This is a genomic window from Georgenia sp. AZ-5 (assembly GCF_043952095.1).
Taxonomy (GTDB): domain Bacteria; phylum Actinomycetota; class Actinomycetes; order Actinomycetales; family Actinomycetaceae; genus Georgenia.
The window spans coordinates 222939-278558 of the sequence record NZ_JBINOU010000001.1; the positions used below are offsets into that span (position 1 = coordinate 222939).

Genomic DNA, 55620 nt, shown 5'->3' on the forward strand with positions numbered 1-55620 from the left:
GGCGGGCCGACGCGAGCGGGCCCATGGTGGTCGCTGGGTCGAACGGGTCGCCCGGCGCGTAGCCCCGCGCGGCGCGGACGACGCCGTCAACGACCTCCTCGGCGATGTCCCGGTGGACGATGAGGCGGGACGGTGCCGTGCACATCTGGCCGGCGTTGAAGAAGATCCCCCAGGCCGCCGTGGCGGCGGCTGCCGCGAGGTCGGGGGCGTCGGGCAGGACGATGTTGGGCGACTTCCCGCCGAGCTCGAGCCACGTGCGCTTGAGGTTCGACCGTGCCGCATACTCCAGGTACGCCCGCCCGACTGCCGTCGACCCGGTGAAGGCGAGGGTGTCCACCCCGGGGTGCTCGCCCAGCGCCCGCCCGAGCTCGACACCGGTCCCCGGGACGACGTTGAGGACGCCCTCTGGGACCCCGGCGGCGAGGGCGAGCTCGGCGATACGCAGCGCCGAGGCCGGGGTGAGCTCGGACGGCTTGTGCACGACGCTGCAGCCGACCGCGAGCGCCGGTGCGATCTTCCACGCCGCGAGCGTGAGCGGGAAGTTCCAGGGTGTGACCACCCCTACGACGCCGACCGGCTCGCGGGTCACGATCGCAAGGTCGTCCTCGCCGGTGACGGGGACCTCCCCGGCCTCCTTGTCCGCCAGCTCGGCGTACCACCGGTACGTGGCGAGCACGGCGCGCAGCTCGATGCCCCAGGCCTCGCTGACCGGCTTGCCCATCTCCGCGCTGATCATCACCGCGAGCTCGTCGCGGTGGTCCTCGATGAGATCCGCCCACCGCAGCAGGACCCGCTTGCGCTCGCGCGGTGCGAGACGCGGCCAGGGCCCGTCGTCGAACGCCCGGCGTGCCGCCGCGACGGCGGCGTCGAGATCGGCGGTCCCCGCCATCGGCGCCTCGACGAGGACGGCGCCGTCCCGCGGGGAGACGAGCGTGAAGGTCGCACCGTCGCGCGGCGGGACCTGGCGCCCGTCCAGGACGAGCCGCCCGGGCCAGTCGACCGCGCCCGCGAGTGCCTTCCACCCCTGCGCGGTGCGTGCCTCAGACATGGGCCACCCGCTCCCTCCGGTCCTCGGTGGCAGCGGCCCGTCGCCGCGTCGCGGCCGCGCGGGCCTCGCCGACGAACGCGGAGAACAGGGCGAGGCCCTCAGGCGCGAGCTGCTGCTCGGGATGCCACTGCACGCCGAGGCAGAATGGCCCCGATGTGGTCTCGATGGCCTCGACGACGCCGTCGGGCGCCCAGGCCGAGGCGGTCAGCCCCATCCCCAGCTGGTCGACCGCCTGGTGGTGGTGCGAGGCGATGGAGAAGCTGCGCCGGGGGAGCACCGAGGCCAGCCGGCTGTCCTCCCGAATGACGACGTCATGGCTGGCGAAGGTGCCGACGTCGCCGCGGTGGGGGGCCATGTCGAGGCGGTCCGCGAGGTGCTGCTCAAGGGTCCCGCCGAGCGCGACGTTGATGAGCTGCATGCCCCGGCACGCGCCGAGCACCGGCAGGTGCCGCTCGTGGGCGCTGACGATGAGGGCGATCTCGAGCGCGTCCCGCAACGGCAGCGGCTCGTCGTTGTCCGGGTGGGCGTCCTGCCCGTAGGCGTCGGCGTGCACGTCGCGGCCCCCTGGCAGGAACACGCCGTCGGCGAGGTCGAGCAGCCGGCCAGGGTCGTCGGCGTGCACCGCCAGGCTCGGGACCACGAGGGGTGCGCCGCCCGCCGCCTCGACGGCCGCGAGGTAGGAGTGGGGCAGGCCGTCCGTGGGCACGTCGACCCAGGCGCCGGTGGTGGCGGACTTGCGGTCCGCCACCACGAGGATCAGCGGTGCCCGGCCCACGACGACTCCACGGGAGGCTGGTCGGTCCAGTCGGTAACGCCGCGGGTGATGGCGAGCCAGACCGCGTCGTGGCCGTCGTCTGCGCCGTGCCAGTGCGGCTCGCCCGGGGGCGTCTCGACGACCGTGCCGGGTTCGATGCCGCGGTGCTCGCCGTCGCCGGTGCCCACCCGGCCGGTGCCGCTCAGGAGCATGAGCACCTGACCGCCCGGGTGGCTGTGCCAGAAGGTCACCGCCCCGTCGGTGCAGTGCACTCGGGCGATGTCGTCCTGGGTGGCGTCCGGGGCCTCGATGATCATCTCGAGCTGCACGGGGCCGGTGAATCGGCCGTTGTACACGTACTCGCGGTTCCCCTGCGGGTAGATTCTCATGGCGCGTCCTCCCCTCAGGCCCCGGCGGCGACGGCGACGCCCGCGAGGTCCCGGACGTCCGCCTCGGCAAGCACCGGATTGCACAGGGAGCCCACGCCCTCGACGGCGACCTCTACGACGTCGCCGGGGCGCAGGTAGCGGGGGGGCGTACGTTCGTCACCGACGCCGCCGGGCGTGCCGGTCGCGATGAGGTCCCCCGGCTCGAGCGTCACGCCGCGCGTCAGGTACTCGATCAGGGTGGGGACGTCGAAGATGAGGTCCCGCGTGTTGCCGGCCTGCATGATCTCGCCTGACAGGGTCGTGCGGACGCTCACCGCGGCGCGGTCCGCGACCCCGTCGAGGCTGGTGAGCACCGGGCCGAGCGGGGTGAACGTGTCGAAGCTCTTGCCCAGGGTGAACTGGCGCATCGGGGTCTCCAGCTGGGCCCGCCGGCCGCTGACGTCGTTGAGGGCGGTGAGGCCGCCGACGTAGTCCCAGGCCTCCTCCTTGCTCACCCGGTAGGCGCGCCGGGAGATGACCAGGCCCACTTCGCCCTCGTAGTCAGGGCGGGTCTCCTCGGCCGGGATGACGATGGCGTCGTGAGGACCGGTCACGGAGGAGGGCAGCTTGGCGAAGACGACCGGCGAGTCAGGGTGCGCGAGGTTCGTCTCCTCGACGTGGGACTGGTAGTTCAGCCCGATGGCGAGGATCTTGCCCGGGGCCACCGGGGCCAGGACGTGGACCTCTGCGAGCGGGAAGCGTGGCCCGTCCGCGGTGGCGACCAGCGCCCAGTTCTCGGGGGTGGGGACGAACCCGCCGGCGGGCGCCGCCCCGGCGGAGACGATGACGTCGCCCTCCAGCCGGCCGATCAGCCGCGTTCCATCGGTGGTCTCGAAGTGGATTGCCTTGGTCACGTTAGGGACTTCCTCTCGGCGGGCCGGCCGGCCCGCGTGGTATCCGGTGGATGCCGCTCAGGCGCGGCGGATGCGGCTGACGTCGGTGGGGTTGACGAGGTCCGGCGCCGTCCAGCCGGCGAGGTCGTACTCGGACATGAACGACTCGGCGAAGCCGCGGACGCGGTCGAGCTCCCCGTTCTCCTGTGCCAGACCGAGGATGTCTAGGTAGGTCTTCTCGGGCTGGCCCCAGTAGTTGAGCTCGTAGAGCTCGTGACGGGAGCCGAACTCGCTGCCGATGGAGTCCCAGAGGGCCTTCATCACCTTCGACCGGTCAAGGGCTGTGTGGCCGTTCGACCCGCGCAGGAAACGGTCGAGATAGGGCCGCACCTCCGGCGTCGTGAAGTCGACGGCGTTGGAGTTCAGATAGATCAGGCCCGAGGCGATGATCGTCTCGATGATCTGCTTCATCCGCGTGTACAGCCCGGGGGTAAGCGCCGCGAACGCGAGCGCGTACTCCTCGCTGGGCGTCATGATGCCGCCGAAGCCCGGGTTTGCGCCCTGGATCATCCCATCGTTGAGGCCGGCGACCATGTGCCGGAAGGCCATGATCTCCCCGAGGCCCGCCTGCACGCCTCGGAACTGGCCCGAGCCGGTGATGTCGAGGGCCTTGCTCACCAGGCCGACGACGAAGTCGAGCTTGGTCATCAGGCGCGTGGAGGCCTGCAGCGCGGCTCGGGACATCCAGCCGGCGGCGCCGTTGAACTCGGTGACCTTCTGCGGGTCGTAGACGAGGACGTTCTCCCAGGGGATGAGGGCCCGGTCGAAGACGATGATCGCGTCGTTCTCGTCGAACCTGCTGCTGAGCGGGTAGTCGAAGGGGCTGGCTGCGGTGGCGGCCACGGACTCGTAGGAGGCGCGGGAGAAGAACTTCACGCCCTGGCCGTTGACCGGCGCCATGAAGATGAGGGCGAACTCCTTCTTCCCCAGCGTCGCACCGAAGTGCGAGATGAACACGTACTGGGTCAGCGGTGACCCCGTGGCCACGACCTTCGCGCCGCTGACGACCAGGCCGCTGTCGGTCTCCTCCTCGACATGGACGAAGACGTCCCTCACCTCCTCGACCCCGCGGCTGCGGTCCACCGGCGGGTGGACGATGGCGTGGCCGACGTGGAGGACGTCCTCCTGCACGCGGGTGTACCAGCTTCGCGCGTTCGCCGCGTACTCGCCGAAGAAGTCGGGGTCTGCGCCGAGCGTGGTGATGAGGGAGGCTTTGTAGTCGGGCGTGCGGCCCATCCAGCCCCACACGAGCCGCTGCCAGGCGGCGATCGCGTCGCGGCCGGCGCGCAGCTCGTCCTTTGTGCGCGGCGCCTTGAAGAACGCATGGGTGTAGCCGCCGTTGCCCGTGTCCGTGGGGGCGATGAGGTTGGCGTTGACGGCCGGGTCGTGGAGCGCGTCGTAGAGGCGGGCGATGGACCGGGCGGAGTTGCGGTACGCGGGGTGGGTGGTGACGTCGCCGATGCGCTCGCCGTAGATCCAGACTTCGCGCCCGTCACGGAGGCTCGCGAGGTATTCCTCCCCCGTCTGCGGCCGGGCGGTGGCGGTGGCGGCCGCGGGCGACGTCTGTGACACGGTCATGCGAGGGCTCCTTTGGGGGTGAGGCGGTCGAAGGCACCGGAGAAGAAGATCAGGGGCGCGCCGTCGTCGTAGTTGAGGGTGCGGACCTCGCCGATGAACAGCGTGTGGTCCCCCGCCGTGTGCCGGTCGTACATGCGGCAGGTCAGGTGGGCGAGGGCGCCGTCGAGGAGCGGGACGCCGTCCCGCCACACGAAGCGGGGCACGAGCCCGCAGGGACGGCCGGCGAAGTGACCGGCGACGTCTTGCTGGTCGTGGGCGAGCACGCTGACCCCGTAGTGGTCGACGGGGCCGAGGAAGTCGTGCATGCGGGTGCGACGGTCGACGGAGACGAGGACGAGCGGCGGGTCGAGAGACACCGAGAGGAACGAGCTCGCCGTCATGCCGTGGACGTCGCCCTGGGGCGAGGTCGCCGTCATGACGATCACGCCGCTGGCGAAGCGGCTGAGCGCAGTTCGGAACCCTCTCGGTTCCACGGTGGCGACGGTCATGGGGACCTCCGGCATATGGACGTTCGTACAGAGCTGGACAGGGTCGGACGCGATGCTGCGGTTGGTCGGGGGCGCACCACGGGTGGCGCCGGCGGCTGGGGTGGGGTGTGTGCTGCCTCAGGTGGTGCCGCGGTCGGCGAGGATCATTCCCTGGAGCAGCCGGTGGACGAGGGGCTCGACGTCGGCGGCGCGGAAGCGGTGGTCCAGGACCGCCGCCTGGAGGCAGAGACCGTCGAACAGGAGGCCCAGCGTCCGGGCGGTGAGGGAATCGGTGTACTCGCCGACGATGTCGACGAAGTCGTCGGACCACTGCCGGCTCTCCGCCCTGAGGGAGGGGCGGTGGATGGCGGACAGGTAGAGGTCGTGCTCCATCACGAGCCGCTCGTGCCGATTCAGCGTGAGCTCCTCGACGAGGTGGGCGATGCCGCCGGGCAGTCCGAACCGGGTCACCGCGTCGGCCAGGATGAGGCGCGTGGTCTCCCGGCTGCGCTCGCGGGCGAGGCGGACGGTGGCCTCGAGGAGCTCGTCCTTGTCCGCGAAGTGGTAGGTCGTGGACCCGAGCGGCACGTCGGCGGCCGCCGCCACCGCGCGAAACGTGAGACCGGCGACCCCGTGCTCCTCGATGACCGCGAGCGCGGACTCGACGATCCGGAGCCGTCGCGCGGGGTCGTACCGGCGAACCCGGGAGCTGGTGGCCGTCCCCACGCGGGCAGTCGAGACCAACATCGGACCTCCCTTGGTCGACGGTGACGGGGCGTCCCGGCGGGGAGCCCGCCGGATTTCCCGAACACTAGGACCGGTTGGATGACGGCCCCAATGTGACGCATGACCAATTCGTGGGGGTGTTCCTATGCGCCCGTCACAACGACAAGCGCCAGCGTTGCCGTCTTACTAGGGGGCTAGCGAGTTCTGGTCGCCTCGGCGCCTCAGGACTTGCCACGCAGGACGAGTGCTCGTTCAGATGGCAGCAGGTCGCCACCGGTCGTCGACCTGGCCCCGACAAGCCCTCCCTCCTCACGCGCGCGCCGTCACGAGGACGTGCCGGCTCGCCAGACCGCACCCATCGGAGGCCCGATGTCCACCAACGTCACCGACCGCACGCCGCACGGCGGACCGTCCAGCCGGCTGTCCGGCACCCTCGGTCCGCTGTCCATCGTCTTCATGGTGGTGGCGGCCGCCGCACCACTGACCATCTTCGTGTCCACCCCGGTCAACATGCTGAACAGCAACGGGGCCGGCATCGCCTTCGACTACATCGTCGGGCCGCTCGTGCTCCTCGTCTTCGGTGCGGGGTTCGCCGCGATGTCGGTGCACGTGCAGAAGGCGGGGGCCTTCTACTCCTACATCACGGCCGCGCTCGGCCGGCCGGTCGGGGTCGGATCCGGCTTCCTGGCGATGCTGGGCTACCTGCTCTTCCAGAGCTTCGTCTACATGCTCCTGGGGCTCACCGTCGAAGGGACGCTCCAGTCGTTCTTCGGCACGGCGCTGCTGCCCTGGTGGGCCTGGACCGTGATCTCGCTCGTCCTGGTAGCCCTCCTTGGCTACGTGAACATCGATCTCAGTGCCAAGGTGCTCTCCGTGGCCCTTGTCCTCGAGGTCCTCGTCATCATCGTCCTCGACGTGGCCATCCTGGCCCGCGGCGGCGGCCCTGAGGGCATCCAGATCACCCCGTATTTCGAGGGCGGCACCCTCACGAACGGCTCCCTGGCCCTCGGCGTGCTCTTCGGCATCAGCGTCGGCATGGGGTTCGAGGCCACCGCGATCTTCCGCGACGAGGCACGCGATCCGAGCAGGACGATCCCGCGGGCCATCTTCATGACGCTCATCGGCGCGGCTCTGTTCTACGGCGTGGCCGTCTGGGCCTGGATGCAGGCGTACGGGTCGCAGGGTGTCATGGACGCCGTCGCGGCCGACCCCGCCAACGTCGTCTTTGCCACCGCGGCCGAATGGGTGGGACCGATCTTCATGCACGTGGTGACCGTCCTGGCCATCACCTCGATGTTCGCCTGCGTGCTCTCGTACCACAACATCGTCACGCGCTACCTGCACTCGCTGGGCCATTCCGTCCTGCCGCTGCGGCTCACCTGGGTCCACCGTCGTCACAAGTCCCCGTACGTCGCCTCGGTCGTGACCTCGGCCATCGGGGCCGCCCTCCTGCTCGCGGTCCTGCTCAGCGGACTCGACCCGTTCATGGTCTTCGGCTGGGAGATCGCCGTCGGGACCCTCTGCCCGCTCATCCTCTTCACCCTCACGAGCGTCGCGATCCTCCGGTTCTTCCGCCGGAACAGGGAGCTGCCCGTGTCCCGCTGGGCCTCGACCTTCTCGCCTCTGCTCTCCTTCGTCCTGCTCGGATCCATCGCCACGGTGGCCCTGATGAACTTCTCGGTGCTGTCCGCCGCGGACCCGGCGGTGAACGTCGCACTGCAGCTCCTGCCGGTGGTGGTCTTCCTCGTCGGTGTCGGCGTCGCGCTGCTGGCGCGTCGCTTCAGGGCCCACCGCTACGAGACCCTGCTCGAGCACGGCCGCGCCCGGACGCTGCCGGAGGCCGACGACCCCACGTCGGAGCCGGTCGAGGCCAATCTCTGACGCGCCGGCCGCGCTCGCGGGTGTGCCGGTCCCGCGAGCGCGCTCGGATCGCCGAGCGAACGCGCTTCTCGCAGCGGTGGAAGGAGGAGGCATGGCGGGCGGGACGACCCTCGACGGCGCGGAGCTCGCCCGCCTGCGGGACGTCGTCGGGCACATGCCCGACGTGCTCCCACTTGCGGAACGAGCCTGCCGGACGCGTTCGCTGCGCTCACTGGTCACCGCGCTTGAGGCGGCGGGACGGGCCGGGGAACCTGCGCGCGGCGGACCGCTGGGCGCCATGTTCGTCATCGCGGCACGGCGGTTCGACGGCGCGGCCCCCGCCGTCCGTCGCGCGTGGACGGCACTGTCGGTGTTTCCGGGCCGGTTCACGCTCGAGCAGGGAACCGCCGTGCTCGCCGCCGTCGGGGTTCTCGACCCGGAGGGCTGCCTGGAGGAGCTCGTCGCCGACGGCGTCCTCGACGGCCAGGACGTTGCGGGAACCCGGCACCTCAGGTTGCCCGCCCTCTACCGCACCCCCCGCCACCGCCCACCTTCACGCGGACCCGGACGTCGGCGTGCTCGCCCGGACCGCGTTGTGCTCCTGGTGGTTCAACCACGCCTGCGCCTTCGGCCGGAGCTGGTTCGGGCCTGCACAGGCGGAGCTGCTGGCGGAGACCAGCCGCTGGGTCGATCAGCTCGAGCATCTCCTCGCCAGTGACGCGAACCCCCGCCAGCTCGCCTCGGTCCTCACCCGGCTGTGGCCGCTGTGGAGCGCGCTCGGCCGGATGGAGTGGGCCGCGCAGCACCTCGACGCGCTGCTTGAGCGCGACGACCACGACCCCGATGAGCGCTTCCAGGCCTGCTGGGCCCTCGCATGGCTGGCCCTGGCGCTCAACGACGTCGCCCGGGCCGACGCCGCCATCGCCACCGCCAGCGCCTCCCCGCCGGCCACGGTCGCCGCGGGCGCCGCCCTCGACCAGATCTGCGGTATCCGGTCGCTCTACGCCGGCAATCCTCAGGCTGCGGGCGCCCTTCTCCGGCGTGCGCTCGACCACCACGTCGACGCGGGCCCGGACAGCGACGTCTTCCTGGACCTGTCGTTCCTGGCTGCCGCCGCATCATGCGAGGGCGATCTGCCGACGGCCTACGACCTCTGCGAGCGGGCCGTGGCGCTTTGCGAGCGCCACGGCGAGCGATGGCTGCGGAACTACGTGCTGTGGGCCCTCGCGCTCGCCGCCTGGCGCGACGGCGACCGCAACCGTGCATACGTGCTCGCCCTGGACGGGGTGGACATCGCCGCATCCGGCGGCGACCAGCACGCCGGCGCGATCTGTCTTGAGATCGTCGCCTGGTACGAGGCCCACGGCGGTGACGCCACGACCGCCGCGGAGCTGCTCGGCGTGGCCGACGGCATCCGCGTCGCGACCCGCATCCCGACTCTGTACCTCGGCGCTGAGGAGTTCCAAGGACACGCCCGGGAAGAAGCAGGTGTGGGTCGCCCGCCGGAGGTCTCCGGCTACCCCTTCCTCGGCGCCACGAGGCTCCCCGCGGTCTGGGACGTCTGAGGGCACGAGGGACGAAGAGCTCCGGTCTCCTGGGAGACCGGAGCCCTTCTGCTTGCCGTGGGGGAACGCGTCAAAGCGCCGGCACAGTCAGCTGAAGCACCTTGAAGTCGGCCCCGGACGGGTCTACCACGACGCCCCACCGGCCGAAGCTCAGCACGTTGTCCTGGGTGTTGACCCGCCCACCGGCACGTGTCGCCGCGGCAGTGGCCTGGGCCTGGTCCGCCACGTTGAACCAGGGCAACCAGTGCGGCGGCAGCATCTCGCGCAACGCCGGCTCCACCTCGTTGGTGCCACGCAGGGCGGTGCCGTCGGCGTCCCGGAAGAAGTGAATCGGGGGGTCGACCGGCTCCGACGCCTGCCCCGGGAACAGAGACCGCTGGAACTCCAGCTGCTTCTCGACGTCGTGGTTCGTCGGGTCCGTGAGTGACAGCCGCCCCAGCTCGGGGGACGGCGGCACCGCCACCCCGGGAGGGAGCACGGCCAGGCCGAACAGCGCGCCGAAGGGGTCGACGAGCTCGACGGCGTTGCCGGGCACCGCCAGCTGCTTGCCCCTCTGGATGACGCGCGCGCCTGCGGTGACCGCACGGTCGGTCGCGGCGTCGAGGTCCTCGGCTCCGAGATAGGTTCGCCAGCCCGCCCGTGATGGGTCGAGCTGCGGGTCGACGCGCAGGCCCGCCACGACGGTGCCCGAGCGCAGGAACACGCCGGCGGTCTCGCTCACCCTCCTCAGCTCCCAGCCGAGGACCGCCGCGTAGAACTCCGCGAGCCCGTCGGCGGAGCGCGCCTCGAGCTCCTGCCAGACGCTGGCCCCCGCCGGGTAGTCAGTGTGGTTCATATCTGTCCTTTCTGGTGGCCCCGAACCGAGTCACCCGTGCTCATGCGCCGGCCGTGCCCGCCGCGAGGGCCGGCTCGGGAACGGACTCGGTCTCGGCGGCGCGCTGGGCGGCCTCGTGCAGGACCTGGCCGGCAAGGTGGTACCCCGCCGTCGGGGCCGCGAAGAACTGGAACTGGTCGGTACGGCTCTGGGTGGTCCAGATGTCCCGGAAGTAGCGCTGCAGCGCCTGCCCGTCCGCCGAGAACCCGCTTCCGGCGGTCCGGATGAGGGTCTGCACGGCCTCCCACACGAGCTCCTCGACGACGAAGTGCGCGTTGTTGAGCCGCATGGCCCTCGCCTCGTCGAACGCCTCACCCTCGGTCGCCGACCGGCGGGCGTACTCCTCGTACAGCCGGCCGCTGTGCAGGAGCGACCCCTGCGCGGCGTCGACCTGTGCCATGGCCATGCCCAGGACCCGCCGCCAGTCGTCGGCTTCGGCGCGGAGGTTGCCGGTCGGGTCGAACGGGGCACGGGTGGTGCGGATGATGCGCTCGTACTCGTCCAGCGCCGCGTACCCGAGGCCGACGGCGACCGCCGCCACCTCACCCTCGGCGAAGCCCATGAACACGCCCGAGTACGTCGGGTTGCCGTGCACGGCGTACCCGACACTCGGGCCGTCGGCGTGGGCGGTCCAGGTCTCGCGGCTGATGCGGTGATACGGGACGAAGACGTTCTCCATGGTGATGCTGTTGGAGCCGCTCCCGCGCATCCCGATGACGCGGCCCCAGTCGTCCAGCACCGTGAAGTCCTCGCGGTCGATGACGGCCCAGGCGCGGTACCCGTCCTCGCCGTCGGCCCCGGGGACCATGATGGTGGGGAAGAAGTGGGTCGAGTACGGCGCACCGGAGCAGTAGCGCCACGTCCCGGAGACGAGGTAACCACCCTCCGTCGGCACCACCGTCGCGGCCCGCGGGTTGCCGCTGGCCGGGGCGATCATGTAGCCGTGCTTGCCGAAGACCTCGTCCTGCGTCGCCTCGGGCCAGTAGGAGGACAGCGTCAAGGTGTGCGCCGCCGACAGCGAGAGGCACCAGGCCGTTGACGGGCATCCGCGCGCCACCTCGGAGATGAGGGCGAAGAACGCGGGAACGCCCAGCTCGAGGCCGCCGAAGCGCCGCGGCAGGAGCACCTTGTAGAAGCCGTTCTCGAGGAAGTACTCGTGGGTGTCCTGGGCGTACTGCCCGTCGGACTCGGTCTGCGCCTGCCGCGCCCGGAGCAGCTCCCGGATGTCCCTTGCCCGGTCGAGCAGTCGCTGAAGCTCGCTGCGGATCCGAGCGTCGGGCTCGGTGACGATCGCCTGGCTGTACGGGCCGCTGAGGCCGGGGTCCCGGGCGGGAGGAGTGATGGGCGCTCCCGGACCGGAAGCCGCGCGTGTCTGGACGGGCGTCCTGGCACGAGTCATGAGGTGACCCCCTTCGGTGGAGTGACAGGTCACCAGTCTTCGAGGGGGATCTTGGGCAAGCCATAGGGTCGCGGCCAATTCGCGGCGTACTTGATGTGCGCCGCGCACAACGGTGGGATCAATTGCGGGGACGCGCAGCGGGCGTGGGGTAGAGGTCGACGAAGTGGTCCATCGTCGAGACGGCGCCGTCCGTCCCCAGCACCTCGACGCTGCTGAGCACCTGCGGGTCGGCAAGCGTGCTGAAACCGAACCGGTTGCCCCAGGGGTCCGTGAGGACGGCGTAGGTGTTGAAGGGCGACGCGGAGGCGGGGATGAGGACACGGGAGCCGGATTCCACGGCCCGGGACAGGCTCGTCGAGACGTCCTCGACCTCGAAGTAGATCAGCCAGTACGGCCGGGAGGCGAAGCCTGCGACGCCGTGCAGCTTGAAGATGCCGGTGGCGATTCGACGGTCGCCGTGGAGGAACCGCATCTCGAAGGGGTCGTCGCGCATGACCAGGTAGTCGAGATCGAGCAGCCGGCCCCAGAACTTGGTGGCGTCGTCGACGCTCAGCGCGGAGTAGTCGCAGTTGGCGTGCCCGTAGATGGAGGGCTCGTCCGTGGACACGCCGCTCCGCGACCGCAGCCGCACGACCGCGCCGGTTCGGTTCACGACGTAGTGCCGCTCCTCCGCGCCGTCCCGCAGGTCATGATGCGTGCCTCCGAGGTCGTGCACCCGCTCCACCGCCCGCTCGACCGAGTCCACGACGAAGACGGGAACCCACCCAGTCAGCTCCGGCAGCCGTGGAGGGACCGTTGATGCTCCGAGGTCACGGAGGGCGGGTCCCGGCTCGCTCCCGGTCGGCAGCTCGAGGAGCCATTCGTAGTACGCGGCGGCCTCGGCCGGTGCCGAGGTCACCAGCTCGGCTTGGTGCAGCTGGCCATGCGCCGGACTCTCGCTCACGGGCCCAGTATGTTCCATCAGCATGGTCAGTTCCGGGCCGGCTCCGGACCGGCGGTGTCCTCCCCGAGCGCGGCGACCGCCAGCGACAGGTTCGTGATGCTCCAGCTGGACTCGATCCCGACGCCCAGCAGCTCCTCGATCTGGCGCAGTCGGTAGCGCAGCGTGTTGCGGTGGACGAAGAGCCGGTCGGCGGCCTCGCCGGCGACCCGGTCGGCGTCCAGATAGACGCGCAGGGTTTCGAGGAGGGATCCACCGTGCCGGCGGTCGTAGTCGAGGAGCGGACGGAGAAACTGCCGGGCCAGGTCGCCGAGCGGGAGTGCTTCGTTCGTGATGACGAGCAGCTGCGAGAGATCGATGCGCCGCGGGTACTGAACCCCGGTGCCTTGGCGCAACGCGGCTCGGGCCTCGTGGTAGCCCGCACGCAAACCGTTCGCTCCCGTGTGAGGAAGGCTGACGCCCACCCTGGCGTCGGCCCCGAGATCTGCGACGTGCTGAAGGAGCGTCCCCGCGATGCGTCCGACCATGGGATCGTCCGGGACCACCATGACGATGTCCTCACCGCGCACGACCCGGACGAACGGATCGGGGCGGTTGCTCATGAGAGCGTGGATTGCCCACGGGATCTTCAGGAGTCGCGCCGAGCTCGTCCGGCTCCGGCCGAGCAGGACCCGGTGGAGCCGGTTGGAGTCGAGGCCGATGCCCGCCATGCGCTCCTTGGCCTCACGCCCGGACAGGCGATTCTCGATGATGTCGTCGAGGACGTCCGCGGCGAGCTCGCGGCGAACCTCCTGCCCGGCGCGAAGCCGGCCGATCTCCAGCGCGGCGATCTCTGCCGCGACCTCGACGAGGTACCTCTTGGCGCCGGGCTCGCGGGCGGCGAGCAGCGACACCGCCTCGTGATGGAGTTCCACGGTGAGGACGATGATGCCAGCCTCCCCAGGTGCCTCGCGCGCGGCGAGCACCTGCTCGTAATCCCACAGCGCCCGGTCGGGAGCGGTGGCTAGCACGCTGCCGTCGAGGTCGAAGAGGCCGACCTCTGCCTCGATTGCCCGGTGCAGGACCGCCATGAGCCGCTGCAGTCCCCCCTCTTGGGCCGCGCGCAGCAGACGTGGCACGTCGTCCGCGGCGTACGGCTGAGGGGAACTCATGGTACGCATGATGCCCGAGGCGATGGGCCCGCCCTAGGGCGTGTCTCCCAATAGTCGAGCCGTTGGGCTGAAACGCTGCGGGGGTGTCGCGTACTGCCGTGCTGACGGATGCCCAGTGGGAGTTGATCGAGCCGTTGATGCCGTCCTCGGAGGGCCGTCGGGGACGGCGGTTCCGGGACCACCGGGCGGTGGTGGAGGGCATCGTCTACCGCTACCGCACCGGGATCGCCTGGCGGGACCTGCCCGAGTGCTTCGGGCCGTGGCAGACGGTGTGGAAGCGGCACCGCCGCTTCAGCGGCGATGGGACGTGGGACAAGATCCTCACCGCCCTGCTCGCGCAGGCGGACGCGGCCGGCCTGGTCAACTGGGAGGTGTCGGTGGACTCCACGATCAACCGTGCCCACCAGCACGCCACGAACCTCCCGAGGGACACAGGGGGACCTGTCGAATTACATGAAACTGGACGAGGAGCCGCCTGACCACGCCATCGGCCGCTCCCGCGGCGGACTGAGCACGAAGATCCACCACGTCTGCGACGGCAACATGCGCCCGCTGGTGATGGTGCTCGGGCCAGGGCAGGGCGGGGACTCGCCAATGTTCGAGCACCTGATGAACTCTGTGAGAGTGCCCCGGCTGGGTCCTGGGCGGGCCCGGACCACGCCGGTGCGGGCGCTGGCCGACAAGGCCTACTCCTCCAGGGCGAACCGGGCGCTGCTGCGCCGGCGCGGCATCCAGGCCGTCATCCCCGAACGCTCCGACCAGGTCGCCAACCGCAAACGCCGCGGGTCCAAGGGCGGCCGGCCCGTCACCTACGACGAAGAGGCCTACAAGCGGCGCAACGTCGTCGAACGCTCCTTCAACGTCTTCAAGCAGTGGCGCGCCCTGGCCACCCGCTACGACAAGCTCGCCCTGACCTACCGCGGCGGCGTTCTCCTGCGAGCGATCACCATCTGGCTCAACGCATTAAGAGACACGCCCTAACCGTCCTCGGGTGAGGGGTACGCGCATGCGCCGGTGGCGAGCTGTGAGGACGCTCCAGCCGACACCGAGGCGGACGGCCTCGACACCCCGCGACCGACTGTGCCTCTTCCGAGTTTGGCACGGCGAGCGAGACTAGGCGGTCCGCTGGGTGACCGGGTCAGGCGTGAGCGGACGTCGCCCGGCAGTCGGCCTCCCCGGTCGAGGTGTCGGCGCCCCCGCCGGCGACACCGCCGTCGCCGGCCGCCTCGCCGCCGTTCCTGGGGCCCGCGGACGCCTCGGGGTCGACCACCAGCGTCTCGGCCGGCGCGGCGGTCACGGCCTCGCCGCGGGCGACCATCCCGGCGACGTCGGACAGCGCGATCTCCCGGATGAAGAACGCGAGGACGAACCCGAGCGCGAGCAGCGGCACGAGATACCAGAACGCCGGGGCCAGCGCGTCGGCGTAGGCCTCGACGATGCCCGTGCGCAGCGGCTCCGGCAGCGTCTGGACGACCTGCGGCGTCAGCGACGACGGCGCGGCCTCCCCGCCCGCGGCGGTCGCGGGCGTGCCGGCGAACACCCCGTCGAGCTCCTCGACGAGCCGGGAGGTGAAGATCGAGCTGAACAGCGCCGTGCCCACGGCCGCGCCGATCTCCCGGAAGAAGTTGTTCGCGCTCGTGGCGGTGCCGAGCTCGTGGGGCTCGACGGCGTTCTGCACCGCCAGGACGATCGTCTGCATCACCAGGCCCAGGCCCGCGCCGAGCACGAAGACCATCGCCGAGTACTGCAGCATCGAGATGTCCGCGGTGATGGTGGTCATCCATACCAGCGTCGCGGTGGCGATGCCCAGGCCGACGATCGAGTAGGCCTTGTACCGGCCCGTCTTGGTGATCGCGATGCCGGAGGCGATGGACGTGGCCATGAGGCCACCCATCATCGGCAGCATCAGCAGGCCGGACTCCGTCACGCCCGAGCCCGTCGCCATCTGCAGGAACGTCGGCAGGAAGCCCAGGGCGGCGAACATGCCCATGCCGATGACCAGGCCGATGAGCGTGGACACCGTGAAGACGGAGTTGCGGAACAGGCGCATGGGCAGCACCGGGTCGGACGCGCGCAGCTCGACGATCACGAACAGCACCCAGGCCACGACCGTCCCCGCGAGCAGCGCGAGCAGGCGGGAGTCGCCGAGGTCGTACTCGCCGACCATGCTCTCCCAGGTCGCGACGAGGATGAGCGCCGAGGTCGCGACCGCCATGAGAACCGCACCGAGGACGTCGACGCGCTTGTCGGAGCGGCGGCTCGGCAGCCTCAGCGTGAACCAGGCGATGGCCAGGGCGAGCAGCCCGATCGGGATGTTGATCCAGAACGACCAGCGCCAGTCGTGGGAGTCGGTGAACCAGCCGCCGAGCAGCGGGCCGGCGACGGCGGCCACACCGAACAGCGCGCCCATCGGGCCCATGTACTTCCCGCGCTCCCGGGCCGGGACGATGTCCGCGACGATCGCCTGGGAGAGGATCATCAGCCCGCCGCCGCCCAGGCCCTGGATGCCGCGCCAGGCCACGAGCTCCTCGAAGGTGCCGGCGAAGCCGGCCCCCGCGGAGGCGAGCGTGAACAGCCCGATGGCGACGAGGAACGGGTAGCGCCGGCCCCACACGTCGCCCGCCTTGCCGTACAGCGGCATGACGACGGCGACCGCCAGGATGTAGATGGTGATCAGCCAGCCCTGGTGCTCCACGCCGTTGAGCTCGCCGACGATCGTGGGCATGGCGGTGCTGATGATCGACTGGTCCAGCGAGGACAGGAACATGCTCGCCATGAGGGCGGCGATGATCAGCCAGACGGTGCGCCTGTCGAGGACGATCGGGGCACGGTCTGCCGAGACCTCAGGCTTCGTCTCGGCCGGGGCCTCGGGCGGGGTGGACACAGGGGGCTCCTTGTGGGAGAGGTGGGGTTGCGCGATGGGCGACGACACGGTATCCGATGAAGGCGTCCGGTATTTGGCGTTCTTCTGAACGGGCCATGGTGGAGCGAGCCCGGCCATCGCCGGTAGAGCCGGTGGTGACGTCAGCGCCCATGCCTAGGCTGGGGCCCATGACTGCCGCGACCCCAGAACCCACCACGGCGACGACCCTGCGGATCGGTGCCCACGTCCGGCACGACGACCCCGTCGCCGCCGCCCTCGAGCGCGGGGCCGAGCTGAGCCAGTTCTTCATCGGGGACCCGCAGGGCTGGAAGAAGCCCGTGGTCGCGTACGACGGCGGCGCCCCCGCCCTGCGGGCCGCCGCGGAGGAGGCCGGGATCGCGCTCTACGTCCACGCACCGTACGTCCTCAACGTCGCGACGACGAACAACCGGATCCGCATCCCGAGCCGCAAGCTGCTCCAGCAGCAGGTGGACGCGGCCGCCGAGGTGGGCGCGAAGGGCCTGGTCGTCCACGGCGGCCACGTCGGCTCCGACGCCGAGCTGGAGGAGGGCTTCGACAACTGGCGCAAGGCGATCGACCGGACCGAGATCAAGGTGCCGCTGCTCATCGAGAACACCGCCGGCGGCAACCACGCCATGGCCCGCTGGCTGGAGCGGATCGCCCGGGTCTGGGACGCGATCTCGGGCGCCGAGGGCTTCGAGCAGGTCGGGTTCTGCCTCGACACCTGCCACGCCCACGCCGGCGGCAACGACCTCACGACGGTGGTGGAGAAGGTCCGCGCGATCACCGGGCGCATCGACCTCGTGCACCTCAACGACAGCCGGGACCCCTTCGACTCCGGCGCCGACCGCCACACCAACCTCGGCGAGGGCAGCATCGACGCCGACCAGCTGGCCGGCGTCGTGCGCGGCGCCGGCGCCCCGGTCGTCGTCGAGACTCCCGGTGAAGCCGAGGCCCACCAGGCCGACTTCGCCTGGCTGCGCGCGCGCCTCTGACCGCCGCCGGCCGAGCGCCCCACGGAGCCAAGTCAGCTCCGAAGGACGCTCAGGCGCGGTGAGCGACGAGCTGACCTGACCTCACCCGGGCAGGACCACCACGCCGTCGTCGTCGCTGACGAGCCGAGCGCCGGGCGTGAAGGAAGCCCCACCGAAGGCGACGGCGACGTCCCGCTCACCGGCGCCGGTCTTGGTGCTCTTGCGGGGGTTCGAACCGAGGGCCTTGATCCCCAGCTCCAGCGTGCGCAGAACCGCGACGTCGCGCACCGCGCCGTTGATCACCACGCCCGCCCAGCCGTTGCTCACCGCGCCGGCACCGATCATGTCGCCCATGAGCGCCGTGCGCAGGGAACCGCCGCCGTCGACGACGAGCACGCGGCCGTGGCCCGGTTCGGCGAGCACGGCCTTGACCAGGCCGTTGTCCTCGTGGCACCGGACGGTGACGACGGCGCCCGCGAAAGCCCGGCGCGCCCCGTACTGGCGCAGCTGCGTGTCGCAGGACTGCAGGGCCTCGCCGTGCTCGTCGTAGAGGTCTGCGGTGCTGGGGGCCCTCATGACGGCTCCCCGTGCTTGACGGCGAGGACGGGGCACTCGGCCTCGAGGAGGATGCGCTGTGAGTTGCTGCCCAGCAGGAGCTTCCCGACGGGGCTGCGGTGGCGCAGGCCGATGACGATGAGATCGGCGCGGTGCTCCCGCGCGGCCCCGAGCACCTCGTCCGCGGCGGAGCGCCCGCGCACGGGCTGGAGCAGCAGGTGGTCGATCCCTGCCTCGCCGAGCTGCTCGTCCGCGGAGGCAAGGTCCTCCGGGGAGGCGATCCGCGGGTCGGCCGCCGCCTCGCCGCGCGAGGAGTTGACGACGATCAGCAGCGCCTCCTCCTTGCGCGCGAGGGCGGTGGCATGCCGCAGCGCGGCCTGCCCCTCCGGTGTCGGGATGTAGCCGACGACGATCTTCATCTCTGCTGCTCCGTGGGGGTGGTCGCGGTGGAGGACCTGACGACCGCGTCGGGCCCGGTCAGGTCGGGGTCGGGGCGGGCGCCGGCCGGGCGGCCGAGCGGGTCCTCGTCTGCGAGAGCCGCCGCGTCTCCGGCGGCAGCGCCCGGCGCCCCGACGCTCGCGGGCGACCGGCCGCGGCGCACGCCCTGGGCCAGCAGCGGCCACACGAGGATGACGGCGATGATCGCGTAGATGACAACGGCGAGCGGCTCGTTCCACAGCCCGGAGACGTCGCCGGAGCTGAGCTGCAGCGCGCGGCGCATCTGCGCCTCGGCGAGGGGGCCGATGATGACGCCGATGATCAGCGGGAGCACCGGCAGCCCGTAGCGCCGCATGAGCAGCCCGAGCAGGCCCATGACGAGCAGCAGCGCCAGGTCGAACGCCTGCAGGTTGACCGAGTAGGCGCCGAGGGTGGCGAAGAAGAGGATCCCGGCGTACAGGTACGGCCGCGGGATCTGCAGCAGCTTCGCCCACGCCGGGGCCAGCGGCAGGTTGATGACGAGCAGCAGGGCGTTGCCGATGAACAGCGACGCGATCAGGCCCCACACGAGCTCGGGCTCGCGCTCGAGCAGCAACGGGCCGGGCTGGATGCCGAACTGGATGAAGGCGGCGAGCATGACGGCGGCCGTGGCGTTCGTCGGCAGGCCGAGGGAGAGCATGGGGACCAGGGTTCCGGCGGCGGAGGCGTTGTTCGCCGCCTCCGGCCCCGCGACGCCCTCGATGGCGCCGTGGCCGAACTCCTCGGGCTTCTTGGACAGCCGCTTCTCGGTGACGTAGGAGAGGAACGTCGGGATCTCGGCGCCGCCGGCGGGCAGCGCCCCGAAGGGAAACCCGTACGCGGTGCCGCGCAGCCACGGCTTCCAGGAGCGGCCCCAGTCCTCGCGGCTCATCCAGGGCCTGCCCACCGGGATGACGGCCGCGGTGCTGCGGCGCAGGTGCGCGGCGACCCAGAGCGCCTCGCCGACCGCGAAGATCGCCACGGCGATGACGACGATGTCGATGCCATCGGCCAGCTGGGCCTCTCCGAAGGTGAGCCGGCGCTGCCCGGTGACCGGGTCGAGGCCGATGAGCCCGATGGCCAGGCCCAGTGCCAGGGCCGCGAAGCCGCGGATCCGGGAGGTGCCCAGGACCGCGGTGACGGCGACGAGGGCGAGCAGCATGATCGCGAGGTAGCTGGGGGCGCCCAGCTCGATGGCGAACCGGACGACCACGGGTGCGAAAAATGCGAGCATGGCCGTGCCGATCGTCCCGGCGACGAACGAGCCGATCGCGGCGGTCGCCAGGGCCTGAGCGGCGCGCCCCGCCTTGGCCATCTTGTGGCCCTCGATCGCCGTGACCACCGTGGAGGACTCACCGGGGGTGTTGAGCAGGATCGAGGTGGTCGAGCCGCCGTACATGCCGCCGTAGTAGATGCCGGCGAACATGATGAACGCGCTCGTGGGCTCCAGGGCGAACGTGACCGGCAGCAGCAGGGCCACGGTCATCGCCGGCCCGAGGCCCGGCAGCACACCCACGGCGGTGCCCAGCAGCACGCCGATCGTGGCGTACAGGAGATTGGCCGGGGTGGCGGCGGTGACGAACCCGTCGGCCAGCGCGGAGAGCACGTCCATCTAGAGCACCCCCTCGAGGATCCCGGCGGGCAGATACACGCCCAGGCCGAGGTAGAAGCCGTAGAAGCTGGCCAGGGCCAGGGCGAGGGAGATCAGGGCGTCGCGCACGTAGTGCCGGCTGCCCAGGGCCACCACGGAGCCGAAGAAGAGCAGCGCCCCGGAGATGACCCAGCCCAGGGTGTCGACCAGGACGATGTTGGCCGCGAACACCGCGACGAGCGGCACGACCGTGCGCCAGTCCGTGGGATGGCTGAGGTCGACGTCCTCGCCGCCCTCGGCCTCCCCGCGCCCGCCGCGCAGGACGTCGATGGCGAGCCCGACCGCACACGCGAACAGCAGCGCCGCGACGACGTACGGCATCACCTTCGGCCCGACGGGGTCGGACTGGGAGTAGGGGGCGTGCAGGCCCACCGCGTCCAGCAGGACGGCGGCACCGACCGCCCCGAGCAGGGCGGCGAGGCCCAGCTCGGAGCGGCCGCCCACGCGCCGCGTCGTCGTCGCGGTGCTCATGCCAGCCCGAGCTCCGTGAGCACGTCGGCGACGCGCTGGTCCTGCTCGGTCAGGAACGCGCCGAACTCGTCGCCTGTGAGGAACGCGTCGGTCCAGCCGTTGGTCTCCAGCGCCTCCTGCCACTCCTCAGAGCCGTGCATGTCCTCCAGCGCGGCGATCCAGGCGTCACGGTCGGCGTCGTCGATCTCGGGCGGGGCGACGATGCCCCGCCAGTTGGTGAACACCAGGTCGATGCCGGCCTCGGTCAGCGTGGGGGCGTCGACGTCTTCCAGCGGCTCCTCGCTCGAGACGGCCAGGACGCGGATCTCCCCGGTCTCGATCTGGTCCTTGAACTCGCCCGCGCCGGAGGTCGCGAAGTCGAGCTTGCTCCCGAGGATGGCCGGCAGGAGGTCACCGCCGCCGTCGTAGGAGACGAAGTTGACCTGGGTGGGGTCGACGCCGACGGCCTGGGCGAACTGCATGGGCAGCAGGTGGTCCGGGCCGCCCGGGGACGAGCCGCCGCCGACGCTCAGCCCGGCGGGGTCCGCCTTCCAGGCCGTGACGAGGTCGTCGATGGTCTGGAACGGGGAGTCGGCCGGCACCATGATGGCGCCCGGCTCCTCGATGAGCTTGGCCAGCGGGGTGGTCTCGGTCAGGGTCGCATCGGACTCGTTGGTGTAGCTCGCGCCCACCACGCCCAGGCCCATGAGCATGGCCAGGTCACCGTTGCCGGCCTCCGAGACCGTCCGGGCCAGGCCGACGGTGCCGCCGGCGCCCTCGAGGTTGAAGACCTCCAGGCCGGAGGAGATGCCGGCAGTCTCCATGACCTGGGCGGCGGTGCGGGCCGTCTGGTCGTAGCCGCCGCCCGGGGAGTTCGGCACCATGATCCGCTTGTCGGTCAGCGTCTCGGAGGCGGTGGCGGAGGCGGTGCCGGCATCGGCGCGGTCCTCCTGGGAGCCGGTGACGCCGCAGGCGGTCAGGGCCAGGGCGGCGCCGGCGAGGAGGGCGGGGAGCTGGAGCACGCTGCGTCGTCGCATCGTCGGACCTCTTCTCTGAGGGGTGCTGGGAACCCGGCCATCCTGACCCTGCCCCGGGGGCGGGTCACCATTGCGGTCGCAGTGGACGTTGAGTTCTTTGTGGTCACGCGAAGGCGTCGTCAGCAATCACGGTGCGCACCGGTCAGGATGGCACCATGTCGGGGTCGATCCCCGGCCGGCGTGGGCAGGGGCGTCACGAGGAGGTGGCATGAACGGGAGCCGGATGACGCTGGCGGGGCAGCTCCTCGCGCTGCAGCTGCTCGTCGTGCTGCTGGTGGTTGTGACGGTCGGCGGTCTCTCCTTCGCCCAGACGGCGGAGCAGGTGGAAAGAGCCGAGGGTCGCCGCGCCCTGTCCGCGGCGGAGAACCTGGCCGGCAACCCCACCGTCAGGGGGCTGCTGCCCTCCTCCCTGCCGGGCGGGAGCGCCCCGCTGGCCGCGGTCGGGGAGACGGTCCGGACGGTCTCCGGATCCACCACCGTGACGCTGCTGCGCCCGGACCGGACGGTACTGGCGTCCTCCCTGCCCGGCGACGTCGGCACCGTGCTTCCCGACGACGCTCCCGGCCGGGCCCCCACCCGTTCCTGGGTCGGGCCGGTCGCGGGTGGTTCCGCCGTCGCCGCCGAGGTCCCGGTGCTCGACGACGACGGCCGCCTCGTGGGAACGGCCCGCGTCGGCAGGGAGCTGCCCTCCCTCGCCGAGCGCGTCACCCTCGCCGGCCCGGAACTCGCGGTCTACGTGGGGCTGGCCACGACGATCGGCGTCATCGGCTCGACCATGCTCTCGCGCCGGATCAAACGCCAGACCCTCGGCCTGGAGCCCACCGAGATCGCCGGGCTCGTCGAGCACCGGGAGGCGCTGCTGCACGGGATCAAGGAGGGGGTCCTGGCGCTGGACCAGGCGGGGCGGGTGACCCTCGTCAACGACTCCGCCCGGCTGCTGCTGGCCCTGCCGCCGGACGCCGTCGGCCGCCAGCTGGCGGAGCTCACGAGGGACCCGGAGCTGCGCGCGGCGCTGACCGACGACGTCGCGGCGCCGGACCGGCTGATCGTCGTGGGTTCGCGCCTGCTGGTGCTGAACCGGATGCCCGTGCACTCCCACGGTGCCGTGCTGGGCTCGGTGACCACGATGCGTGACCAGACCGACCTGCAGGCCATGGAGCGGGCGCTGGACACCTCCCGGCGCGCCACCGGCACGCTGCGGGCGCAGACGCACGAGTTCTCCAACCAGCTGCACACCATCTGGGGACTGCTCCAGCTGGGCGAGCACGACGAGGCGGTGCGCTTCGTCGAGGGCGTGAGCCACCACCGGGAAAGCCTGTACCTTCAGGTCACCGAGCGGGTCGCGGACCCGCCCGTCGCGGCGCTGCTCATCGCCAAGGACTCCCTCGCGGCGGAGCGGGGCGCGCGGCTCCAGCTCACGCCGGGCTCGCACGTGAGCCGGGTGGACGAGCGCCTCTCCCGGGACCTCGTCACCGTGGTCGGCAACCTAGTCGACAACGCCCTTGACGCCGTCGCCGGGGGCGCAGAGCCGCGGGTGGAGGTCTCCCTGGCCGAGGACGAGGACGCCGTCACCGTCCGCGTGCACGACTCCGGGCCCGGCGTGGACGGCGCGGGCGCGGAGAGGCTCTTCCGGACGGGGTACACCACCAAGGCGTCTGACGACGCCGGCGGCCGGGGGTACGGCTTGGCGCTCGTGCGGCTGGTGTGCCGCCGGCGGGGAGGCGACGTCGCGGTGCACAACGACCACGGGGCGGTCTTCACCGCCCGTCTACGGAAGACCCGTTCGGAGGTTCCGGCATGATCGAGGTGCTCATCGTTGATGACGACTACATGGTGGCCAAGATCCACGAGGGCTTCGTCGCCCGGTGCGCCGGGTTCGAGGTGGTCGGCGTCGTCCACGACCCTGCGGCCGCCGTCGCGGCCGCCGAGCGGCTGCAGCCGGACCTGGTGCTGCTCGACGTCTACCTCCCCGGCGCCACGGGCCTGGACATCCTCGGCCGGCTGCGCGAGGCGGCCCCCGACATGGACGTCATCGTCGTCACCGCGGCGCGCGAGGCGGAGACGGTGAAACGAGCTGTGCGCGGCGGGGCCGTGCAGTACCTCATGAAGCCCTTCGCCTTCGCCGACCTGCAGCAGCGCCTCCAGCACTACCGCGAGACCCACCGCGCGCTCAGCCCCGGTGCGGAGGCCGCACAGACCGACGTCGACCGGCTCTTCGCCACCCCCAAGGTCTCGGCACCGCTGCCGAAGGGCCTGAGCACGGAGACGCTGCAGCTCGTCGAGCAGGTGCTGACGGCCTCGGCGCGGGACCTCTCCGCGGCCGAGGCGGCCGAGCTCTCGGGGATCTCGCGCGTGAGTGCGCGGCGCTACCTCGAGCACCTGGCAGAGGCCGGCAAGGCCGAGGTTCGGTTGCGCTATGGCGAGGTAGGCCGACCTGAGCGTCGGTACGCCCGGCGCTGACACTCGGTCGACCGAATTCCTCGTGGGCTGCGCCGCCGTGCGCCGTCAGTCCCCTCCAAGGGCCGCGCGCGGCGACCCCTGCCGGTAGCGCAAGCCGTCGGCGGGCTCGGCCGGGACCGCGACGCCCAGCAGCGCTCGGTGGAAATTGGCGATCTGAGGGCGACCCGGTCCACGACCGCCGCCGATCAGCCCAGGCCGAGGACGTCCACGATCGCCTGGTCGACAGCAGCCAGTTCGCTGGCGCTCAGCCGCCCGGCGAGCTCGCAGAGCCTTCCGGGTCGACGGCCGTCATCTGCTCGGCCATCACCCGCGTGCGCACACCGGCGGTCCTCGGACATGCACTCGACGACCTCACAACCGCCCACGCACCGGCGTGCGCTCCGCCGGGTCGCCGTCGTCGGGCATCACCATCTCGGCGCGCACCCCGAGCAGCCGGATCTCCCGGCCGGGCTCGATCCGCTCCGCGAGCGCGGCCGCTGCCGCGACGACGTCGTCGCGCATGGTGGTCGGTGCCGGCAGCTTCCTGCCCATGACCTTGGTGACGAACGGGGCGTACCGGACCTTGAGGGTGACCCGGAAGACCGGCCGGCCCTCCCGGGCGGTGTCCTCGAAGACCTGCTCGGCCAGCTCGCGCACCGCGGCCTCCACCTGCTCGGCGGTGGTGAGGTTGTGCTGGTAGGTCGTCTCCCGGCTGTGGCCGCGGGCCACCCACGGGCTGTCGTCGACCACCGCCGGCCCGATGCCGCGGCCGAGCTCGGCGTACCAGAGCCCCATCCGCGGCCCGAACTCCGCGACAAGCTCCTCCCGCGAGGCGGCCGCGAGCTGGGCGACCGTCGCGATGCCGTGCGCGGCCAGCCGCTTGGACACCTTCGAGCCGACGCCCCACAGGTCCCGCGTCGGCCGCTCCCCCATCACCTCGAACCAGTTCTCCGCTGTCAGCCGGAAGATCCCGCCCGGCTTGCCGAAGCCGGTGGCGATCTTGGCCCGCACCTTGTTGTCCCCGATCCCGACCGAGCAGTGCAGCGCGGTGGAGGCGAGCACGGCCTCCTGCGCGCGGCGGGCGAGCGCCTCCGGGTCGTCGGTCACGGCACCGAGGAAGGCCTCGTCCCAGCCGAGCACCTCGACGACGACGCCGAGGTCCCGCAGCGTCGCCATCACCTGTTCCGACGCGGCCTCGTAGGCGGGCGCGTCCACGGGGAGGAACACGGCGTCCGGGATCATCCGGGCCGCCGTGCGCAGCGGCATCCCGGAGCCGACGCCGAACTTGCGTGCCTCATAGGAGGCGGTGGAGACGACCGCCCGCTCCGTCGGGTCGCCCCGCCCGCCGACGACGACGGGCAGCCCGGCGAGTTCCGGCCGCCGCAGCACCTCGACAGCGGCGATGAACTGGTCGAGGTCGACGTGCAGCACCCAGGGCCTGGCGCCGTCGCTCATGGCACGAGTCTCACCGCTGGACCCCGCCGTGTCACCAGGGTGCGGCCGCCAAGAGCCGCGGCCTCATCACGCGGCGAGGTGCCGCCCGTGGTGGACATTCGTCAGGAATATAGCCTGACGAAGTTTCGCCGCTCGAAGCACGGACGCCTCGACGCCTCGCTCAGCCGGGCCGACGAACTGACCACGCGGGCACGGAAGTCGCGCCGGCCGTCGACACGGCCGCGCCGCCCACCGTCAGGCGCGGCCCCTTGATGAGCAGCCACAGCATGAGCGCCACCTCGCCCACGAACGTGACGGCCGAGACGGTGACCGAGTAGCCGGGCACGAGCACCGCGCCGAAGGTGTCGGCCAGATAGCCGAGCCCGGCGACCGCGACCAGGACGCCCACGATCCTGGACATGAACCCCGATCGGTACGCCAGGTATCCGGTCAGCACCAGGTGGATGCCGAAGAAGACGTAGCTGGCGCCCCACATGTTCTGGAACGCCTCGATCTGCGCGAGGGTCCGCTCGGCGTCGCCCGAGAGGGGGAGGACGGCGGCCAGGTGGCTGATCGCGACCACGAAGACCACGGCGTAGGCCACCCGGAAGCCGGCCGCGAGGGTCGAGATCGCCGGGCTCGCGGCCGCGAACACCACCCGCAGCGCCACTGCCACGACGACGTCGAGCACGGCGACCAGGTACAGGCTGGCGACCCCCCAGCGGAACAGCCGCTCGGAGCTCGCGATGGCGTCGGCCGTCGCGGTGGCGTCGCCGGGCGTGACGAGGCCGCCGAGGACGCCGAAGTTGGCAAAGACCGCCAGGGCGGCCAGGACCAGCAGTGCGGTCCCGGCAACGAGACTGGCCGAGCGGAGGGACCGGTCGGGATGGGTGGCGTTCATAAGATTCCCCTTCGGGGTGGCAGGTGTCGCTCAGGCAAAGCCGGCATGAGAGCCAGGCCGAGGCCGGCGGATCGAGCGAGAGATCAGAGCGTGATGGCGACCTTGCCCCGGACCTGGCCGGCCTCGAGGGCGCGGAGCGCCTCGGGCACCTGGTCGAGCGGGTACGTGGTGTCGAGGCTGGGCGTCACCTTGCCGGCCTCGATGAGCTCGGTGAGCCGCTCGAGCCGGTCGGCGCGGGCGAGCCCAAGGAAGAAGGTGAACCGCTGGCGGACGAACATCGACAGGACCACGGCCGCCAGCTGCCGGCCCATGCCGCCCGTGAGCCTGTCGCCGTCCTCCCCGCCGGTGAGCACGACCGTCCCGGCGGGCGTCAGCGCGCGCCGGAGCTTGGAGATCGGCCGGTTCCCGGCGATGTCGAGGATCAGGTCCCAGTGGCGGCTGCCGTCGGTGAAGTCCTCGCGGGTGTAGTCGATCGCCTCGGCGCCGAGGGACCGCACCAGCTCGAGCTTTCCGGTGCTGGCCACGCCGGTGACCGCGGCCCCGAGTGCCTTGGCGAGCTGGACGGCGTAGCTTCCGACGCCGCCGCCGGCGCCGACGACCAGCACCGTCTGGCCCGGCCGGACCCGTCCGGCGTCGGTCAGAGCCTGCAGGGCGGTGGACCCCGAGACGGGGACGGCGGCCGCCTGCGTGAAGCTGAGGTTCGCCGGCTTGCGGGCCAGCTGCTTCTCCCGGGCGACGGCGTACTCGGCGAAGCTTCCCTTGCCGGCGCCGTACACCTCGTCCCCGACGCCGAACCGGGTCACCCTCGGTCCCACGGCGACGACGGTGCCGGCGAGGTCCATGCCGAGCACCGGGTTCTTCGGCCGGGGGACCCCGAAGGCGAGGCGGCCCAGGTAGGGCAGCCCGGTCATCATGTGCAGCACGCCCCGGTCCAGGCCCGCCGCGTGGACGTGGACGAGCACCTCGTCGTCGCGCGGCTCGGGGCGCGCGACCCGGGCGAGGCGCACGACGTCCGCCGAGCCGTACTCCTCCCGCACGGCCGCTCGCATCGTGCCTGCCGCCGCCGCCCTGCCGTCCGGGGTGCCGGTTGTTGCTGACTTCTCGGGTGCCATGACGAGCCCCTCGTCGGGACGGCGGAGCCCGGTGCCCTGCCGTACTTAGTAAGGGAGCGTAGCCTTACAAAGTACGGATCGTCTAGAGGGGGCTGAGATGGCTGACGGAGCGATCGCGAGCGGGCCGAGCGGGGGTGCGGGGCGCGCGCCGCTGACGCGCGAGCGGGTGCTGGGCCGCGCCGTCGCCATCGCCGACGAGAAGGGTCTCGGCGCGCTCACGATGCGCTCGCTCGCCCAGGAGCTCGGCGTCAAGCCGATGTCGCTCTACCACTACGTGGCGAACAAGGACGCGATCCTCGACGGGATCGTCGACATGGTCTTCGCCGAGATGGAGCTCCCCTCGGCCGGCGGCGACTGGCGGGCGGAGCTCGCTCGCCGCGCGGCGTCGGCACGGACGGTGCTGCGGCGGCACCCGTGGGCGATCGCCCTGATGGAGTCGCGGTCCACCCCGGGGCCCGCGACGCTGCGGCACCACGACGCCGTGCTCGGCACCCTGCGGGGCGCGGGCTTCTCGCTGCCGATGACCGCGCACGCCTACGCCCTGCTCGACGCCTACGTCTACGGCTTCGCGCTGCAGGAGGCGGCCCTGCCGTTCGACAGGGACACCGCCCCCGAGGTGACGGAGGCGATCGCGGCGCAGTTCTCCCCCGAGGAGTACCCCCATCTGGTCGAGCTCACGGTCGGGCATGCCCTGCAGCCCGGCTACGACTTCGGCGACGAGTTCGAGTTCGGTCTGGGCGTGATCCTCGACGCTCTCGCCGCGGCGCTTCCCCAGGGCATGGGCCGCCCGGGACACTAACCTCGGGCATCGCCCTGCGCCCGCAGGTCCGACGCGACGTTCCCCCGCCGGCGCGCGCCCGCCCGACGGGGCAGCCTCACCTCTTGGCACGAGCGGAACCGAGGAGAGCCATGTCCGGCACCGGAACCACCTCGTCACGACCTCTGTTCGAGCCGGACTTCGCGGATGATTTCAGCGCTCCCACTCTGGACCCGGGTCGGTGGGTGGCCCACTACCTGCCGCACTGGACCACGCCGGAGCGCTCTGCCGCCCGGTTCGACCTCGACGCCCACGGGCTCCGGCTGCGCATCGACGCCGACCAGCCGGCGTGGCGGCCCGAGAACGGGCCGATGCGGGTGTCGAACATCCAGACCGGAACCTGGTCGGGGCCGGTCGGCAGCGGCGCGGGCCAGCACCGCCAGCAGCCGGGTCTGCGTGTTCGGACGGCTCAGCCCACCCGGCACCTGTGGACGCCATCGCACGGACGGGTCGAGGTCACGGCACGGGCGAGCCCGGACCCGGCCTGCATGCTGGGGATCTGGCTCGTCGGCTTCGAGGAGGCCTCGCCGGAGCAGGCGGGCGAGATCTGTCTCGCGGAGCTCTTCGGGAACGCGATCGGTCCCGCGGGGTCAACGGTCCGCCTCGGCATCAAGGCGCACCATGACCCCCGGCTGACTACCGACATGGCCGACCTGACCCTTCCCATCGACGCGACCGGGGAGCACACTTACGCCGCCGAGTGGGACGACGGCGGGGTGCGCATCTTCGTCGACGGCGACCCGGTGGGGTCCTTCGCCCAACGGCTCGACTATCCGTTGCAGCTGATGATCGACCTCTTCGAGTTCCCGTCGTCCGGCGAGCGGAACCCGGCGGACTACCCGAAGACCGCGGTGATCCGTTCCGTCCGCGGCTTCCGGGTCGCACCGGGTCGCTGAGCGTGCGACGAGCCGTTCACCACCTCGATCACCAGGTGTGGTGATGACCCGTCATCACGCGCCTCCCTACCTTCAGGTCATCCCGCGACACCGGCCCGGGACGACACCGACCACTGAGGAACGGCCATGACGACTTCTACCCCCGCCCGGGCGGCCGGCGCGTGCCGGCACCTCGGGGCGTCCCGGCGCGTGCCAGGAGGGCAGGCATGAGCGCCACCGACTCCGTTCGGGGACTGTCGACGGCGGCCGCCACCGGCCGCGCGCACCCCTCCCGCCGTCTCCGCCGCATCGTCGTCGGATCGCTGCTGACCGGCCTGATAGCCGCGGGCGTGCTCACCCTGGGCGTCTTCGGCGGAGCGCCCGAGCATGCCATCACCGGGTCGGCGCTGCTGGGGTTCGCCCTCGGCTGGGCCATGCTGGCGGTGCTGTCCATCCGGATGACCGACCAGCCCCAGCGCTGGGCCCTGGTCCCGGCTGCCGCCATGGCCGTGACCGGGGCGGGGCTGCTGGTCGTCGCGCCGGGGGACAGCGGCCTGACCGCCGCCGGGTGGGTGTGGCCGCCGCTCCTGCTGGCGCTCGCCGTCTGGATGGGCCTGCAGGTTCGCCGGTCACTGCCGGCCCGGAGCGGGCGGTGGGCGCTCTACCCGGTCGTGACCGTCATGGTTGCCGCGGCCCTCGGCGGCATGGTCGAGACCGTTGCCGTGGCCGCCGACTCGCGCACCGACGCCATGCCCGGGCAGTCCTACGACGTCGGCGGCTACCGGCTCCACCTCGACTGCACCGGCTCCGGGAGCCCGACGGTCGTGCTCCAGAGCGGGCAGGGCGAGGCGTCCCCGCACTGGAGCCGCATCGCGCAGGCCGTCAGCGGCACGACCCGCGTGTGCGCCTACGACCGCGCGGGGCAGGGCTGGAGCGACGCGCCGCAGGCCCAGGACGGGCTGCGGGCCGCCGCCGATCTGCACACGTTGCTCTCCCGTGCCGGCGAGCAGGGCCCGTACGTGCTCGTCGGGCACTCGATCGGCGGCGCGCACGCGATGACCTACGCCTCCGCGTACCCCGAGGAGGTCGCCGGGATGGTCCTGCTGGACAGCACCGACCCCTACGGGGCCCCGCCCGTCGACCGCTCGGGCGAGGCGGGCGCCTCCGCCTCATTTGCCGCGCTGCCCGTCCTGGCCCGGCTGGGCCTCGGGTGGGTCGCGTCGTCGCTGGCTCCCTCCGCGCTCCCCGAGCCGGCGGCCGGACAGGTCGACGCGCTCGCCGCCACCCCGCGCCACTGGCGGAACTACGGCGACGACTTCGCCACGATGCCCGCGCTGCTGGGCCAGGCTCAGGCGCTCACCACCCTCGGCAGCGTGCCGCTGGTGGTGCTCACCGCCGACGCGTCGCTGGACCGGCCCGCCGCGCACGACCGGATGGCCGAGATGTCCAGCAACAGCAGCCACCGCTTCACGGACGAGACGCACGCCGGCGTGCTGGAGGAGCCGCGCGGCGCCGACGTGTCGGTGCGCGCCATCGAGGACGTCGTCCGGTCCGCGCGCAGCGGTTCGCCACTTCCTCAGCGGTGACGCCGGCGGCGTCCGTCAGTCGCCTTCGGCGGCGCCCGGCGCGGCCGGGCTCTCGCCGCGGCCGCGCGACTCCAGCGCCTGGGCCATCCGCTCGCCCTTGCGCACGGAGACCACCAGCAGCGTGAACACCACCCCGGCGATGCCGGCGAGGATCGCGTAGGTGACCCGGGCGCCCAGCCGGGCGTTTCTGTGCAGGCTCGTCATGAGGGCCACGCCGTCGGTGGACAGCAGGAACCGATCGCCAGGACGCCGACGAGCGGGGTGCGGGGCGCCGTCACGCCAGGCCCAGCCGCCCGCGAAGGGTGCGCTGCTCGTACTCCTTCCGGAACCGCCCGCGCCGCTGGAGCTCGGGGACCACGCCGGCGACAAAGTCCTCCAGCGACACCGGGTACAGCGCGGACATGACGACGAAGCCGTCCGCGGCGCCGGCGTCGACCAGCTCGCACAGGTAGTCGGCGATCGTCGAGGGCGAGCCGACCGGCTGAGGCTTGAGCTGACTCATGGCTTGCCGGGCGGCGAGGTCCCGCACGGTGAGGCCCTCGGCCTGGCAGGCACGCAGCAGCATGTCCTCGAACCCGTCGCTGCCGGTGGCCCCGCGGTGGGCCAGCACCAACGCGGCGCCATCTCCATCGGGGTCGAGCTCGTCGGGGCGCGCGTGCAGGAGGCGGCCGAGGATCCTGAGGATCTCCCCCTCGTCGAGCATCGCCTTGAGCTCGGCGAGCCGCTGCCGGGCGGCGGCGTCGGTGGGACCCACCACCGGCTGCACGGCGGGCAGGACGAGGAGGTCGTCCGGGTCTCGCCCGACCGCGGCGGCCCGCCCGCGCAGCTCCGTGCGCAGCGCCCGCATGCCGTCCGCGTCGTCGGCGACGGCGAAGACCACCTCGGCCCAGCGCGCGGCGAATCTCTTGCCCCGCTCGGAGGCGCCGGCCTGCATGAGCACCGGCCGGCCCTGGGGGCTGCCCGGCAGGGTGAGCGGGCCACGGCTCAGCGGCGGCCCGTCCGGGCGCCGGGGGATGCGGTGGATCCGCGCCGGGTCGGCGAAGGTCCGGGCGCCGTCGTCGAGCCTGAGGGCGCCGGGCTCCCACGTGTCCCAGAGGTCCAGCACGGTGCGGACGACGCGGTCGGCGTGGTCGTACCGCTGGCCCTTGGGCGGGATGGCCCGCATGCCGAGGTTGCGGGCCTCGGCGTCCGTGGTGGAGGTGACGACGTTCCAGGCCGTCCGGCCGCCGGAGAGGTGGTCGAGGCTGAGCATCGTCCGCGCGATGACGTACGGCGGGAGGAACGTCGTCGACATGGTCGCGCCGAGGCCCAGGTGGGTGGTGACGGCCGCGACGACCGACGCGACGACCACCGGGTCGACGTAGATGGTGCCCTTGCCGCCGGTTCGGACAGTGGTGGCGTAGCTCCCTGCGTGGTCCTCGGGCACCGCCAGCGCGTCGGGCAGGAACATCATGTCGAACCGGCCGCGCTCGAGGGTGCGGGCGAGGTCGGCATAGAACCCCGCGTCCAGCCAGTCGGTGCGGGACAGCGGGTGGCGCCAGTTCTCCGCGTACTGGCTCGTCGGCGGGTTGACCATCGCGACGAGGTGCATGTCAGCCCGCGAGCGCACCGGGACCCTCCAGGTAGCCGAGGGCCCGGCTGGCCAGAAGGACGCCAGTCACGACGGTGACCACGCCGGCCACCAGCGCCCAGTCGGCGGCGGTGACGCGGACGGGCCGCCACGTGGTCCGGGGCTCCAGCCCGAGCCCGCGCGACTCCAGCGCCTGGGCCATCCGCTCGCCCTTGCGCACGGAGACCACCAGCAGCGTGAACACCACCCCGGCGAGGTGGCGCGGCCCCCGCGGGGGCCGGGCGCCGGCGTTCATGCCGGCCCCCGACGTCCGCGCGGCGTCGGGCAGCTCGGCCCGTACCGCATGGGCGTGCCGGATGGTGCTCCACTCCCGCGGCATCTCCTGGAGCATCCGGTAGCCGGCGAGGATCGCGTAGGTTACCCGGGCGCCCAGGCGGGCGTTCTGGTGCAGGCTCGTCATGAGGGCCACGCCGTCGGTGGAGAGCAGGAACCCGATCGCCAGCACGCCGACGAGCAGGGTGCGGGCGGCCAGCGCCGCGCCCACGGCGAGCCCCTCCTCGGTCACCCGCAGCAGCCCGGCCTGCCACAGCACCACGCCCGGCCGGGCGAGGGCGTTGACCACCAGGACCCCGAGCGCGAACGCGACGAACGGCACGTGCGCCGCCGCCAGGGTGCGCAGTGGCACCCGCAGCGACGCCGTCACGGCGGCAAGCGCCAGCAGGTAGAGCACCGCGGGCGTGAGCGGGTCGAGGAGGAAGACGGCGACGAGGGAGACGAGGGTCAGCAGCGCCAGCTTCACGGTGGGGTTGCGCCGGGCCAAGGGCGAGTCCACGACCGGCGCGGCCGTCAGGGCGCTCACCGGGCCACCGCCCGGGAGTGCGACGCCGTCGCCGCCGGATCCGCCGGCGAACCCGGCGCCGGAACCTCCACCGCGGATGGCGCCGCCGCCCGTGCGCCGCGAGGCCGTGCCGCCGGGACCGCATCGTCGAGCCGCCGCAGCACGTGCCCGACGGCGGGGCCGGGGAGGTGCTCGAGCAGCCACGCCACGAGCGGCGGCAGCGTGAGCCCGGCCCGGGCGAGCACCTCGCCGTCGCGCAGCACCTCCGCGGTCGGCCCGTCGGCGAGCACGCCGCCCTCCCCGAGGACGACGACGCGGTCGGCGAGCCCGGCGACGGTGCGCAGGTCGTGGCTGGAGAGCACGACGGCGCCGCCGCCGGTCGCCACCTCCCGCAGCGTCGCCGCGGTGGCGATGGTGTCCCGCCGGTCCAGGCCGAGGGTGGGCTCGTCGGCCAGCAGCACCGGGCGCTCGTGCGCGATCATCGCGGCCAGGCTGAGCCGGCGCTTCTCCCCGCCCGAGAGCCGGAAGGGGTTCTGCCCGGCCAGGTGCTCGAGCCGGTGGCGGCGCAGCTGACGCGCCACCACGTCCCCGGCGACGGCGGCCGGGAGCCCGTGGGCGATCTCGTCCCGCACGGTGCTGGCGAGGAACTGGTGCTCGGCGTTCTGGAACACCAGCCCCGGACGCGCGCCCTCGACCCGCCCGCCGAGCGGCGCCAGCAGGCCGGCCAGCGTGAGCAGCAGGGTGGACTTCCCGACGCCGTTGGCGCCGAGCAGGGCGACCGCCTCGCCCGGTCGAACGGCCAGCTCGATGCCGGACAGCAGCGCCGGCGCGGGCGGGGCCGCCTGCCGGCGCCGGCGGGTGCGCCGCGCCGCCGGCTCCGCCCGGCCCACCGCGAGCCCGCGGGCGGCGAGCAGCGGGGCTCCGCCGTCGTGCGCGGGCCCGCCGGCGCCGGATACCCCCTGGGCACCGGGCACGCCCGGCGCCCCGGGCGGCTGGGCCGCCTCCGCCGCGAGCGCACGCAGCAGCTCGGTGTTCGCCGGCGCCGCCAGCCCGCCCTCGGCGCCGGTGAGGGCGAGCAGCTCGGCGTCCAGGGGCAGCCAGCACCCGGCGGCGTGGAGCTCGTCGGCGTGCTCGCGCAGCACGACGGCGGTCGGACCGTCGGCGAGCACCTCCCCGGCCTCTCCCAGGGCGAGCGCCCGGGCGGGCAGCCCGGCGATCCCGGCCGGGCCGGCCCACTCGTCGAGGCGGTGCTCGACCAGCACCACCGCCGGGCCGTACCGCCGGACCGCCCGGTCGAGGGCGCCGCGGACGGCGGTGACGCCCGCCGGGTCCAGCATCGACGTCGGCTCGTCCAGCAGCAGCACCTCCGGCTCGGTCACCAGGGCGGCGGCCAGGGCGACCCGCTGGGACTCCCCGCCGGAGAGCGTGGCGGTGACCCGGCCCCGCAGGGCGCCGGCGCCCACGGCGTCGAGCGCGGCGCCGATGCGCGGGCCGATGGTCGCGGGGTCGGCGGCGTGGTTCTCCAGCGGCAGGGCCAGCTCCTGCTCCACCCCGGGCAGGCACACAGCGGCCGCGGGGTCCTGCGCGAGGACGCCCAGGTGCCGGGACCGCTCGACGACGGGCGTGGCCGCCGTCGTCGGACCCACGGTGACCGTGCCGGTGACGGTGGCGCTCACGGTGTGCGGCACCACCCCGGTGATGGCGTGCAGCACGGTGGACTTGCCCGAGCCGGAGGCGCCGAGCACGACCACCTGCTCCCCGGGCGCCAGGGCCAGGGACACCCCGCGCAGCACCGGCTCCGCGCGGCGGGGGAAGGTCACCGAGACGTCGCGGAGCTCCACGACCGGCCCGGTGCCCGCCCCCGCCGCTCGCGGGGCCGCCTGGGCCCGGCTCACGACCGGCCCGGGGCCCGGCCGATGGCGAAGTTGTCGACGACGCCGGTGCGTGCCAGGGCGTCGACGATCACCTTGGCCAGCAGGCCGCCGAGGACGATGCCGGAGAGGCACTGCAGCACCAGGCGCAGGGCGAAGATGTCCTGGCCGTACCAGCCGGCGCGGAACGCGGAGTAGAAGAACACCAGGCCGGCGCCGAGCAGGCCGGAGACGGCGTAGACGCCCCAGCCGAACCGGCGGTAGCGGGTGAGCGCGAAGGGCAGCTCGCTGCCCGCGCCCTGGATGGCGGCGGCGACGAGCAGCAGCGGCCCGACCGGGGAGCCGAGGAAGACCACCTCGACGACCGAGGCGATGACCTCGGCGATCACCCCCGCGAGGGGGCGGCGGATGATGGCGACGGCGATGGGTGCCACCAGCAGCCAGCCGCCGAGCAGCAGGTGCTGGGAGAGGTCCCCGGCGGGGCCCATGAGGATGCTCAGCCCGTTCCAGGCCTGCACGAGGGCCCAGTAGGCGAAGCCGAAGACGACGCCGAGGACGACCATGAGGACGAGGTCCTTCATGGCCCAGCGCGGGCGGGCGGGGGCGACGGCGGCGGTGGTGTCGTTCATGGCGCGCTCCTCCCTCACGCCTCGACCGGGCTCGGGGAGCCCACGGAGACGGTCAGGTGCGTGACCACGTGCGGCACGTGGGCGCCGACCTGCGCCCAGGCGTCGACGGCGGTCGCCAGGACGTCGGCGACGTCACCGGTGAGCTTAGTGGCGTAGTGCGCCGGGCTCGTCGTGGTGCCGCGCCGGCGGGCCGAGGCGATCGCGGCCTCGATGTGGGCCATGTGGTCACCGGCGTCGGAGCCGCCGTCGAGCAGCGGGTAGAGCGACCACTGGGCGGCGGCGCGGATGCCGGTGCGCTCGAGCTGCACGGGTGCCGGGTCGGGCAGCCCGGTGACCGCGAGGTCGCAGGACACCTCGCCCGGGCAGCCACGGGAGAGCAGCACGTGGGCGACGACGTGCCCGCCGCCCGAGCGGCGCGAGGCCGCGGCGACGACGGCGGTGAGGTAGGCGGCGAGGCGCTGCTCGGCCGGAGCGGTGCGGGCGCCGACGTAGGTGCTCACCTCGTCGGTGTCGATCACCAGGCCCTCGGTGAGGCCGGCGGCCTCGGCGTCGGCGAGGGCGCCGAGGATGACCTCGACGAAGTCGTCGCAGTGGGGGTGGATGCTCAGCCGCATCCCGATGCCGAGCTGATCCGGCGTGGCGCCGGTGTCGGTCAGTTCTTCGAGCTTGGTGCTCATCACGGTCCCTTCTCGGGCCCGCGGGTACCTCGAGACCCGCCGACGACGCACGTGCGTCGGGCGGATGCCCTGCTCCCTACGCCGGTACGAACCGGATCAGGTATACGGGTCTGCGGACTGTCCGCACTCTCAGCGCTCCTCAGCGCTCCCCGGGGGTGCGGCCGAAGTTACTCCTGACCGCCCACGGGTCAATGGCCGGTTCGCCAGGTGAGACCGCGCCGGGTCCGCGTCCTCCGATGGCGTGAGGCCGGCGACGAATGCAGCGCAGTTCACGCCCGCAGGTTCTGGCCGGGGTCCGGGCACGAGCGCGACCATAGGGACGGAAGGAGTCGCGAGTTCCGCTCCTGAGTGAGGTCACCGGCGCCCTCGGTTCTTCGTCACCGGTGGGAGGCATGGTGTTCAAGGCCTTGTTCCAGTCAGCGCTGTCCGACTGGACCGCGTGGGTGCGTGACCGGCTGGACCACGGCGCGGCGTCCGACACGTCCGCCCCGTACGTCGTGCAGCACATGCACCAGGTGCTCCGCGCCTACTCGCGGGCCGAAGCTGCCGCCGCCCGGGAGCTGGACCCCGACGAGCGGTTTGAGCTGATCGCCGAGTGGGCCGCGTCCGGGGGCCTCACCTGGACCGAGGCCGAGTCCTTGCTGGAGCTGGAGGAGGCCACTGCCTGGCGACTGCCGGCGCGGTGATGCTCGCCGCGGACGGCATCCGGGTCAACGCGGTCGCACCGGGGACGGTGCGCACGGACATCCACGCCGCGGCGGGCGATCCCCGCCGCGCGACGCGCGTCGCCTCACGCATCCCGTTCGGCCGGCCCGGCGAGCCGGAGGAGATCAGCCCCGCCATCGGCTGGCTGCTGAGCGCGGAGGCCGCCTACGTCAGCGGCGCCGTCGTACGTGTCGCCGGCGGCCTCTGACCCGCCCCGCCGGGCGCCCGCTCGAGCAGCACCAGCGCCTCGTAGTGCGCGGTCTGCGGGAACATGTCGAGCACCCGTGCGCGCCGCGGCCTCAGCGACGGCATGGCGGCGAGGTCGCGCGCCAGCGACACCGCGTTGCAGCTGGAGTAGATCACCGACCGGACCGAGGACGACTCCAGCCAGCCCGCCAGGTCGGGGCCGATGCCCCGCCGCGGCGGGTTGACGATGACCAGCTCCGGCGCCTGCTCTGCGGCGAGCGCGAACGCCGTCGCGTCCCCGGCCTCGAAGCGCACCCGACCGAGGCCGGCCTGCGCCCGGGTCAGCTCGGCGGAGGCGATGGCCTCCCGGCTCACCTCGATGCCGGTGACGTTGCGGTCGCCGTCGGCGCAGTGCAGCGCGAAGCCGCCGACGCCGCAGTAGAGGTCCCACAGCGAGGCGGGCGCGAGCTCGTCCACCCAGGCCCGCGCCTGGCGGTACAGGGCCGCGGCGACGTCGGTGTTGGTCTGGAAGAAGCTCTGCGGGCGCAGGTGCAGGTCGACGCCGTCGACGCCCATCCGCAGGGTCTGCTGGTCGGTCAGCACGATCTCGCGCTCGCCCTCCAGGACCGCCTTGTGCTCGGGGAGGATGTTGGCCGAGGCGACCGCCAGCTTCGGCAGCGCCTGGCGCAGCCACGGCAGGTGCTTGCGGATCCGCACGACCGACTCGTCCGTGCGCAGCACGAAGCGGACCATGAGCTCGCCGTCGGGCGACTCGGTGACGAGCAGGTTCTTCAGCTGGCCGCGCCGGCGCGGCACGTCGTAGGGCGTGAGCCTGGCCCGCCCGACGAACTCGGCGAGCACGGGGAACGTGGCGTGCAGGCTCGCCGGGTACAGCCCGCACTCGCGCAGGTCCACGCCGCGGCCGCCGCCGTCGAGGATGCCCAGCTGCGGGTCCTCGGCCGTGCCGGCCACGGCCATCTTGGCCTTGTTGCGGAAGCCCGACTCCCGGCTCGCCACCGGCGGCAGCCACTCCAGGGCGGGGAAGTCGGCCAGCAGGGTGCGGCAGTGCTCCTCCTTGCCGGCCAGCTGGTCGGCGTAGCTGCGCCCCAGCAGGGTGCACGAGCGGCACCGGTCGGCGTCGAAGTAGGAGCATTGCATCAGCCAGCAAGCGTATTTCCGCGCCCGGTCGGCGAGAAGAAATACCGGACGAGGCCTCGGTCACGAAAAATGAGGCTCTCCTCGCGATCATCCGACGGGATGGACGCGGAAGCGCGAAAGATGGCTACTGCAGCATCGTCCGGTCGTCGAGCCCTGCGCCCTTGATCTTCTCGAACTCGTGCAGCAGGTCCGGCACGGTGGTGCGGGCCTTGGTGGCGGCGTCGAGGTCGAGGATGATCCGGCCCTCGTGCATCATCACCAGCCGGGTGCCCAGCTCGAGGGCCTGGGCCATGTTGTGGGTGACCATGAGCGTGGTGAGGTGGTGGCGCTCCACGGCCTCCGCCGTCAGCCGGGCCACGAGCGCCGCGCGCTGGGGGTCCAGGGCGGCGGTGTGCTCGTCCAGCAGCAGGATCTTGGGCTCGCTGAAGGTGGCCATGAGCAGCGACAGGGCCTGGCGCTGACCGCCGGAGAGCATGCCGACCTTCGCCTTCAGGCGCGACTCCAGGCCGAGCTCGAGGGTGGCCAGCTCGCGGGCGAAGAGCTGCCGCTTGGCGGCCGTGACGCCCCGGCGCAGGCCCCGGCCCTTGCCCCGCTCGTAGGCCATGGCGAGGTTCTCCTCGATGGTCATGTGCGGGGCGGTGCCGGCCATCGGGTCCTGGAACACGCGGGCGACGTCCCGGGCGCGCTGGTGGTCCGCCAGCCCGGTGACGTCCTTGCCGTCGATGGCCACCGTGCCGGTCCCGGGACGGAGCTTCCCGGCGGCGATGTTGAGCAGGGTGGACTTGCCGGCGCCGTTGGAGCCGATGACGGTGACGAACTCCCCCGGCTCGAGTGCGAGCGTGACGCCGCGCAGGGCGACCCGCTCGTTGGGGGTGCCGGCGAAGAAGGTCTGGGTGACGTCGTCGAGGCGCAGCATCAGGCGTCCACCTTCGCCTTCGCGCCGACGTGGGTCCGGCGCAGCCCGAGCCGCGCGCCGAGGCCCTTGAACAGCCCCCACTGCGGCAGGACCAGCGCGATGACCACGAGGACGGCCGAGATGAGCTTCATGTCGTTGGGGTCCAGGCCGATCGTGAGTGCCAGCTGGATGACCACCCGGTAGACCACGGAGCCGAGCACCACGGCGAGGGTGGCGATGACGATGGTGCGGGTGCCGAAGATCGCCTGGCCGATGATCACCGACGCCAGGCCGGCAACGATGAGGCCGATGCCCATGCCGATGTCCGCGAAGCCCTGGTACTGGGCGATGAGCGCCCCGCACAGCGCCACCAGGGCGTTGGACAGCGCCAGCCCGAGCACCTTCGTCCGGTCCGTGTTCACGCCGAAGCTGCGGATCATCTCCTCGTTGTCGCCGGTGGCCTGCAGGGCGAGCCCGAGGTCGGTGTGCAGGAACCAGTCCAGCAGGAGCTTGAACACCAGCGCGACGACGGCGAAGATCACCACCGCCACCGCGGTGCCCATGAGGCCGCCGTCGCGCAGCGGGGTGAGCAGGGTGTCTTCGCGCAGCAGCGAGAGGTTGGCCGCGCCCATGATGCGCAGGTTGATCGAGTACAGCGCGATCTGGGTGAGGATGCCGGCCAGCAGCGGGTTGATCTTGCCCTTGGTGTGCAGCACGCCGGTGACCGCCCCTGCCGCCAGGCCCGCGGCGATGGCCGCGAGCGTGGCGAGCAGGGGGTTGGTGCCGCCCACGACGAGCATGGCGGCGACGGCGGCCCCGGTGGTGAAGCTGCCGTCGACCGTCAGGTCCGGGAAGTCGAGGATCCGGAAGGTCAGGTAGACCCCCAGGGCCATGAGCCCGTAGATCAGTCCCAGCTCCAGGGCGGCAATCATGCGGGTCCTCTTACTCCTCGACGACGACGTCGGCGCTGTCGAGCAGCTCCGCCGGGATGGTCACGCCCATGCGCTCCGCAGCGGCCGGGTTGACGTACAGCTGCAGGTCGGTGGGCGTCTCGATGGGCATCTCGGCGGGGTCGGCGCCCTCGTCGAGGATCTTCACCGCCATGAGGCCGGTCTGGTAGCCGAGCTGCTCGTAGTCGAAGCCATAGGTGGCGACGCCGCCGTTGGCGACGGAGTCACCCTCGCCGACGACCACCGGCACCTGCTTCTCCTCGGCCACCTGGACGAGGGCGTCGAGCGCGGAGACGACGTTGTTGTCGGTGGGCACATAGAAGGCGTCGACGTCCAGGGAGTTCGCGGCCTGCTGCACCTCGCCCGACGTGGTGATGGTGGCGAGCTCGAGGGTCAGGCCGAGCTTCTCGGCCGCCTCCTCGGCCAGGTCCACCTGCACCTGGGAGTTGACCTCGCCGGAGGAGTAGACGACGCCCACGGTCGTGGCGTCCGGCGCCAGCTCCTTGATCAGGCCCAGCTGCTCCTCGACGGCGTTGAGGTCGGAGGTGCCGGTGATGTTGCCGCCGGGGGCCTCCCAGCTGTCCACCAGGCCGGCCTCGGCAGGCTCGGTGACGGCGGTGATGAGGATGGGGATGTCCGTGATGGCCTGCGCGGCGGCCTGCGCCGTCGGCGTGGCGATGGCGAGCACGAGGTCCTTGCCGTCGGAGGCGAACTTGTTCGCGATAGAGGTGGCGGTGGCCTGGTCGCCCTGGGCGTTCTGCTCGTCGTAGGTGACGTTCTCGCCCTCGACGTAGCCGTTCTCGGCGAGCGCGTTCTTGAAGCCATCGCGGGCGGCGTCGAGGGACGTGTGCGAAACGATCTGCGTGATGCCGATCTCGACGGCGTCCTGCTCGCCGCCGCCGGCCGCGTCGGTGCCGTCGGCGCCGGAGTCGCTGCCGCAGGCGGCCAGGGTGAGGGCGGTGGCCGCGAGCGCCGCGCCGAGGATGCTCGTCTTCGAGCGCTTCATGGGAATCCTTCCGGACATGCTGCGGGCCGGCTGGGGCCCATCGTTCGAAACGCCGGTCTCGGGGTTTCCCGGCGCTGGGACCCTTGGCCCCGCTTCGCCCGCAGACTGTAGTCGACCGTCCATCACCTGGGCACTCCCGTCTCACGGCTGGCTGGAGGGCGCCGCCGCACCGGACTCGCGGCACATGCGCCCGCCACGGGCGGCCTGCGGTCAGGAACGTTCCGAAAGCGCGAGACAATGTCGCCAGGTCCTCTGGCGATGTCGCGATGACCGGCGGCACATCGGAAAGGCGGCTACATGAGACGCGCGACCCTCGGCGTCGACATCGGCACCTCGAGCAGCAAGGGCGTGCTCGTCCTCCCCGACGGGCAAATCCTCCGCACCGCCGTGCGGGAGCACACCGTCGACCGGCCCGCCCCGGGCCACGTGGAGATGGACGCCGAGATCTGGTGGCGCGAGTTCGTCGAGCTCGCCGGCGAGCTCACCGCCCCCGGCGACGTCGAGGTGAGCGCAGTCGGCGTCAGCGGCATGGGCCCGTGCGTGCTGCTGACCGACGACGACGGCACTCCCCTCCGGCCGGCCATCCTCTACGGCGTCGACACCCGCGCCACCGAACAGATCGCCATGCTCAACGCCGAGCTCGGCGAGGCGGCGATCCTCGACCGTGCCGGCTCGGCGCTCTCCAGCCAGGCTGTCGGCCCCAAGCTCGCCTGGGTGCGGCAGCACGAGCCAGAGGTCTACCCCCGGGCTCGCAGGCTGTTCATGCCGGCGTCGTGGCTGGCCTACCGGCTCACCGGCGAGTACGTGCTGGACTTCCACTCTGCCAGCCAGTGCACACCGCTCTTCGACATCCGCGACCTCCAGTGGTACGGCCCCTGGTCCGACCGCATCGCCCCCGGCCTCGAACTGCCGCCCCTGCGCTGGCCCGGCCAGCGGGCCGGCGTGATGCAGCGGGAGATCGGCGGCATCCCCGCCGGGGTGCCCGTAATCACCGGCACGATCGACGCCTGGTCGGAGGCGGTCAGCGTCGACGCCCAGAACCCCGGCGACCTCATGCTGATGTACGGCACGACGATGTTCCTCGTCGCGACCGTGCCCGAGCGGCTCACCAGCGAGCTCATGTGGGGCACCGTCGGCGCGTTCGAGGGCACCCGGAACCTCGCCGGGGGGATGGCTACCTCGGGCGCGATCACCTCCTGGCTTCGGGACGTGGCCGGCGGGGTCGACTACCCCACGCTGCTGGCCGAGGCGGAGGCGTCCGGGCCGGGCGCCCGTGGCCTGCTCGCTCTGCCTTACTTCGCGGGCGAGCGCACCCCGATCTTCGACCCCCACGCCCGCGGCCTCATCGCCGGCCTGACGCTCTCGCACACCCGCGGAGACCTGTACCGCGCCGTCCTGGAGGCCACCGCTTTCGGAGTGCGGCACAACGTCGACGCCCTACGCGCGGCCGGCGCGCGGATCGACCGCGTCGTCGCCGTCGGTGGCGGCACCCAGGGGAGACTGTGGACCCAGGTCGTCTCCGACGTCACGGGGCTGGAGCAGGTCATCCCCAGCCGCACGATCGGCGCCAGCTACGGCGCGGCCTTCCTGGCGGCCCGCCTCCTCGCGGACGTCTCGATCGCCGACTGGAACCCGGCCGCGGATCTCCGCGTGCCCGACCCGGGCACGGCCGCGCTCTACGAGGAGCGCTACCGGCTCTACCTCGACCTCTACCCCACGAGTCGCGAGGTCGTGCACGCTCTCGCGCGCAGCCAGCACCGGACCCCATAAGAAAAGGGTGCGGCGGGTGGCCCTCGCCACCCGCCGCACCTGCCTGGCTCAGCGCTGCGAGAGCTCGACCCCGGCCCGGCCGGCGAGCACCTTCACGAGCGCCGAGGCGTTGAGCTTGCCGAGCCCCGCCGCCATGGCCTCGTCGAGCGTCTCGGCCGCCACCGCCGTTCCGGGGACCGGCGCGCCGACCTGCTCGGCGAGCTCGCCGATCAGGCCCACGTCCTTGCGCATGAGGTGGAGCGCGAAGTTCGGCGAGTAGTCGTCCGCGAGGACGGCGGCGCCCACGCCGTCGTAGATGGGCGTGCGGAAGTCCGTCACGGCGACGACCTCGAGCACCCTGCTCAGGTCGAGCCCGGCCGCACGGGCGAGCGTGAGGCCCTCGCCGAGGGACTGCAGCTGGGCCGCGACGAGCAGGTTGCCGACGAGCTTCATGCGAGCGCCCGAGCCGGCCGGCCCCATGTGGTGCACGGACTCGCTCACGGCATCAAGGACGGGCCGCACGCGGGCGACCGTGTCGTCGTCGCCGCCGACGACGACCCAGAGCCCGCCGGCCGCCGCCTCACCCTTCGACCCGAAGACCGGCGCGTCCAGCATCGCGATACCGCGCTCGGCGTACGCGGCGTGCTCGGCGTCGCTGAGGGCCACGCTGATCGTCGACATGTCGACGACGACGGTGGGTGCCGCGACGTGGGCGAGCACGCCGTCCTCCCCCAGGGCGACGGCGCGCACGGCGGCGTCGTCGGACAGGCAGTACAGCACCACGTCCTGGCGGTGCACGGCGTCGGCGATCGACGAGGCCGTCCGAGCCCCGTCCACCTCGGCTGCTGCGGCCGCGGTGCGGTTCCACACCGTGACGTCGTGGCCGGCGGCCACCAGGTTCGCGGCCATGCCGCGACCCATGGTCCCCAGCCCGAGGACCGCGACGGCCGTCATGGCGCCACCACCGCTCCGGCCTTCTGCCACGACTGGAGGAACCGCAGCATCGCGGTGGCGCCGGGATCCTGCAGGCCGATGCTGCGCTCCTGCAGCCAGGAGGCCCGGCCACGGCGCGACTGCAGGTCGCGCGTCTCGACGACGGCCTTCTCCGCGGCGGCGATGGCGTCCTCGAGGCCGACAGCGCCGTCCGCCGCGGCGGCGAGCGCGTCGGCCGCGGGCAGGATCGCGTCCAGGATCGTCTTGTCACCCAGCTGCGTCTTGCCGCGCTGCGCGATGTTCTCCCCGGCGGCCCGTACGAACTTCGCGGCAGCCGCCACGTCGACGTCCTCGACGTCGGCCCACGCCTTGGATCCGGCGAGCAGGCCCCCGGCGACGAGAGCCGCCATCGTGGACGGGTTCGCGTTCGCGAACGCCTTCGCGGCGGCGCGGGCGATCTCGGAAGGCGTCGCGCCGTCCGGGATGGCGCCGAGCGCCTCGATGACGGCGTTGGCGCCGAGCGAGATGGTGATGCCGAGGTCGCCGTCGCCGAGCGCCTGGTCGAGGTCACGCAGTTCGTCGGCGTACGTGACCAGCTCGGCCAGGCTGCGCTGGATCGTGCCGACAAGCTCTGTGGAATGCATGGGATCAGACCTCCTGGAAGAACGGGGACGCGGCGGGCGCGTCGAGCAGGGCGAGGCGGGCGTCGTTGAGCACGAGCAGCGAGATCGACGCGCCGGCCATCTCGAGGCTCGTGGCGAACTCGCCGACGTACTTGCGCTCGATGGTGACGTCGCGGTCGGCGAGCATCTGGTGGACGCGGCGGTACATGACGTAGAGCTCCTCCAGCGGGGTGGCGCCCAGCCCGTTGACGAGCACGGCCACGCGGTCACCCTCGGTGATCTCCAGGTCCGCGACGAGTGCGGAGACGATGCGCTCGGTGATCTCGTCGGCCGTCTCGAGCGGGCCGCGGTGGATGCCGGGCTCGCCGTGGATGCCGATGCCGACCTCCATCTCGCCGTCGGGCACGTCGAAGCTCGGCTCACCGGTGGTGGGCAGGATGGTCGGAGACAGCCCGATGCCCATCGTCGCGGTGTGCTCCACGATGTCCTCGGCGACCGCGGCGACCTCCTCGAGGCTGTCGCCGCGCTCAGCGGCGGCGCCGGCGGCCTTGTAGGCGAAGAAGATGCCCGCGACGCCTCGGCGCTCGTGCTTGCGCTCCTTCGGCTGGCTGGCGACGTCGTCGCGGCCGAGCACGGTGCGGGTCTCGATGTCCTCGAGCTCGGCCAGGTCGGCCGCGAGGTCGAAGTTGAAGACGTCGCCGCCGTAGTTGCCGTACAGGTAGAGCACGCCGCGACCGCCGTCGACCGCCTTGGTCGCCTCGAAGCACTGCTGCGAGCTCGGGGAGCTGAAGACGTTGCCGATCGCCACCCCCGAGGCGAGGCCCCTGCCGACGTAGCCCTTGAAGAGGGGCAGGTGGCCGGAGCCGCCACCGGTGACGATGCCGACCTTGCCTGCGACAGGGGCGTCGGCCCGCACGAGGATGCGCCGGTCGTCGCCGGGCGTCTTCACCTTGTCGGGGTGGGCGAGGAGGATGCCCTCGATCATCTCGTCGACGAAGTTCTCGGGCTTGTTGATGATCTTCTTCATGACGTTCCTTTCGTCGAAGAGCTGGATGTGATGGTCACGAGCCGGTCGCCGCGACCGCACGTCTGGGCCGGCGTAGGCCTCGCCACCTCACCTGGTCGAAGACCATGACCGCGACGAGGATCAGGCCCTGCGCGATCGCGTACTCGAAGGCGGAGAGGCGGACCGCGGTGAAGCCGCTCTGCACGATCTGCAAGGTGAGGGTTGCCAGGACCACCCCGAGCACGGTCGCGAACCCGCCGTTCGGGTTGGTGCCGGCGAGAACGGCGATGACCACGACGAGCAGGACGTACGAGGCGCCGTAGTCCGCCGAGGCGGTGGGGTTGCGAGCGAGGAACAGCACGCCGGCGACGCCGCCCAGCAGCCCCGTGACCAGGTAGGTGCTCATGAGCACCCGGGAGCTGTTGATGCCGGAGAAGTGCGCGGCGGTGGGGTTGGCGCCCTGCAAGGTGACCTTCAGGCCGAGTGGCGTGCGCTTGACGACCAGGCCGATCACCAGGGCGACGACGACGAAGACGACGAACAGCGTGGGCACCCCACCGACCGTCGACTGCCCGAAGGCGGTCAGTGCCGACGGCGCGCCGTACAGCGTCTTGCCGCCGGTCCAGGCGACCGCGATCCCGTTGTAGATCTGCATGGTGCCCAGCGTCGCGAGGATCGGGGTGATCCCGACCCACGCCACGAGGATGCCGTTGACAAAGCCTCCGAGGACCCCCACCACGACACCCACCAGCGCAATCACCGGGAACATCTGTTCCGCCTGCGCCGGGTCGTTCGTCGCGATCGCCGTGTAGAGCGTGGACATGGTGATCGCGGTGAGGTTCGCGATCGACACGAGCGAGAGGTCGATACCGCCGGTGAGCATCGCGAGCATCATCGCGAGGGCGAGCACGCCCACCTCTGGCGACGCGAGCGCGATGTTCTGCAGGTTGATCGGGCTGAGGAACACCGACGGGTTGAGGGCGGTGAAGAGCGCGAACGCCACGATGACGAGCAGCAGCATCCGCTGCGCGCTGCGGTCCACGTGGACCCGGCCGAGCAGGTCCTTCCACCGGGCGTCGACGGAGCCGTTGACCCGTCGCATGGAATGCTGGGCGTCGTTCATGCCGTCACCTTCTCGTGCTGAACACTGGTCGTTTCATGGCGCGCCCCGTCCTCGTCGGACTCGTCGATGGTCCGGATCCTGCGCGCGGAGCGGCGCGCGGCGAGGGCCTGGACACCCACCCCGACGACGAGCAGCAGGCCGACGGCGGTCCGCTGCCAGGCGCTCGGCACACCGGCGAGAATGAGGCTGTTGTTGATGACCTGGATGAGGAGGACGCCGAGAACGGTCCCGGTCACGGACCCACGCCCGCCGAAGATCGACGCCCCACCGAGGACGACCGCAGCGATGATGTCGAGCTCGTCACCCACCAGCTCCTGCGGGGTGGCGCTGCGCCCCATGATCATGTAGATCATGCCGCCGACGGCGGCCATCATCCCGACCAGCACGTACATCCACACCTGAGTACGGACGACGCGGATGCCGGCGCGGCGGGCCGCCTCGGCATCACCACCGATCGCGTAGATGCTGCGGCCGAACATCGTCCGGCGCAGCACCCAGGCGATCACGATCGCCAGCAGGACCGCCGGAACCACCAGAACATGCAGGAAGGCGTTCCCGGTCGAGCCCTCGACCGCGATGAGGTTGGTCGTCGAGACCGAGGCCATCCCGGCCGGCAGGTCGGCGATGTAGCGGGAGCCGACATAGGTGAGCAGCACACCCGTGAAGATGCCCCGGGTGCCGAGCGTGACGATCATCGTCGGCAGCCGGAACCTCGCGATGACGAAACCGTTGATCGCTCCGAGGAACGCGCCGATGAGCACCGCCACGGCGAACGCACCGACAAGGCCGAGGTCGAACGAGCCGGCAAGCTGCACCTTGATCGTCGTGTAGGCAGCGAACACCGCGATCGCGGCGAACGACATGTCGATGCCGCCCGAAATGATGACGAGCAGCACGCCGAGGGCGAAGATCAACGGCACGATCGCGCTGCGCAGGATGCTGAACGCCGTCGGGAGCGAGAAGAACACCGGGTTGGCGATCGACATCCCGATGATCAGCACGACCAGGATGAGGGCGAGGACGCCCTCGTTGTTCCGTCCGCGGAGGCGGCGCAACCACGCCGCTCTGGACGACTTCTCCGCACTCACGCGGCCACCTTCTTCCGGATACTTTCGACGTCGACGTCATCACCCTCGAGCACGTCCACGACACGGCCGTGACGAACCACGAGGACGCGGTGGCAGCACGCGACGAGCTCGGGGGCGTCGTCGGAGATGACGATGACGCCCATGCCGTCGGCCGCCTGGGCGCGCAGGATGTCGAGGATCTCCGACTTGGATCCGACGTCCACGCCGACCGTCGGCCCGTTGAGCATGAGCACCTTGGGGCGCCGCGCCAGCCACTTGGCGAGCACCACGCGCTGGGCGTTCCCGCCGGAGAGAGACCGCACCGGCGCCTGGACGTTCGGCGCCTTGACGCGAAGGCGCCTGAACAAGCCGTCGATCGTCTTGTGGATCGCGGGCTTGTCGAGGGTCAGCCACCGTGTCCGGTGCCTGTCGGTGGAGCTGGCGATGATGTTGTCCGCGATGGACTTCTCGAGGAAGAGCCCCTGCGTGAGGCGGTCCTCGGGGACGTAGCCGATGCCCGCCGCGATGGCGTCGTCGATGCTGCGCAGCCGGGTCGGGACGCCGTCCACCTTGACCGACCCGGACTCGTACGGGTGGACGCCGAAGAGCGACTCGGCGATCTCTGTGCGACCGGAGCCGAGGAGGCCGGTGAGGCCGAGGATCTCCCCACGGCCCAGTGTGAAGGAGACGTCGCGGAAGGCACCCGGGAGGGTGAGGTGCTCCACCTCGAGTACCGGCGCGGCGTCGGGGACGAGCTCACTGACCCTGCGGGAGTCGTCGATGACCTGACCAGTCATGTGCTGCGCGATCGTCCGCAGATCCAGGTCCCCGGCCGGGCTGGTGATGACGTTCTTCCCCGAACGGAGGATCGTGACGCGATCAGAGATGGCCAGGACCTCGTCGAGCTTGTGGGACACGAAGATGAACGCCACGCCCCGGGAGCGCAGCCTCTCGACGATCGCGAACAGCCGCTCGACCTCGGTCTGCGTCAGCGCTGTCGTGGGTTCGTCCATGATGATCACCCGCGCCTCGTGGACGAGGGAGCGGCAGATCGCCGTCAGTTGCTTGTCGGCGACCGAGAGCGTCTCGACGTCCGCATCGAGGTCGAGCGCGAGCCCGAGGTCAGCGACGATCTGCTGCGCAGCCGGCCGGGAATCACGCGGGTTGAACAGCCGCTGCCGCGAGCCGACCGCGGACGTGAAGACGATGTTCTCGGCGACTGTCAGGTTCGGGAACAGCGAGAAGTCCTGGTAAATGACCTGGACCCCGCTCTTGATCGCGTCGGTGGTGTCCATCGACGTGAACGTCTCACCGTCGACCACGATCGCGCCCGAGTCAGGCTTCTCCGCGCCGGAGATGATCTTGATCAGGGTGGACTTGCCGCACCCGTTCTCACCGGCGAGGCACAGAACCTCGCCGGGAAGCAGATTGAGCGACACCCCGCCGAGGGCGGTCACGCCACCGAACGACTTGACGATGTCGCGGACCTCGAGGACGGGTGCTGGGGTGCCCGAAAGGGCCGTGGTTGTCATGTCGTGCGCCTCTCAACACCGGCGCGGGGCGGACCGGTGCGTCCGCCCCGCGCCTGTGGACGGGATCAGAAGTTGTACTGCTTCGCGGCCTCGGCGTCGGCCGCGATGCCGGCGTCACCGACGAACACGTTGTCGTACCCCTCGAGCTTGCGGAGGCTGTTGTAGCCCTCGATGCCCAGGTCGGTGCCCTCCTCGATCGTGCCGCCCTCGGCGAGGGTGCGGGCGATCTCCAGCTGGGCCTCACCGGCGAGCGCCGGGTCCCAGAAGAAGATCTTGTCGATCGAGCCGGTCTCCAGGTACTTCGCGGCGGCCGACGGGATCGACGTGCCCATGTTGCAGACCTCGTCCTCGAGACCGGCCTCCTCGATGGCGCGCGCGATGCCCGGCACGTCGTTACCGGCGGAGCCCTGGAAGCCCTTGATGTTCGGGTACTTCGCCAGAATCTCCTTGGCCTTCTCGTACGCGGCGGTCTCGTTGTCGGTGCTCTCGATCGGCTCCTCGACGCGCGTCATGCCGGGGTAGTTCTCGACCTGGTAGTCGTACGCGGCCCCGACCCACTCCATGTGGGTCTTGGCGGTGAGGCCGCCCACGAACTGGACGTACTCGCCCTCACCCTCCATGCACGTGGCGAGGTTCTCCATGATGTCCACGCCGTAGTCGGCGTTGTCGAAGGCCTCGATGTCAACGTCGACGTTCTCGATGCCCGTCGCCTCGTGCGCGACGACGATGATGCCTTGCGCCTTGGCCTGCGCGAGCACCGCCGACAGCGCCTCCGGGGAGTTCGGCACGACAGTGATGGCCGTCGGCTTCTGGGCGATCAGGTCCTGGATGATCTGGATCTGCTTCTCTGGTGAGACGTCGTCACCACCCTCGGTGCGCGTGTCGATCCCTGTGCGCTCGCCGTAAGCGACGACGCCCTCGTCCATGCGGTCGAACCAGGCGATGCCCTTGACCTTGACGACTGTCACCATCGTCTGGTCGGAAGGATCGCTGCTGCCGGAGGCGGTGTTGCCACCGGCCGCGGCGGCACCATCGTTCACCGACCCGCAGCCGGCCATGAGCAGGGTCGCGAGACCCGCGGCGAACACGCACGCAGTGCGCTTGTTCCTCATCCGTTCACTCCCTCGTGATCGTGCGCAGGGACGCCTACGTCCGCGCACCAAACTCCTGTTTTCGTGCGTCAGGGCCCCTGACTACGGCAGACCCTAGAGGCAAGCTGCGCGATTGTCCAAACGCGCCGTGCAACAATGTGCACAGTTTGCGGCACCGACGGCACGATGTCGCGCAAAACAAGCCTGTTACCCTGTGCCAAGATCGAGCGGAAGGTCAACGATGTCGCGCCGCCAGCAGATCGCCGAGCTCATCGAGGAGCGCGGCTTCCAGAGCGTCACCACGCTCGCGCGGAAGTTCGCCGTGGACACCTCAACGATCAGGCGCGACCTCGACCGCCTCGCCGCCGACGGCGTCGTGATCCGCACACATGGCGGAGCCGCCGCTGTGGCGGCTGGCGACAACGAGTCCCAGCCGGATCTCGGCCGTGATCCCCACCTGCCCGAGAAGCGAGCCATAGGCGCGGCGATGGCCGAGCGCATCCTTGAGGGTCAGACGGTTCTGCTGGACAGCGGCACCACGTGCCTCGAGGTAGCCCGGCACCTGGACCACAGCCGCCTGACGATTGTGACCAACGATTTGCACGTCGGCCTCGAGATCTCGACGAAGCCGCAGATCAATTTGGTCTTCATCGGGGGCGAACTCCTACCGACCAGCACCTCGATGTGGGGCCCGACGTCGATCCAGCAGCTCGAGACCATGCGGGTGAACGTCGCCATCTTCGGCGCTGGCACCGTTATGGACGATGGCATCTACGCGAGCAGCAGTTATGCCATCGAGCTCAAACGCAAGATGCGCTCCATCGCCTCCGAGGCATTCTTCGTCGCGGACTCCACCAAGTTCGGCCGGGAGGCGCTCTTCAAGGTGTTCGGGTTCGAGAGCTTCACGGCGGGCATCACCGACGACACACTCGACCCGATCCGGGCCGCCCGGTTCCCTGTCCCGCTGATTCGGGCGAGGCCAAGCGACGGCTGAACCGGGGTCAGCACGAGCCCCACCAGCGCGAGTGCGGGGAGCGGTTCGCGAGGGAGCCAGCATGTATGCGCGGACCTCCGCCTCGAGCAGCTGCGCCAGCCCACCCCCGATCTTCGCGGGGAGCGAGGCGCTCCACTGCCCCGTCGCGTCGAGAACCGGGGGCATCCAACTGGGCGCGCGCCCGGTGACGAAGACACCGTCAGCGCACGCGGCCAGGGCGCCGCGCGTGCGCCGCGAGACGTTCCCACCGTGCGGGACGATCGTGCTGTCGAAATCGGTCGCCACCATCCGGTAGCCAGAGCCGGCGCCAAAGCATTCTTTGCGTCACGACTCGCCCGATGTGGACGTTTGGCCAGCGGCCCACATTTCCGGCTCTTCGCAGTTGAGGGTGTAACGGGAGTCGGCGCGTCGGTCGCTGGATAGGGGTCGAGGTCTTCCGATGATGAGGGTTCCTACGCCGCTCATCCGAAAGACCTCGACGTGCCCGACGTTACCTTCGCTCGCCCTGACCTGACCACGTTCGCCCGCCTCGACGAGCTCGGTTTGGAGGTCGTGGGGCAGCGGCTCGAGCCGGACCGAGCGGTGTTGGCCTGCCGCGTGGTCGAGCCCGACGAGTGGTGCCGCCGGTGCGGGTGCGAGGGCTCGCCTCGGGACACGGTGATCCGGCGGTTGGCGCACGAGCCGCTGGGGTGGCGTCCGACGACGCTGGTGGTCACGGTCCGCCGCTACCGGTGCACCGGGTGCGGGCACGTGTGGCGCCAGGACACCACGAAGGCCGCCGAGCCGCGGGCGAAGCTCTCCCGCCGGGGCCTGCGCTGGGCGCTGGAGGGCATCGTGTGCCAGCACCTGACCGTGGCCCGGGTCGCCGAGGGCCTGGGCGTGTCGTGGAACACCGCCAACGCCGCGGTCCTGGCCGAGGGAAAGCGAGTCCTCATCGACGACCCCGCCCGGTTCGACGGCGTCAAGGTCGTCGGTGTGGACGAGCACGCGTGGAGACACACCCGCCGCGGGGACAAGTACGTCACCGTGATCATCGACCTCACCCCGATCCGTGAGGGCACCGGACCGGCCCGGCTGCTGGACATGGTCGAGGGCCGCTCCAAGCAGGTCTTCAAGCAGTGGCTCGCCGAACGAGACAAGTCCTGGCGTCAGGCGGTCGAGATCGTCGCGATGGACGGCTTCACCGGGTTCAAGACCGCCACCGCCGAGGAGCTTCCCGACGCCGTCGCGATCATGGACCCCTTTCATGTCGTCCGCCTGGCCGGGGACGCCCTGGACCAGTGCCGCCGGCGCGTCCAGCAGCACACCCGCGGGCGCCGCGGCCGCAAGGGGGATCCCCTCTACGCCGCCCGGCGGACCCTGCACACCGGGACCGACCTGCTCACCGACAAGCAAAAGCAGCGGTTGGAGGACCTCTTCGACGGCGACGCCCACGTCGCGGTCGAGGCGACCTGGGCCGTCTACCAGCGCATGATCACCGCCTACCGCCACCCCGACACCACCCGAGGCCGCGAACTGCTGCACGCCGCGATCGACTCCCTCAGCCACGGCGTGCCCACCGCCCTGACCGAGCTGCGCACGCTTGGCCGCACCCTGAGCCGCCGCGCAGAGGACGTCCTGGCCTACTTCGATCGTCCCGGCACGTCCAACGGGCCCACCGAGGCCATCAACGGACGGCTCGAGCACCTGCGCGGCTCCGCACTCGGGTTCCGCAACCTCACCAACTACATCGCCAGATCCCTGCTGGAGGCCGGCGGATTCAGACCCCGACTACACCGTCAATTCTGAAGAGCCACATTTCCGAACAGGGAAGATTACGCATGCCGGATGCCACCTTTCCGGATACCAAAGCTCGGACAGGATGGCGACCACATCTCCGCGGCGAGCGCGAAATCAGCGGCCGGGCCGGACTTCCGCAACCGCGTGAGGGTGGCAGGCGCCATGGTGTCGAACCGGAGCGACGCGAGCGCGAGCAGTGCGCACGCGACGCCCGCCCCGGGCGCGAGCAGTGCGCACGCGACGCCCGCCCCGGGCGCGGGCACACAGCTGCCGGGCACTCACGCGCCGACCCACCGGATCAGGAACTACTTGACGTAATGGACGCCACAGTGTTCGATCTCGGGTAACGGTCAACAGTTAACGGTTAACAACGAGGTAGCCGCATGCAGATCACCCCCATCAAGCAGGACTCCCTAGGCGCGCAGGTCGCCCGCGAGCTGCGGCTCCTCATCGCCACCCGCCGCATCGCCGACGGCACACCCGTGGTCGAGGAGGCCTTGGCCAACCAGTTCGGCGTCAGTCGAGGCCCCGTCCGCGACGCTCTTAAAATCCTTGCCGCCGAGGGCCTGGTGACCGTCCGGGGCCGCCGGGCCGAGATCCGCGGCCTCACGGCGATCGACATCGACGAGCTGTTCTCGCTCCGCCACATGCTCGAGTCGACGGCGCTGGCCATGGCGATGGAACGGGACCCGGACGCGCTGCTCGCCGCGCTCGAGGGCGCCCTGCGGCAGATGGAGGCCGCCGTCACGAGCGGCGAGGCGGAGGCGTTCGCCCAGGCGGACTCCCGCTTCCACTCCAGCTTCTACCTGGCCGCCGGCCACAGCCGGCTCACTGCCATCTGGGCGCAGTACCGGCCCAGCATCGAGATGGTGCTCCTGTCTTCACGAGAGACCTACAGGGACCTCGCACCGTCGATCGGCAGCCACTACACCCTGACCGACCTCATCCGTGCCGGTGATCCCGGACAGGCCCTCCAGGAGCTGACGGAGCACCTCGACAACGCGCGTCGGCGCGTCCGGACCTTCTACGAGTCCGAGGTCGCGGCACCCGCCACCTGATGTCCCCGCTGTACCCAACCTCCCCACCACGAAGGAGTGGACCTTCCTCATGAAGCTGTCCAAGCGCACTACCTCGTCCCTCGTCGCGGTCGCCGCGGCCGCCTCCCTGCTCGCTGGGTGCTCCTCGGCGGAGGGCGGCACCGAGGCCTCGGCGGACTATCCGACCGAGGACATCACCGTGGTCGTCCCCTACGACGCCGGCGGCGCCTCCGACCTCGCGGCCCGTACCCTGGCCGCCGAGATGGAGGAGACCCTCGGCGTGTCTGTCATCGTCGAGAACCGCACAGGCGGCGCCGGGTCGGTCGGTCTGGCCTCCCTCGCTGACGCCGAGCCGGACGGCTACACCCTCGGCTACATGCCCGTCGAGACGGTCATGCTCGGCCACCAGGGCTACGACATCGACCCCAAGGCCTACGACTACCTCGGCCAGATCGTCTCGGTCCCTGCCACCATCGCGGTCCCGGCCGACAGTCCGTACGAGACCCTGCAGGACCTCATCGACGCCGCCACCGAGAACCCCGACACCCTCACCGTGTCCAACTCCGGCGCCGGTTCCATCTGGCACGCGGCCACCACCGCGCTGAACGAAGCAACCGGGGCGGCCCTCAAGCCGGTGCCCTTCGACGGCGGCGCACCCGCGGTGAGCGCCGCTGTCGGCGGCCAGGTCGACGCCGTCATCGCGGGCGTCTCCGAGACCGCCCAGGCCCACAAGGACGGACAGATCCGCGTGCTCGCAGTCCTCGCGGACGAGCCGACCGACGCACTGCCGGACGTCGAGACCGCCAATGACCTCGGCATCGACGTCTCCATCGGCGGCTGGGGCTTGCTTGGCGCGCCGGCTGGGTTGCCCCAGGAGGTTATCGAAGTGCTCGACGCTGCCGTCGAGGAGGCCGTCGCCTCCGACAGCTACGTCGAGGTCATCACCAAGGCCGGCAACATCCCCGACTGGCGCTCGGCGGCCGACACGCAGGGCTTCGTCGCCGGCGAGTCCGCCCGGTTCGCCGAGATCCTCGCCGACTGACCTGCCTGACCCGGGGCATGGAGGCGCCGCCACAGGCGGCGCCTCCGGCCCACCCGGTGCCGGCACCCCGGCCCCGCCCCGTGCCGCCGCCCGGCACCCCCTGATTCACATGCCAAGGAGTCCCTCCCGTGTCCTCGTCCGAGAACCAGTCCGTGCTCACCGCATCGACAGCGCCCGCCACCTCCCCCAGTGACCTCATCACCGCCGTACCGACACCCTTCCTGGCGGACGGTTCCCTGGACGTGCCGGGTATGAAGCGCCTGTTCACCGCCCTCGCCACCCGCGATGTCGACGGCGCCTTCGTC

The 55620-nt window shown here is 71.7% G+C and carries 54 protein-coding genes and 1 riboswitch (2 of these 55 running past the window's edge); of the genes, 17 read left to right on the forward strand and 37 right to left on the reverse strand.

The window, feature by feature from the left end:
- The 7 genes from ACF0H8_RS01085 to ACF0H8_RS01115 form a co-directional block, all read right to left on the reverse strand.
- Positions 1 to 1048, reverse strand: the 5' portion of a protein-coding gene (locus ACF0H8_RS01085) for an aldehyde dehydrogenase family protein (protein WP_395287148.1). Its footprint begins 458 nt before the window's first position; only the first 1048 of its 1506 coding nucleotides appear in the window; its start codon is at positions 1046 to 1048; its stop codon lies beyond the left edge, outside the window.
- Positions 1041 to 1823 (reverse strand): gamma-glutamyl-gamma-aminobutyrate hydrolase family protein, encoded by a 783-nt coding sequence (locus ACF0H8_RS01090; protein WP_395287149.1) that lies wholly within the window; start codon positions 1821 to 1823, stop codon positions 1041 to 1043. Before ACF0H8_RS01090 ends, ACF0H8_RS01085 begins: the two co-directional genes overlap by 8 nt.
- Complete coding sequence (locus ACF0H8_RS01095; RefSeq protein WP_395287150.1) at positions 1805 to 2191, reverse strand: cupin domain-containing protein; 387 nt, start codon at positions 2189 to 2191, stop codon at positions 1805 to 1807. Before ACF0H8_RS01095 ends, ACF0H8_RS01090 begins: the two co-directional genes overlap by 19 nt.
- Positions 2192 to 2205: 14 nt before the next feature.
- A complete protein-coding gene (locus ACF0H8_RS01100; RefSeq protein WP_395287151.1) occupies positions 2206 to 3084 on the reverse strand; it encodes a fumarylacetoacetate hydrolase family protein in 879 nt (292 codons plus the stop codon).
- A 57-nt stretch (positions 3085 to 3141) separates the two neighbouring features.
- Positions 3142 to 4701, reverse strand: a complete 1560-nt coding sequence (locus ACF0H8_RS01105; protein ID WP_395287152.1) for a 4-hydroxyphenylacetate 3-hydroxylase N-terminal domain-containing protein — start codon at positions 4699 to 4701, stop codon at positions 3142 to 3144.
- Positions 4698 to 5189, reverse strand: a complete 492-nt coding sequence (locus tag ACF0H8_RS01110) for a flavin reductase family protein (RefSeq protein WP_395287153.1) — start codon at positions 5187 to 5189, stop codon at positions 4698 to 4700. Before ACF0H8_RS01110 ends, ACF0H8_RS01105 begins: the two co-directional genes overlap by 4 nt.
- Before the next feature lie 117 nt (positions 5190 to 5306).
- Complete coding sequence (locus ACF0H8_RS01115) at positions 5307 to 5915, reverse strand: TetR/AcrR family transcriptional regulator (protein ID WP_395287154.1); 609 nt, start codon at positions 5913 to 5915, stop codon at positions 5307 to 5309.
- A 348-nt stretch (positions 5916 to 6263) separates the two neighbouring features.
- Between ACF0H8_RS01115 and ACF0H8_RS01120 the strand changes: the two genes are divergently transcribed.
- On the forward strand, positions 6264 to 7775 hold the full coding sequence (locus ACF0H8_RS01120; RefSeq protein ID WP_395287155.1) for an APC family permease: 1512 nt from the start codon (positions 6264 to 6266) through the stop codon (positions 7773 to 7775).
- Positions 7776 to 8329: 554 nt separating this feature from the next.
- Entirely contained in the window at positions 8330 to 9319 is a 990-nt protein-coding gene (locus ACF0H8_RS01125) for a hypothetical protein (RefSeq protein ID WP_395287156.1), read from the forward strand.
- Positions 9320 to 9389: 70 nt separating this feature from the next.
- Here the strand turns inward: ACF0H8_RS01125 and ACF0H8_RS01130 are convergent, their stop codons facing one another.
- From ACF0H8_RS01130 to ACF0H8_RS01145, 4 genes are all read right to left on the reverse strand, one after another.
- Positions 9390 to 10154: a VOC family protein gene (locus ACF0H8_RS01130; RefSeq protein ID WP_395287157.1), complete on the reverse strand. Its 765-nt coding sequence runs from the start codon at positions 10152 to 10154 to the stop codon at positions 9390 to 9392.
- Positions 10155 to 10194: 40 nt separating this feature from the next.
- A complete protein-coding gene (locus ACF0H8_RS01135) occupies positions 10195 to 11592 on the reverse strand; it encodes an acyl-CoA dehydrogenase family protein (RefSeq protein WP_395287158.1) in 1398 nt (465 codons plus the stop codon).
- 118 nt (positions 11593 to 11710) lie between these two features.
- A complete protein-coding gene (locus tag ACF0H8_RS01140) occupies positions 11711 to 12535 on the reverse strand; it encodes a VOC family protein (RefSeq protein ID WP_395287159.1) in 825 nt (274 codons plus the stop codon).
- Between the two features lie 26 nt (positions 12536 to 12561).
- Positions 12562 to 13683 (reverse strand): PucR family transcriptional regulator, encoded by a 1122-nt coding sequence (locus ACF0H8_RS01145; RefSeq protein WP_395287160.1) that lies wholly within the window; start codon positions 13681 to 13683, stop codon positions 12562 to 12564.
- Between the two features lie 83 nt (positions 13684 to 13766).
- On the opposite strand from ACF0H8_RS01145, the gene ACF0H8_RS01150 reads away from it, so the two are divergent.
- A protein-coding gene (locus tag ACF0H8_RS01150) for an IS5 family transposase (protein WP_395287161.1) occupies positions 13767 to 14664 on the forward strand; the annotation gives its coding sequence in 2 pieces (ribosomal slippage) (positions 13767 to 14126 and positions 14128 to 14664; 897 coding nt in all).
- A gap of 157 nt (positions 14665 to 14821) precedes the next feature.
- Here ACF0H8_RS01150 and ACF0H8_RS01155 read toward each other — a convergent pair.
- On the reverse strand, positions 14822 to 16567 hold the full coding sequence (locus ACF0H8_RS01155) for an MDR family MFS transporter (protein WP_395287162.1): 1746 nt from the start codon (positions 16565 to 16567) through the stop codon (positions 14822 to 14824).
- Positions 16568 to 16734: 167 nt separating this feature from the next.
- Between ACF0H8_RS01155 and ACF0H8_RS01160 the strand changes: the two genes are divergently transcribed.
- Positions 16735 to 17562 (forward strand): deoxyribonuclease IV, encoded by an 828-nt coding sequence (locus ACF0H8_RS01160; RefSeq protein ID WP_395287163.1) that lies wholly within the window; start codon positions 16735 to 16737, stop codon positions 17560 to 17562.
- Positions 17563 to 17643: 81 nt separating this feature from the next.
- Here ACF0H8_RS01160 and rraA read toward each other — a convergent pair whose 3' ends face one another.
- From rraA to ACF0H8_RS01185, 5 genes are read right to left on the reverse strand one after another with little or no spacing between them, the layout of a single operon-like run.
- Entirely contained in the window at positions 17644 to 18117 is a 474-nt protein-coding gene (rraA, locus tag ACF0H8_RS01165; protein ID WP_395287164.1) for a ribonuclease E activity regulator RraA, read from the reverse strand.
- A complete protein-coding gene (locus ACF0H8_RS01170) occupies positions 18114 to 18515 on the reverse strand; it encodes a universal stress protein (protein WP_395287165.1) in 402 nt (133 codons plus the stop codon). Before ACF0H8_RS01170 ends, rraA begins: the two co-directional genes overlap by 4 nt.
- Entirely contained in the window at positions 18512 to 20164 is a 1653-nt protein-coding gene (locus tag ACF0H8_RS01175) for a tripartite tricarboxylate transporter permease (RefSeq protein ID WP_395287166.1), read from the reverse strand. The genes ACF0H8_RS01170 and ACF0H8_RS01175 overlap by 4 nt, the downstream gene beginning before the upstream one ends.
- Positions 20165 to 20674, reverse strand: coding sequence for a tripartite tricarboxylate transporter TctB family protein (locus ACF0H8_RS01180; RefSeq protein WP_395287167.1), 510 nt, complete (start codon positions 20672 to 20674; stop codon positions 20165 to 20167).
- Positions 20671 to 21690 carry a Bug family tripartite tricarboxylate transporter substrate binding protein gene (locus tag ACF0H8_RS01185; protein WP_395287168.1) on the reverse strand — a complete coding sequence of 340 codons (1020 nt, stop codon included), beginning with the start codon at positions 21688 to 21690 and terminating at the stop codon, positions 20671 to 20673. The genes ACF0H8_RS01180 and ACF0H8_RS01185 overlap by 4 nt, the downstream gene beginning before the upstream one ends.
- 208 nt (positions 21691 to 21898) lie before the next feature.
- Here ACF0H8_RS01185 and ACF0H8_RS01190 point away from each other — a divergent pair, with 208 nt between their 5' ends.
- Both ACF0H8_RS01190 and ACF0H8_RS01195 read left to right on the forward strand, forming a co-directional pair.
- Entirely contained in the window at positions 21899 to 23491 is a 1593-nt protein-coding gene (locus tag ACF0H8_RS01190) for an ATP-binding protein (protein ID WP_395287169.1), read from the forward strand.
- Complete coding sequence (locus tag ACF0H8_RS01195) at positions 23488 to 24150, forward strand: response regulator (protein WP_395287170.1); 663 nt, start codon at positions 23488 to 23490, stop codon at positions 24148 to 24150. The genes ACF0H8_RS01190 and ACF0H8_RS01195 overlap by 4 nt, the downstream gene beginning before the upstream one ends.
- Before the next feature lie 351 nt (positions 24151 to 24501).
- On the opposite strand, the gene ACF0H8_RS01200 is transcribed toward ACF0H8_RS01195, so the two are convergent.
- The 3 genes from ACF0H8_RS01200 to ACF0H8_RS01210 all read right to left on the reverse strand — a co-directional run bounded on the left by ACF0H8_RS01200 (position 24502) and on the right by ACF0H8_RS01210 (position 27576).
- Positions 24502 to 25584 (reverse strand): DNA polymerase IV, encoded by a 1083-nt coding sequence (locus ACF0H8_RS01200; RefSeq protein ID WP_395287171.1) that lies wholly within the window; start codon positions 25582 to 25584, stop codon positions 24502 to 24504.
- 160 nt (positions 25585 to 25744) lie between these two features.
- Complete coding sequence (locus tag ACF0H8_RS01205) at positions 25745 to 26464, reverse strand: DUF4386 domain-containing protein (protein WP_395287172.1); 720 nt, start codon at positions 26462 to 26464, stop codon at positions 25745 to 25747.
- Between the two features lie 83 nt (positions 26465 to 26547).
- A complete protein-coding gene (locus ACF0H8_RS01210) occupies positions 26548 to 27576 on the reverse strand; it encodes an NAD(P)-dependent alcohol dehydrogenase (RefSeq protein WP_395287173.1) in 1029 nt (342 codons plus the stop codon).
- Positions 27577 to 27673: 97 nt separating this feature from the next.
- Here ACF0H8_RS01210 and ACF0H8_RS01215 point away from each other — a divergent pair, with 97 nt between their 5' ends.
- The 3 genes from ACF0H8_RS01215 (at position 27674) to ACF0H8_RS01225 (ending at position 30854) form a co-directional block, all read left to right on the forward strand.
- Positions 27674 to 28375, forward strand: a complete 702-nt coding sequence (locus ACF0H8_RS01215; protein WP_395287174.1) for a TetR/AcrR family transcriptional regulator — start codon at positions 27674 to 27676, stop codon at positions 28373 to 28375.
- A gap of 110 nt (positions 28376 to 28485) precedes the next feature.
- Positions 28486 to 29289, forward strand: a complete 804-nt coding sequence (locus ACF0H8_RS01220) for a glycoside hydrolase family 16 protein (protein ID WP_395287175.1) — start codon at positions 28486 to 28488, stop codon at positions 29287 to 29289.
- Between the two features lie 206 nt (positions 29290 to 29495).
- Positions 29496 to 30854: an alpha/beta fold hydrolase gene (locus ACF0H8_RS01225; RefSeq protein ID WP_395287176.1), complete on the forward strand. Its 1359-nt coding sequence runs from the start codon at positions 29496 to 29498 to the stop codon at positions 30852 to 30854.
- Between the two features lie 15 nt (positions 30855 to 30869).
- On the opposite strand, the gene ACF0H8_RS01230 is transcribed toward ACF0H8_RS01225, so the two are convergent.
- The 6 genes from ACF0H8_RS01230 to ACF0H8_RS01255 form a co-directional block, all read right to left on the reverse strand.
- Positions 30870 to 31058, reverse strand: coding sequence for a hypothetical protein (locus tag ACF0H8_RS01230; protein WP_395287177.1), 189 nt, complete (start codon positions 31056 to 31058; stop codon positions 30870 to 30872).
- Between the two features lie 70 nt (positions 31059 to 31128).
- Positions 31129 to 32463: an NtaA/DmoA family FMN-dependent monooxygenase gene (locus tag ACF0H8_RS01235; RefSeq protein ID WP_395287178.1), complete on the reverse strand. Its 1335-nt coding sequence runs from the start codon at positions 32461 to 32463 to the stop codon at positions 31129 to 31131.
- Positions 32447 to 33283 (reverse strand): energy-coupling factor transporter transmembrane component T family protein, encoded by an 837-nt coding sequence (locus tag ACF0H8_RS01240; protein ID WP_395287179.1) that lies wholly within the window; start codon positions 33281 to 33283, stop codon positions 32447 to 32449. The genes ACF0H8_RS01235 and ACF0H8_RS01240 overlap by 17 nt, the downstream gene beginning before the upstream one ends.
- Positions 33280 to 35103, reverse strand: coding sequence for an ABC transporter ATP-binding protein (locus ACF0H8_RS01245; protein ID WP_395287180.1), 1824 nt, complete (start codon positions 35101 to 35103; stop codon positions 33280 to 33282). The genes ACF0H8_RS01240 and ACF0H8_RS01245 overlap by 4 nt, the downstream gene beginning before the upstream one ends.
- A gap of 50 nt (positions 35104 to 35153) precedes the next feature.
- Positions 35154 to 35762 (reverse strand): ECF transporter S component, encoded by a 609-nt coding sequence (locus ACF0H8_RS01250; RefSeq protein WP_395287181.1) that lies wholly within the window; start codon positions 35760 to 35762, stop codon positions 35154 to 35156.
- 14 nt (positions 35763 to 35776) lie between these two features.
- A complete protein-coding gene (locus tag ACF0H8_RS01255; protein ID WP_395287182.1) occupies positions 35777 to 36439 on the reverse strand; it encodes a YkoF family thiamine/hydroxymethylpyrimidine-binding protein in 663 nt (220 codons plus the stop codon).
- A gap of 54 nt (positions 36440 to 36493) precedes the next feature.
- A riboswitch (TPP riboswitch) is annotated at positions 36494 to 36601 on the reverse strand.
- 230 nt (positions 36602 to 36831) lie between these two features.
- Here ACF0H8_RS01255 and ACF0H8_RS01260 point away from each other — a divergent pair.
- Positions 36832 to 37125 (forward strand): hypothetical protein, encoded by a 294-nt coding sequence (locus ACF0H8_RS01260; protein ID WP_395287183.1) that lies wholly within the window; start codon positions 36832 to 36834, stop codon positions 37123 to 37125.
- Positions 37125 to 37352 (forward strand): SDR family oxidoreductase, encoded by a 228-nt coding sequence (locus ACF0H8_RS01265; RefSeq protein WP_395287184.1) that lies wholly within the window; start codon positions 37125 to 37127, stop codon positions 37350 to 37352. Before ACF0H8_RS01260 ends, ACF0H8_RS01265 begins: the two co-directional genes overlap by 1 nt.
- Here the strand turns inward: ACF0H8_RS01265 and rlmC are convergent.
- The 4 genes from rlmC to ACF0H8_RS01285 form a co-directional block, all read right to left on the reverse strand.
- Positions 37310 to 38488: a 23S rRNA (uracil(747)-C(5))-methyltransferase RlmC gene (gene rlmC, locus ACF0H8_RS01270; protein WP_395287185.1), complete on the reverse strand. Its 1179-nt coding sequence runs from the start codon at positions 38486 to 38488 to the stop codon at positions 37310 to 37312. The two genes, ACF0H8_RS01265 and rlmC, sit on opposite strands and share 43 nt — an antisense overlap.
- Positions 38489 to 38612: 124 nt before the next feature.
- Positions 38613 to 39404, reverse strand: a complete 792-nt coding sequence (locus tag ACF0H8_RS01275) for an ABC transporter ATP-binding protein (protein ID WP_395287186.1) — start codon at positions 39402 to 39404, stop codon at positions 38613 to 38615.
- Positions 39404 to 40315 carry an ABC transporter permease gene (locus ACF0H8_RS01280; RefSeq protein ID WP_395287187.1) on the reverse strand — a complete coding sequence of 304 codons (912 nt, stop codon included), beginning with the start codon at positions 40313 to 40315 and terminating at the stop codon, positions 39404 to 39406. Before ACF0H8_RS01280 ends, ACF0H8_RS01275 begins: the two co-directional genes overlap by 1 nt.
- 10 nt (positions 40316 to 40325) lie before the next feature.
- A complete protein-coding gene (locus ACF0H8_RS01285; protein ID WP_395287188.1) occupies positions 40326 to 41339 on the reverse strand; it encodes an ABC transporter substrate-binding protein in 1014 nt (337 codons plus the stop codon).
- Positions 41340 to 41636: 297 nt separating this feature from the next.
- On the opposite strand from ACF0H8_RS01285, the gene ACF0H8_RS01290 reads away from it, so the two are divergent.
- Positions 41637 to 43109 (forward strand): FGGY-family carbohydrate kinase, encoded by a 1473-nt coding sequence (locus ACF0H8_RS01290; protein WP_395287189.1) that lies wholly within the window; start codon positions 41637 to 41639, stop codon positions 43107 to 43109.
- A gap of 48 nt (positions 43110 to 43157) precedes the next feature.
- Here the strand turns inward: ACF0H8_RS01290 and ACF0H8_RS01295 are convergent, their stop codons facing one another.
- From ACF0H8_RS01295 to ACF0H8_RS01325, 7 genes are all read right to left on the reverse strand, one after another.
- Entirely contained in the window at positions 43158 to 44042 is an 885-nt protein-coding gene (locus tag ACF0H8_RS01295) for an NAD(P)-dependent oxidoreductase (RefSeq protein ID WP_395287190.1), read from the reverse strand.
- A complete protein-coding gene (locus ACF0H8_RS01300; RefSeq protein ID WP_395287191.1) occupies positions 44039 to 44665 on the reverse strand; it encodes a DAK2 domain-containing protein in 627 nt (208 codons plus the stop codon). Before ACF0H8_RS01300 ends, ACF0H8_RS01295 begins: the two co-directional genes overlap by 4 nt.
- 4 nt (positions 44666 to 44669) lie before the next feature.
- The gene (locus ACF0H8_RS01305) at positions 44670 to 45671 is read right to left on the reverse strand and encodes a dihydroxyacetone kinase subunit DhaK (RefSeq protein ID WP_395287192.1); all 1002 of its coding nucleotides are present in this window, start codon (positions 45669 to 45671) and stop codon (positions 44670 to 44672) included.
- Between the two features lie 34 nt (positions 45672 to 45705).
- On the reverse strand, positions 45706 to 46773 hold the full coding sequence (locus ACF0H8_RS01310; protein WP_395287193.1) for an ABC transporter permease: 1068 nt from the start codon (positions 46771 to 46773) through the stop codon (positions 45706 to 45708).
- Positions 46770 to 47861, reverse strand: coding sequence for an ABC transporter permease (locus ACF0H8_RS01315; RefSeq protein ID WP_395287194.1), 1092 nt, complete (start codon positions 47859 to 47861; stop codon positions 46770 to 46772). Before ACF0H8_RS01315 ends, ACF0H8_RS01310 begins: the two co-directional genes overlap by 4 nt.
- Positions 47858 to 49372, reverse strand: coding sequence for a sugar ABC transporter ATP-binding protein (locus tag ACF0H8_RS01320; RefSeq protein ID WP_395287195.1), 1515 nt, complete (start codon positions 49370 to 49372; stop codon positions 47858 to 47860). Before ACF0H8_RS01320 ends, ACF0H8_RS01315 begins: the two co-directional genes overlap by 4 nt.
- A gap of 65 nt (positions 49373 to 49437) precedes the next feature.
- Positions 49438 to 50484 carry a substrate-binding domain-containing protein gene (locus tag ACF0H8_RS01325; RefSeq protein WP_395287196.1) on the reverse strand — a complete coding sequence of 349 codons (1047 nt, stop codon included), beginning with the start codon at positions 50482 to 50484 and terminating at the stop codon, positions 49438 to 49440.
- Positions 50485 to 50704: 220 nt separating this feature from the next.
- On the opposite strand from ACF0H8_RS01325, the gene ACF0H8_RS01330 reads away from it, so the two are divergent.
- From ACF0H8_RS01330 to ACF0H8_RS01350, 5 genes are all read left to right on the forward strand, one after another.
- Complete coding sequence (locus ACF0H8_RS01330; RefSeq protein ID WP_395287197.1) at positions 50705 to 51457, forward strand: DeoR/GlpR family DNA-binding transcription regulator; 753 nt, start codon at positions 50705 to 50707, stop codon at positions 51455 to 51457.
- A 480-nt stretch (positions 51458 to 51937) separates the two neighbouring features.
- Positions 51938 to 53245: an ISL3 family transposase gene (locus ACF0H8_RS01335; protein WP_395287198.1), complete on the forward strand. Its 1308-nt coding sequence runs from the start codon at positions 51938 to 51940 to the stop codon at positions 53243 to 53245.
- A 374-nt stretch (positions 53246 to 53619) separates the two neighbouring features.
- Positions 53620 to 54294: a GntR family transcriptional regulator gene (locus tag ACF0H8_RS01340; protein WP_395287199.1), complete on the forward strand. Its 675-nt coding sequence runs from the start codon at positions 53620 to 53622 to the stop codon at positions 54292 to 54294.
- A 49-nt stretch (positions 54295 to 54343) separates the two neighbouring features.
- The gene (locus tag ACF0H8_RS01345) at positions 54344 to 55315 is read left to right on the forward strand and encodes a tripartite tricarboxylate transporter substrate binding protein (protein ID WP_395287200.1); all 972 of its coding nucleotides are present in this window, start codon (positions 54344 to 54346) and stop codon (positions 55313 to 55315) included.
- 128 nt (positions 55316 to 55443) lie between these two features.
- Positions 55444 to 55620, forward strand: the 5' end (the start) of a protein-coding gene (locus ACF0H8_RS01350) for a dihydrodipicolinate synthase family protein (protein ID WP_395287201.1). Its footprint extends 744 nt past the window's final position; the window shows 177 of its 921 coding nt (coding positions 1-177); the start codon lies at positions 55444 to 55446; its stop codon lies beyond the right edge, outside the window.

Excerpts from the sequence above, each read along its gene's own strand:
- ACF0H8_RS01095 (WP_395287150.1), bottom strand. The coding sequence starts at position 2,191 with ATGAGAATCTACCCGCAGGGGAACCGCGAGTACGTGTACAACGGCCGA.
- ACF0H8_RS01105 (WP_395287152.1), bottom strand. The coding sequence starts at position 4,701 with ATGACCGTGTCACAGACGTCGCCCGCGGCCGCCACCGCCACCGCCCGG.
- ACF0H8_RS01110 (WP_395287153.1), bottom strand. The coding sequence starts at position 5,189 with ATGACCGTCGCCACCGTGGAACCGAGAGGGTTCCGAACTGCGCTCAGC.
- ACF0H8_RS01115 (WP_395287154.1), bottom strand. The coding sequence starts at position 5,915 with ATGTTGGTCTCGACTGCCCGCGTGGGGACGGCCACCAGCTCCCGGGTT.
- ACF0H8_RS01120 (WP_395287155.1), top strand. The coding sequence starts at position 6,264 with ATGTCCACCAACGTCACCGACCGCACGCCGCACGGCGGACCGTCCAGC.
- ACF0H8_RS01130 (WP_395287157.1), bottom strand. The coding sequence starts at position 10,154 with ATGAACCACACTGACTACCCGGCGGGGGCCAGCGTCTGGCAGGAGCTC.
- ACF0H8_RS01135 (WP_395287158.1), bottom strand. The coding sequence starts at position 11,592 with ATGACTCGTGCCAGGACGCCCGTCCAGACACGCGCGGCTTCCGGTCCG.
- ACF0H8_RS01145 (WP_395287160.1), bottom strand. The coding sequence starts at position 13,683 with ATGAGTTCCCCTCAGCCGTACGCCGCGGACGACGTGCCACGTCTGCTG.
- ACF0H8_RS01160 (WP_395287163.1), top strand. The coding sequence starts at position 16,735 with ATGACTGCCGCGACCCCAGAACCCACCACGGCGACGACCCTGCGGATC.
- rraA (WP_395287164.1), bottom strand. The coding sequence starts at position 18,117 with ATGAGGGCCCCCAGCACCGCAGACCTCTACGACGAGCACGGCGAGGCC.
- ACF0H8_RS01170 (WP_395287165.1), bottom strand. The coding sequence starts at position 18,515 with ATGAAGATCGTCGTCGGCTACATCCCGACACCGGAGGGGCAGGCCGCG.
- ACF0H8_RS01175 (WP_395287166.1), bottom strand. The coding sequence starts at position 20,164 with ATGGACGTGCTCTCCGCGCTGGCCGACGGGTTCGTCACCGCCGCCACC.
- ACF0H8_RS01180 (WP_395287167.1), bottom strand. The coding sequence starts at position 20,674 with ATGAGCACCGCGACGACGACGCGGCGCGTGGGCGGCCGCTCCGAGCTG.
- ACF0H8_RS01185 (WP_395287168.1), bottom strand. The coding sequence starts at position 21,690 with ATGCGACGACGCAGCGTGCTCCAGCTCCCCGCCCTCCTCGCCGGCGCC.
- ACF0H8_RS01190 (WP_395287169.1), top strand. The coding sequence starts at position 21,899 with ATGAACGGGAGCCGGATGACGCTGGCGGGGCAGCTCCTCGCGCTGCAG.
- ACF0H8_RS01195 (WP_395287170.1), top strand. The coding sequence starts at position 23,488 with ATGATCGAGGTGCTCATCGTTGATGACGACTACATGGTGGCCAAGATC.
- ACF0H8_RS01200 (WP_395287171.1), bottom strand. The coding sequence starts at position 25,584 with ATGAGCGACGGCGCCAGGCCCTGGGTGCTGCACGTCGACCTCGACCAG.
- ACF0H8_RS01205 (WP_395287172.1), bottom strand. The coding sequence starts at position 26,464 with ATGAACGCCACCCATCCCGACCGGTCCCTCCGCTCGGCCAGTCTCGTT.
- ACF0H8_RS01210 (WP_395287173.1), bottom strand. The coding sequence starts at position 27,576 with ATGGCACCCGAGAAGTCAGCAACAACCGGCACCCCGGACGGCAGGGCG.
- ACF0H8_RS01215 (WP_395287174.1), top strand. The coding sequence starts at position 27,674 with ATGGCTGACGGAGCGATCGCGAGCGGGCCGAGCGGGGGTGCGGGGCGC.
- ACF0H8_RS01220 (WP_395287175.1), top strand. The coding sequence starts at position 28,486 with ATGTCCGGCACCGGAACCACCTCGTCACGACCTCTGTTCGAGCCGGAC.
- ACF0H8_RS01225 (WP_395287176.1), top strand. The coding sequence starts at position 29,496 with ATGAGCGCCACCGACTCCGTTCGGGGACTGTCGACGGCGGCCGCCACC.
- ACF0H8_RS01230 (WP_395287177.1), bottom strand. The coding sequence starts at position 31,058 with ATGACGAGCCTGCACAGAAACGCCCGGCTGGGCGCCCGGGTCACCTAC.
- ACF0H8_RS01250 (WP_395287181.1), bottom strand. The coding sequence starts at position 35,762 with ATGAACGACACCACCGCCGCCGTCGCCCCCGCCCGCCCGCGCTGGGCC.
- ACF0H8_RS01255 (WP_395287182.1), bottom strand. The coding sequence starts at position 36,439 with ATGAGCACCAAGCTCGAAGAACTGACCGACACCGGCGCCACGCCGGAT.
- ACF0H8_RS01260 (WP_395287183.1), top strand. The coding sequence starts at position 36,832 with ATGGTGTTCAAGGCCTTGTTCCAGTCAGCGCTGTCCGACTGGACCGCG.
- ACF0H8_RS01265 (WP_395287184.1), top strand. The coding sequence starts at position 37,125 with ATGCTCGCCGCGGACGGCATCCGGGTCAACGCGGTCGCACCGGGGACG.
- rlmC (WP_395287185.1), bottom strand. The coding sequence starts at position 38,488 with ATGCAATGCTCCTACTTCGACGCCGACCGGTGCCGCTCGTGCACCCTG.
- ACF0H8_RS01275 (WP_395287186.1), bottom strand. The coding sequence starts at position 39,404 with ATGCTGCGCCTCGACGACGTCACCCAGACCTTCTTCGCCGGCACCCCC.
- ACF0H8_RS01280 (WP_395287187.1), bottom strand. The coding sequence starts at position 40,315 with ATGATTGCCGCCCTGGAGCTGGGACTGATCTACGGGCTCATGGCCCTG.
- ACF0H8_RS01285 (WP_395287188.1), bottom strand. The coding sequence starts at position 41,339 with ATGAAGCGCTCGAAGACGAGCATCCTCGGCGCGGCGCTCGCGGCCACC.
- ACF0H8_RS01290 (WP_395287189.1), top strand. The coding sequence starts at position 41,637 with ATGAGACGCGCGACCCTCGGCGTCGACATCGGCACCTCGAGCAGCAAG.
- ACF0H8_RS01295 (WP_395287190.1), bottom strand. The coding sequence starts at position 44,042 with ATGACGGCCGTCGCGGTCCTCGGGCTGGGGACCATGGGTCGCGGCATG.
- ACF0H8_RS01300 (WP_395287191.1), bottom strand. The coding sequence starts at position 44,665 with ATGCATTCCACAGAGCTTGTCGGCACGATCCAGCGCAGCCTGGCCGAG.
- ACF0H8_RS01305 (WP_395287192.1), bottom strand. The coding sequence starts at position 45,671 with ATGAAGAAGATCATCAACAAGCCCGAGAACTTCGTCGACGAGATGATC.
- ACF0H8_RS01310 (WP_395287193.1), bottom strand. The coding sequence starts at position 46,773 with ATGAACGACGCCCAGCATTCCATGCGACGGGTCAACGGCTCCGTCGAC.
- ACF0H8_RS01320 (WP_395287195.1), bottom strand. The coding sequence starts at position 49,372 with ATGACAACCACGGCCCTTTCGGGCACCCCAGCACCCGTCCTCGAGGTC.
- ACF0H8_RS01325 (WP_395287196.1), bottom strand. The coding sequence starts at position 50,484 with ATGAGGAACAAGCGCACTGCGTGCGTGTTCGCCGCGGGTCTCGCGACC.
- ACF0H8_RS01330 (WP_395287197.1), top strand. The coding sequence starts at position 50,705 with ATGTCGCGCCGCCAGCAGATCGCCGAGCTCATCGAGGAGCGCGGCTTC.
- ACF0H8_RS01340 (WP_395287199.1), top strand. The coding sequence starts at position 53,620 with ATGCAGATCACCCCCATCAAGCAGGACTCCCTAGGCGCGCAGGTCGCC.
- ACF0H8_RS01345 (WP_395287200.1), top strand. The coding sequence starts at position 54,344 with ATGAAGCTGTCCAAGCGCACTACCTCGTCCCTCGTCGCGGTCGCCGCG.